Here is a 57,671-nt window from a genome sequence, read left to right on the forward strand (position 1 = left end):
TGATGAACGCCGGCATGTGGAAGGTGTACACGACCGTGTACGCGCCCTCCAGGATGCGGCTGTCGTCCTTCAGCGGCTCCCAGGCGTGACCGATGGCCACCAGCACGATCGCCAGGTATTTGGCGTTGTCGAAGAACGCGTCGCGCTGCTTGCCGGACTGCGGGCTCTGCGGTGAGCGCGGGCTCGGCACTCCCGAAGCCGGCGACTGTGCCGGTGGAAGCGGCGCCCTGCGGCGGGAGGAGGCGGCGTGGAACATCTGAGGCACCCTAGCGTCGTCTGCGGGGTCGCGTAAAACCCTCCACGTCATTCATGCTTCCGCACTCGGTTACCCCGGATTTACGCAGGCAAAATGTCCAGTTGGAGGCAATTCGATTTGTCTGTGCGCATGTTGTGTGGACATGGAAACCAACCTGTCGAATTCCTGTCGCGAACATGCCGTCGAATTACTCTCTGGCGCGCTCCGGCACGGCTGTTGGGGACGGGATGCGGGTCCCCGCGCGGCACTGCCGTGACCGACGTTGCGTCACGGGCCGCATAGGGCGGCCCGGTTGGTGGCACGATGGTTCTGGCGGGGGCGTGCGGGCTGGCATCCCCCGGCCGGTAGAGCGGACCGACCGAGGGTGTGATCTGTTGTGGCCATTTCACTGTCAGTGGTGCTCCTGTTGGCGATCATCCTGGTGGTGATGATGCGCGGAGGCTCGATCAAGGCCGGGCCCGCGATCGTGGCGATCCTCTTCGGCTTCTTCCTCGCCTCGACCGGCATGGCCCCGTCCATCCAGCGTTTCCTCGACTCGATAGCGGAAATGATCAACTCAATCAGCTTCTGATCACCGGGTCCGCAAACGCGTCAGGGCCGGCCGGAGAAATGATCTCCGGCCGGCCCTGAGCCGTAGAGAGCGGGCGACGGGAATCGAACCCGCGTAGCCAGTTTGGAAGACTGGGGCTCTACCATTGAGCTACGCCCGCACACAGGCGCCGCCGGTCGGGCGACCGCGGCACGACAGGCATCGTAGCGGGTCGGCCCCCCTCGCCGCACACTCCTTCCCGTCCCGCCCTTCGCGTCCCGCGCAATGCGGCGGACGGGCTGTCCGCGGGCATGTACCCTACGTGTCGCACCAGACGGGGTGTGGCGCAGCTTGGTAGCGCGTCCGCTTTGGGAGCGGAAGGCCGTGGGTTCAAATCCCGCCACCCCGACCAGCCACCCGATCGCCGTGTGCGACGCGCCGCCGGTGATCGTGTCGAGTGATCCTTCCCGCCACCACGCGTGATCGCCTTTTGGGCCGTGTAGCCGCTGCCGTTACTATGCAAGCTGCACGCCCGTGTGTCCGGCCTTACGGCCTATGAACTCCTCCGGGCGGCGAAATCCGCCGGACCAGTCTGGCTCCGGCAGAACCCGAGAAGTCAGCCACAAGGAGACCGAACCGTGAAGAGCGCCGTGGAGAACCTGAACCCGACCCGGGTTCGGCTCACTGTCGAGGTGCCCTTCGAGGAGCTCAAGGACAGCCTCGACGCGGCGTACAAGAAGATCAACCAGCAGGTCACGGTGAAGGGCTTCCGCAAGGGCAAGATCCCCGCCCGGGTCATCGACCAGCGGTTCGGCCGTGGCGCCGTGCTGGAGGAGGCCGTCAACGACGCGCTTCCGAAGTTCTACACGGAGGCGGTCAACGAGGCCGAGCTCAACGTCCTCGGCCAGCCCGAGGTCGACATCACGGAGCTGAAGGACGGCGAGACGCTGAACTTCACCGCCGAGGTCGACGTCCGCCCGGCCATCGAGATCCCGGACTACTCCGGCATCGAGGTCGAGGTCGACGCCGTCGAGGTCACCGACGAGGACATCGAGAAGTCGGTCGAGCAGCTGCGTGAGCGCTTCGCCTCCACCAGCCCGGTCGAGCGCGCCGCCGAGGACGGCGACGTGGTCACCGTCGACCTGGAGGCCAAGGTCGAGGGCAAGGTCCTCGAGGACGGCGTCGCCAACGGCGTCTCCTACACCATCGGCTCCGGCGAGCTGCTCGACGGCATCGACGACGCCGTGAAGGGCCTGGAGGCCGGTGGCGAGGCCACCTTCACCTCCGAGCTCAAGGGCGGCTCCGCGGCCGGCAAGGAGGCCGAGGTCACCGTCAAGGTCACCCAGGTCGCCAAGCGCGAACTGCCCGAGCTGGACGACGAGTTCGCGCAGCTCGCCTCCGAGTTCGACACGCTGGACGAGCTCAAGGCCGACAGCCGCAAGCGCCTCGAGAACATGAAGCAGTTCGACCAGGCCACCCAGGCGCAGGAGCGCGTCCTGGAGAAGCTGCTGGAGCTGGTCGAGGTCCCGGTCCCCGAGAAGCTGCTCGAGGACGAGATCAACACCCGCAAGCACAACCTCGAGCACCACCAGCTCGGCCAGATGGGCCTCACCCTCGACAAGTACCTGGAGCTCCAGGGCAAGACCGCCGAGGAGTTCGAGACCGAGACCCGCGAGGCCGCGGTCAAGGGCATCAAGACCCAGTTCGTCCTCGACGAGCTGGTCAAGCAGGAGAAGCTCAACGTCAACCAGGAGGAGCTCACCGAGCACCTCATGCGGCGCGCCGCCTCCTCCGGCATGTCCCCCGACCAGTTCGCCCAGGCCGTCGTCGAGCAGGGCCAGGTCCCGCTGCTCGTCGGCGAGGTCGCCCGCGGCAAGGCCCTGGCCGTCGTGGTCGAGGCCGCCACGGTGAAGGACACCAACGGCGAGATCGTCGACCTGTCGGACGAGGACGAGGACGAGACCGAGGCCGAGGCCGGCACCGAGTCCGCCGAGACCACCGAGGCCGCCGCCGAGGAGAAGTCCGAGGGCTGAGCCGTACGGCACCTCTGATCCTCTGATCACGCAGGACGGGCCCCGGGCGCGCACGCGCCCGGGGCCCGTCCTGCGTCTCCGGGGGCGCCGGACCGGGCGTCGCGCGGCTCCGGAGACCCATATGGCGCTACGCCCCCGGCGAACACCCCCGTTACCGGGATTCCCCGGAAGGGGCACGGCGTTAGGGTCCATGAATACGTAGTACACGTGAGACGGCCCGGCGCCGTCGTAAGACGAGCAGGTGGATACGTGACGAATCTGATGCCCTCCGCCGCCGGCGAGCCTTCCATCGGTGGTGGCCTCGGCGACCAGGTCTACAACCGGCTGCTCGGCGAGCGGATCATCTTCCTCGGCCAGCCGGTGGACGACGACATCGCCAACAAGATCACCGCGCAGCTGTTGCTCCTTGCCGCCGACCCGGACAAGGACATCTTCCTGTACATCAACAGCCCCGGCGGCTCGATCACGGCCGGCATGGCGATCTACGACACCATGCAGTACATCAAGAACGACGTGGTGACGATCGCCATGGGCCTCGCGGCCTCCATGGGCCAGTTCCTGCTCAGCGCGGGCACCCCCGGCAAGCGCTTCGCCCTGCCGAACGCCGAGATCCTGATCCACCAGCCCTCCGCCGGCCTGGCCGGCTCGGCCTCGGACATCAAGATCCACGCCGAGCGGCTGCTGCACACCAAGAAGCGCATGGCCGAGCTCACCTCGCAGCACACCGGCCAGTCGGTCGAGCAGATCACCCGGGACTCGGACCGCGACCGCTGGTTCGACGCCTACGAGGCCAAGGAGTACGGCCTCATCGACGACGTCATCGCCACGGCCGCCGGCATGCCGGGCGGCGGCGGCACCGGGGCGGGCTCCTGAGGGCCCTGGCGGCCCTCAGACGGCCCCGACGGCCCCAGAGGCCCGACGAGCCCCCGACACACCCCAGCCACCGCCCCAGCCCCTTTCAGGAGACACCGTGAACGACTTCCCCGGCAGCGGCCTCTACGACCGTGTGCGCGCCGAGTACACCGGCCCGGCGGCCGAGTCCCGCTACGTCATCCCGCGCTTCGTCGAGCGCACCTCCCAGGGCATCCGGGAGTACGACCCGTACGCGAAGCTCTTCGAGGAGCGCGTGATCTTCCTCGGCGTCCAGATCGACGACGCCTCCGCCAACGACGTCATGGCGCAGCTGCTGTGCCTGGAGTCGATGGACCCCGACCGGGACATCTCGGTCTACATCAACAGCCCCGGCGGGTCCTTCACCGCGCTGACGGCGATCTACGACACGATGCAGTTCGTCAAGCCCGACATCCAGACGGTCTGCATGGGCCAGGCGGCCTCCGCCGCGGCCGTGCTGCTGGCCGCCGGCACGCCGGGCAAGCGCATGGCGCTGCCGAACGCGCGCGTCCTGATCCACCAGCCGTACAGCGAGACCGGCCGCGGCCAGGTCTCCGACCTGGAGATCGCCGCCAACGAGATCCTGCGGATGCGCTCGCAGCTGGAGGAGATGCTGGCCAAGCACTCCACCCGGCCGATCGAGAAGATCCGCGAGGACATCGAGCGCGACAAGATCCTCACGGCCGAGGACGCGCTGGAGTACGGCCTGATCGACCAGATCATCTCGACCCGCAAGATGAACAACGCCGCAGTCCGCTGACCCGGACACCGTAGGATGTGCCGCCCCTTGGCACAGTGCACGTCAAAGTGAACCGCGCCAAGGGGGGCCCGAACGGGGGGCTCGGCAAGGTACCGTCGGACATAAGGCAGCACCAGGAGCCGCTGGACTCATCGCGTCCAGGCGTCTCCCAGGCGAAGGGGAAGCACACCGTGGCACGCATCGGTGACGGCGGCGATCTGCTCAAGTGCTCGTTCTGCGGCAAGAGCCAGAAGCAGGTCAAGAAGCTCATCGCAGGCCCCGGTGTGTACATCTGCGACGAGTGCATCGATCTCTGCAACGAGATCATCGAGGAAGAACTCGCGGAGACCAGCGAGGTCCGCTGGGAGGAACTCCCCAAGCCGCGCGAGATCTACGAGTTCCTGGAGGGCTACGTCGTCGGCCAGGAGGCCGCGAAGAAGGCCCTCTCCGTCGCGGTGTACAACCACTACAAGCGCGTCCAGGCCGGCGAGAACGGCGGCGGCAACGGCCGTGACGACGCGATCGAGTTGGCGAAGTCCAACATCCTCCTGCTCGGGCCCACCGGCTCCGGCAAGACCCTGCTCGCCCAGACCCTCGCCCGCATGCTGAACGTCCCGTTCGCGATCGCGGACGCGACGGCGCTGACCGAGGCGGGCTACGTCGGCGAGGACGTCGAGAACATCCTGCTGAAGCTGATCCAGGCGGCGGACTACGACGTCAAGAAGGCCGAGACCGGGATCATCTACATCGACGAGATCGACAAGGTAGCCCGTAAGAGCGAAAACCCGTCGATCACGCGCGATGTCTCCGGCGAGGGCGTCCAGCAGGCCCTGCTGAAGATCCTCGAGGGCACCACGGCCTCGGTCCCGCCGCAGGGCGGCCGCAAGCACCCGCACCAGGAGTTCATCCAGATCGACACGACGAACGTGCTGTTCATCGTGGGCGGTGCCTTCGCGGGCCTGGAGAAGATCATCGAGTCGCGGGCCGGCGCGAAGGGCATCGGCTTCGGCGCGACGATCCGCTCCAAGCGGGAGCTGGAGGCCAAGGACCAGTTCGAGGACGTCATGCCGGAGGATCTGGTCAAGTTCGGCATGATCCCCGAGTTCATCGGCCGTCTGCCGGTGATCACGAGCGTGCACAACCTGGACCGCGAGGCGCTGCTCAAGATCCTCGTCGAGCCGCGCAACGCCCTCGTGAAGCAGTACCAGCGCCTCTTCGAACTCGACGGCGTGGAACTCGACTTCGAACGCGAGGCCCTGGAGGCCATCGCCGACCAGGCCATCCTCCGCCAGACCGGCGCCCGCGGCCTGCGCGCCATCATGGAGGAAGTCCTGATGTCGGTGATGTACGAGGTGCCTTCACGGAAGGACGTGGCGCGGGTGGTCATCACCGCCGACGTCGTCCGCTCCAACGTCAACCCGACACTGATCCCGCGGGACGCGCGGGGAAGGGGTTCGGGGGAGCAGAAGACGGCGTGACGCTCCGCTCCTGAGCACACGGGAAGGGGCCCCGGTCAACCGACCGGGGCCCCTTCGCCGTTGCTGCCGCCCGGGCGGCGTCAGGCCTTGACGCGGACTTCCTTGCGGAACTTGGCCGTGAGTGCGGCCGCCTCCGTCGGGTCGGTCTCCTTGCCGGCCGCGATGTCGGCGAACTCCATGGGCAGCACGAAGCCGACCGTGCTGTAGTCGCCCCAGATGCAGTACGTCATGTTCATCTCGGTCGGCTCGCCCGAACCCGCCGTGGCGTCGGTGTTCTTCATCGTGGCCTGCTGGCACTTCAGGACGGCGCCGTCGAATCCCTCGGGGGTGTACGGCTTCGGGTCCTCCTTGAAGGTGACGTCTTCCTCCGCGGCGTCCTTCTTCATGGCGGCGAAGAGCCCGTCGACCGCCTTCTCGGGGTCCTCGATCTCGCCGTATACGCCGCCGAACGACAGCAGCTTGCCCGCCAGCGGGTTGCTCTCGTCCCCTGCCTCATACGACGCGTTGACGTCCTTGGGATTCTTCACGCCCCACTTCTCGGCGTCCTTCAGATCCTCGTCCGTCATCGCGCCGTCCGAGTCGGCGCCCTCGCTCTTCTTGTACTCACCGAGCACAGTCGCCGGAGTGGTCAGCTTGTGCGGCCCGTCGTCCGCGACGTCAGCGTTACCGCCCCCACCCCCACCGATCACGAAGTACGCACCCACCGCGATCGCCGCGACCACCGCCACCGCGCCGATGATGAGGCCCGTCTTCTTCTTGCCGCCGGCCGGGGCCGGAGGCTGGGGCGCGCCGTAGGGGGCCTGGCCGTAGGGGGGCTGCTGGCCGTACGGGGGCTGCTGCGGCGGGACGCCCTGGGGGGCCTGCTGCGGGTAGCCGTAGGCGGGCTGCGGCTGGCCGGGCTGCTGCTGGGGGTAGCCGTAGCCGGGCTGGGGTGCCTGCGGCTGCTGGCCGTAGGGGCCCGGCTGACCGTACGGTCCGGGCTGCTGGGGCTGCCCGCCGTACGGGCCCGGCTGGTTGTAGCTCATAGAAGTTCCTGATCCCTCCGTTGTTTATGCGCTCCGAACATCCTGACGGACCGAGCTCCGACATGGGCGGGCGGGGGTGCATCGTTACGAACCTGCCCGCTTTCCGTACGTGCCTGTGACAGGTGCACCTCTGACCCGTGACCAGATGGCTGTGCGGGTCGTTAGAGGAGTCGTCGCATGTACGTATCAACACCGTTCTGGTGTACGGAGGTGGGGCGCGTGGGGCATCGTGCCGTCGGGGGCACTCGGACGCGGGTCCTCACCGCCGTCGTGTCCGTGTGGCTGGGCCGGGCGGATCACGCGCGAGCGCACGCGGCGTGTCATGCTTCCGCACTGTTGTGGAACCGGACCGTCGCCTGGGTCCGAGGTGAGTGGCGTGCGGGCAGATCGCCAGGACGGGAGGACATTCGCCGGTTCGTCACTTCGCTCCCGGCCGATGTCCGTCCGGTGCACGCGCACACGGCGCAGGCTGTCGCCTACGACCTGGCCGATGCCATCGACCTGGCACGGGCCAACAAGGCTCAAGGGATCAAGGGTGTGCGCTTCCCTTGGCGGGAAAAGCGCTACCGTCCTCTTGTCTTTACCTCTCGCTTCGGCTGGAAGGTGAAAGACTCCGAACGCCTGGTCCTCTCGCTGGGCCGTTCCAGAGAACGACTCGTGCTGCCAACACCGCAATTCACCGACAGGCAGGGTCGGCTGGTCACTCCAGACCACTGGGGGGAGATGAAACTCTGCTGGGACGTCGCAGCGCGCTGCTGGGCGCTGCACATCTCCTATCGCTCGACCGACGACAGTCTCCCGGATGCTTCGGCCAACCGCAGCGAAGGCGGATACTCCCTGTCGGAGGCGCGCCTGGTGACGATCGCAGTCGACGAGGGCATCATCAATCCGATGACGCTGGCCACTGTCGCTCCCGACGGCGGCTACGAGGTGCTTGTCATCAACGGGCGACGCGGCAGAGCAGCCAAGCAGGCGCGTAACAAGGCCGTGGCTCAACTGCAGGCAAAAATGTCCCGTTGTCGACCCGGCTCGCGCCGACATCGTCGGCTGGGCGAGGCGAATCGAAAGGTCAGGGCGCGGGCCAAGCGGCGACTGCGCGACTTCAACCATCAGGTCACGGCGAAGGCCAACAGGTTCGTCCGCGAGCAGCTGGCGGCACACGAGGACACGGTCTCGGGCGGTGAGCGCGTGGTGGTGCGAATGGTGGCAGGTGATGTCCGTGGCATCGAGAAGAACACGGAGAAGCGGCGCCGCGCATCGCGATCAACCCGACAACAGCTCTCACAATGGGAGCGCGGAGTCCAGGAACGGCAACTCGCCTACAAGACTGGAGTGCCGGTTGAGCACATCAGCGAGGCGAACTCGTCACAGACGTGTCCGTTCTGCCTGGGCCGCCGCAAGGTTCGGGGACGTGCGTACGTCTGTGTGAACAAGGACTGTGCCCGGGTGCTGCACCGGGACGCGGTGGGCGGGGTGAACATCCACACCCTTGCCGTCAACGACGGGGCCTTTGCCTCGGTGGCACCCGACACTGACGTGCGGGTGAAGTATCTACGGGCCCAACCTGGCTGGTCGCCTGGCCAGCGGGAACGCCATGGTTTCCATCAGCGTGTGCGCGCATGCGCGGGTGAGGGACGAAGGCGCGAAGCACGTAGTAGTGCCCGGAACCGGGCCGCCCGTAGCGATGACACCTCCGCTACGGGTGTTGCTGCCGCTCCTGCGAGGAGCAGAGTGATCGTCGACAGTGGTACCGCTGCCCCATCTGGCACCGGCAGGGCTTCCGCCCGCGCCTCTGGGAAGGTCGTAGAAGGCAGAAACCCCGAATTTTTCGCCGGGGAGGTTCACACCCCTAAACTGAGCCCGTGACCGAGAACACTCAGCAGCAGCCGCCAGCGACCACCACCGAACTGCCGACCCAGTACACGCCGGCCGAGGTAGAGGGGAAGCTGTACGAGCGCTGGGTAGAGCGGGGTTACTTCGAGGCGGACGCGAAGAGCGACAAGCCGCCGTTCACCGTCGTCATCCCGCCCCCGAACGTCACCGGCAGCCTGCACCTCGGGCACGCGTTCGAGCACACGCTCATCGACGCGCTGACCCGCCGCAAGCGGATGCAGGGCTACGAGACGCTGTGGCAGCCCGGCATGGACCACGCCGGTATCGCCACGCAGAACGTCGTCGAGCGGGAGCTGGCCAAGGAGGGCAAGTCCCGGCACGACCTCGGCCGCGAGGCCTTCGTCGAGCGGGTCTGGCAGTGGAAGGCCGAGTCCGGCGGGCAGATCTCCGGGCAGATGCGCCGCCTCGGTGACGGCGTGGCCTGGTCGCGTGAGCGCTTCACCATGGACGAGGGCCTGTCCCAGGCCGTCCAGACCATCTTCAAGCGGCTCTACGACGACGAGCTGATCTACCGCGCCGAGCGCATCATCAACTGGTGCCCCCGCTGTCTCACCGCGATCTCCGACATCGAGGTCGAGTACCAGGACGACGACGGCGAGCTCGTCTCGATGAAGTACGGCGACGGTGACGAGACCATCGTCGTCGCCACCACCCGTGCCGAGACCATGCTCGGTGACACGGCCGTCGCCGTTCACCCCGACGACGAGCGGTACAAGCACCTCGTCGGCAAGCTCATCAAGCTGCCGCTGACCGACCGCTCCATCCCGGTCGTCGCCGACACGCACGTCGACCCGGAGTTCGGCACCGGCGCGGTCAAGGTGACCCCGGCCCACGACCCGAACGACTTCGAGATCGGCCAGCGCCACGACCTGCCGTCCATCACCGTCATGGACGAGCACGCCGTGATCACCGCGCACGGCCCCTTCCAGGGCCTGGACCGCCTGGAGGCCCGCTCCGCCATCGTCGCCGCGCTGCGCGCCGAGGGCCGGATCGTCGCCGAGAAGCGGCCGTACGTCCACTCCGTGGGCCACTGCTCGCGCTGCAAGACGACGATCGAGCCGCGCCTGTCCATGCAGTGGTGGGTCAAGGTCGGCCCGCTGGCCAAGGCCGCCGGCGACGCCGTCCGCGACGGCAAGGTCAAGATCCACCCGCAGGAGATGGAGAAGCGGTACTTCGACTGGGTGGACAACCTGCACGACTGGTGCATCTCGCGCCAGCTGTGGTGGGGCCACCGCATCCCGGTCTGGTACGGCCCGGACGGCGAGGTCGTCTGCGTCGGTCCCGACGAGGAGCCGCCGAGCGGCGAGGGCTGGCACCAGGACTCCGACGTCCTCGACACCTGGTTCTCCTCCGGCCTGTGGCCGTTCTCCACGCTCGGCTGGCCCGAGCGGACCGAGAGCCTCGCGAAGTTCTACCCGAACTCCGTCCTGGTCACCGGCTACGACATCCTCTTCTTCTGGGTCGCCCGGATGATGATGTTCGGTCTCTACGCGATGGACGGCACCCCGCCGTTCCACACCATCGCGCTGCACGGCATGGTCCGTGACCAGAACGGCAAGAAGATGTCGAAGTCCTTCGGGAACGTCGTCAACCCGCTGGACTGGATGGACAAGTACGGCTCCGACGCGCTCCGCTTCACCCTCGCGCGCGGCGCCAACCCGGGTGTCGACGTCCCGATCGGCGAGGACTGGGTCCAGGGCTCCCGCAACTTCGCCAACAAGATCTGGAACGCCACCCGCTTCGCGCTGATGAACGGCGCGACGGTTCAGGGCCCGCTGCCGGACGCGTCGAAGATGTCGTCCACCGACCGCTGGATCCTGTCGCGGCTCAACTCGGTCGTGGCCGAGGTCGACGCGTACTACGAGGACTACCAGTTCGCGAAGCTGTCCGACGCGCTGTTCCACTTCGCCTGGGACGAGGTCTTCGACTGGTACGTCGAGCTGTCCAAGACCACCTTCCAGGCGGGCGGCGAGGCGGCCGAGGTCAGCAAGCGCGTCCTGGGCGAGGTCCTGGACGTCACCCTGCGGCTGCTCCACCCGGTGGTCCCCTTCGTCACGGAGACGCTGTGGACCACGCTCACCGGTGGTGAGTCGGTCGTGATCGCCGAGTGGCCGGTGGACAGCGGCTTCCGCGACGCGGACGCCGAGCGGGAGATCGAGACGCTGCAGTCCGTCATCACCGAGGTCCGCCGCTTCCGCGCCGACCAGGGCCTCCAGCCCGGCCAGCGGGTCCCGGCCCGCCTCGCCCTCGACGGCACCGCGCTCGCCCGGCACGAGGCCGCCATCCGCCAGCTGCTGCGTCTCCAGCCGGAGGGCGACGGCTTCTCGGCGACGGCGACCCTGCCGGTGGCGGGCGTCGAGGTCGCGCTGGACCTGTCCGGTGTGATCGACGTGGCCGCCGAGCGCAAGCGGCTCGCCAAGGACCTCGCCGCCGCCGAGAAGGAGAAGGCGCAGGCCACCGGCAAGCTCGGCAACGAGGCGTTCCTGTCCAAGGCGCCGGACCACGTCGTGGAGAAGATCCGCACCCGCCTGGCCAAGGCGGAGGAGGACATCGCGCGGATCGCCGCGCAGCTGGAGAAGCTGCCGCCGGCGTAAGCGTCCGTACGCGGGTGAAGACCCCCGGTGCCGTCTCGGTGCCGGGGGTTCTCGCTTTCCGAGGGGCGTTGCGCGGCTCGGCGCGACGAGGCGCCGCCGCGCCCACCCTCCCCCGAGCTCTCGACTTCGCTCGAGCAGGGGGCACCCCCACCGCCCCGGCGGCACGACTGCCCGCAGCCACGCAAGCTGTCGCCGCTCCGTAGACTGGCCCCGTGAGCGACATCCCCGGCACCCCCGACCAGCCCGACCCCCACGATCCCCTCGACTCCTTCGACGAGATCATCGAGGCGGAGACGACCCGCGACCCCGACCTCGCGGTGATCGAGGCCGGCAGCCGCACCCTGCGTACCCAGGGCGGACAGCCGCAGGCCGAGGTGCCCGCGCGGCCGGAGGACCCGGAGGTCGACAAGGCGCTGCGCGAGGTCGAGGCGGAGCTGGCGACCCGCTGGGGCGAGACCAAGCTGGAGCCGTCCGTCAGCCGGATCGCCGCGCTGATGGACGTGCTGGGCGAGCCGCAGCGGTCGTACCCCTCGATCCACATCACGGGGACGAACGGCAAGACGTCCACCGCCCGCATGATCGAGGCCCTGCTCGGCGCCTTCGAGCTGCGCACCGGCCGGTACACCTCGCCGCACGTGCAGTCGATCACCGAGCGGATCAGCCTGGACGGCGCGCCGATCTCGGCGGAGCGGTTCATCGAGACGTACCAGGACGTCAAGCCGTACGTCGAGATGGTCGACGGCTCGCAGGAGTACCGGCTGTCCTTCTTCGAGGTGCTGACCGGCATGGCGTACGCCGCGTTCGCGGACGCGCCCGTCGACGTGGCCGTCGTCGAGGTCGGGATGGGCGGCTCCTGGGACGCCACCAACGTGATCGACGGGGATGTCGCCGTGGTCACGCCGATCGACCTGGACCACACCGACCGGCTCGGTGAGACGCACGCGGAGATCGCCGGCGAGAAGGCCGGGATCGTGAAGCAGGACGCCACCGTGATCATGGCGCAGCAGCCGGTGGACGCCGCGCAGGTGCTGCTGAAGAAGGCCGTCGAGGTGAACGCCACGGTGGCCCGCGAGGGCCTGGAGTTCGGTGTGGTGGCCCGGCAGGTGGCCGTCGGCGGGCAGCTGGTGACGCTGCGCGGCCTGGGCGGCGAGTACCCCGAGGTGTATCTGCCGCTGCACGGCGCGCACCAGGCGCACAACGCGGCCGTGGCGCTCGCCGCGGTGGAGGCGTTCTTCGGGGTCGGCTCGCAGCGCCCCGAGCCGCTGGACGTCGACACGGTCCGCAAGGCGTTCGCGGCGGTCTCGTCGCCTGGACGGCTGGAGGTCGTCCGGCGGTCGCCGACCGTGGTGCTGGACGCCGCGCACAACCCGGCCGGGGCGCGGGTGACGGCCGAGGCCGTCGGGGAGGCGTTCCAGTTCAGCCGGCTGATCGGCGTGGTCGGCGCGAGCGGGGACAAGAACGTGCGGGGGCTGCTGGAGGCCTTCGAGCCGGTGTTCGCGGAGATCGTCGTCACCCAGAACTCCAGCCATCGCGCGATGGACGCCGACGAGCTGGCCGCGATCGCGGTCGAGGTGTTCGGCGAGGAGCGGGTGCAGGTGGAACCGCGGCTGCCGGACGCGCTGGAGGCGGCGATCACGCTGGCCGAGGAGGAGGGCGAGTTCGCGGGCGGTGGCGTGCTGGTCACCGGTTCCGTGATCACCGTCGGCGAGGCCCGGCTGCTGCTGGGGAAGGGCTGATTTTCCGTGCGTACGCTGTGTGCTTCGACGCTGATCGGCGAGTTCTTCGTCATCGGCTTCGCCGGGCTGGTGGCGATGAAGGACCCCGACCTGTCGATGTCGGCGGTGTGGACGGTCAGCGGGATCGCGATGTTCCTGTGCCTGGTGCTGTGCGGGATGGTCACCCGGCCCGGCGGGGTCGCTCTCGGGTGGGCGCTTCAGCTCGCGCTGATCGCGTCCGGCTTCGTGGTGCCGACGATGTTCTTCATGGGCGTGCTGTTCGCGGCGCTGTGGTGGGCGTCGGTGCATTACGGGAGAAAGGTGGACGAGGCGAAGGCCCGATTTGCAGCGCAGGCGGATTCTTCTCAAGCTGACGCTGCGTAACAGCGCCTCGGGGTCGCCCTGTAGCCTCGACCCACCCCGCACAACTTGATTCAAAGGAGTCGTCGTGACCCAGCGCACCCTCGTCCTCCTCAAGCCCGACGCCGTCCGTCGTGGCCTGACCGGCGAGATCATCAGCCGTATCGAGCGGAAGGCCGGCTGGCAGATCACCGCGCTGGAACTGCGTACGCTCGACCAGGAGACCCTGGAGCAGCACTACGGCGAGCACAAGGGCAAGCCGTTCTACGAGCCGCTGGTCGAGTTCATGTCCTCCGGTCCGGTCGTGGCGCTGATCGTCGAGGGTGAGCGGGTCATCGAGGGTCTGCGTCAGCTCGCCGGCCCGACCGACCCGATCGCCGCCGCGCCGGGCTCCATCCGCGGTGACTACGGTGTCATCGTCCGCGAGAACCTGATCCACGCCTCCGACTCCGAGGAGTCCGCCGAGCGCGAGGTCAAGATCTTCTTCCCGGGTCGCGCCTGAGGATACGTCAGCTCGACGGTCTCCGCCGGACAGCCACGGCCGTACGTTTTCGGCCGTGGCTTGGCATATGCCGTGGCGATCGGGGGAACGAGTGCCCCCGATGGACCGTCTCCACAAGCGAGGCTGTGCGCCATCTGCTGACAATGGCGGAGACCCTCGCGCAGTGTCCGGGAAGGCGCGTCTACGATGGAAGCCTTCACGTCACAGCACCCACCAACGCCGACCTGACAAGCCCTCAAAAGCTCCGTGGGAAGGCCAGACGAATCCTGATGGGGAACTCAATGTCGTTCATCGGCCGTGACATGGCTGTCGACCTCGGGACCGCCAACACGCTGGTGTACGTCAGGGGTCGAGGGATCGTACTCAACGAGCCGTCCGTCGTCGCGATCAACACCAACACCGGTGGCATCCTCGCGGTCGGTGCCGAAGCGAAGAAGATGATCGGGCGGACGCCGGGCAACATCGTCGCCGTGCGCCCGCTGAAGGACGGCGTGATCGCCGACTTCGAGATCACCGAGCGCATGCTCCGCTACTTCATCCTGAAGATCCACAAGCGGCGGTATCTGGCTCGGCCGCGCGTCGTCGTCTGCGTGCCCTCCGGGATCACCGGCGTCGAGCGCCGCGCCGTCATCGAGGCGTCGTCCCAGGCCGGCGCCCGCCAGGTGCACATCATCGAGGAGCCCATGGCCGCCGCCATCGGCTCCGGCCTGCCGGTCCACGAGGCCACGGGCAACATGGTGGTGGACATCGGCGGCGGCACGACGGAGGTCGCGGTCATCTCCCTCGGCGGCATCGTCACCGCCCAGTCCATCCGCGTCGCGGGCGACGAGCTGGACAACGCGATCATCCAGCACATCAAGAAGGAGTACTCGCTCCTGCTGGGTGAGCGCACGGCCGAACAGATCAAGATCACGATCGGCTCCGCGTACGACCTGGACACCGACGAGCACACCGAGATCCGCGGCCGGGACCTCGTCTCCGGGCTGCCCAAGACCGTCGTCATCTCCGCCGCCGAGGTGCGCAAGGCGATCGAGGAGCCCGTCAACGCGATCGTCGACGCCGTGAAGACCACGCTCGACAAATGCCCGCCGGAGCTGTCGGGCGACATCATGGACCGCGGAATCGTTCTGACCGGCGGCGGCGCGCTGCTGCGCGGTCTGGACGAGCGGCTGCGGCGCGAGACGGGCATGCCGATCCACATCGCCGAGGACCCGCTGGACAGCGTGGCGCTCGGCTCCGGCAAGTGCGTCGAGGAGTTCGAGGCGCTGCAGCAGGTGCTGGACGCCCAGCCGCGCCGATGACCCGCCGTGACGATTCCGCCGTGCGAGGCGATCTCCTCTCGCGCGGCGGATCGTTGGCATAGAAACACAAGCTCACACCCCAGTTCCTGTTCACACGGTTCCTATGAGGAAGGGCACGGCCGCCGCACGTGAGGGACACACGAGAGAGCCGGCTGCTCCTGGTGCTGCTGGTCGCCATCGCGTTCGCGCTGATCACGGTGGACATCCGCGGCGGGGAGGACTCACCGGTCGACGGTGCGCGGCGCGCCGCGGCCACGGTCTTCGGCCCGATCGAGAACGGGGTGGCGTCCGCGGTCGACCCGGTCGGCAACGCCATCGCCGCCGTCCGCGACTCCGGTGACCGGCACGACCGGATCGCCGAGCTGGAGCGGCAGAACGCCGCCCTGAAGGCCAAGCTCGGCAGCGACGACCGCAACCGCAGCCGGCTCCAGCAGCTCGACAAGATGCTGAAGGTCGCCGGCGAGGGCCAGTACGGCATCAAGGGCGCCCAGGTCATCGCCATCGGCGCGGCACAGGGCTTCTCCTGGACCATCACCATCGACGTCGGCGCCGACGACGGAATCAAACGCGACATGACCGTCCTCAACGGCGACGGGCTCGTCGGCCGCGTCACCACCGTCGGCCCGAACTCCGCCACCGTGCTGCTCGCCAGCGACCCCGACTTCACCGTCGGCACGCGCATAGAGGGCAACGACGAGCTGGGCTTCGCCTCCGGCCAGGGCGACCGGCCGCTGCGCGTCGAACTCCTCAACGGCAAGGCGCAGGTCAAGAAGGGCGACCGCCTGGTCACCTTCGGCTCGCAGGCCGACAAGCCGTTCGTGCCCGGCGTGCCCGTCGGCGTGGTCTCCCGCGTCGACCCCTCCGGCGGCGGCCTGACCCGCACCCTGTACGTCACGCCGTTCGTCAGCTTCACCAAGCTCGACGTCGTCGGCGTAGTCGTCCAGGCGCCCGAGAAGGACCCGCGCGACACGGTCCTGCCCGACAAGCCCGAGCCGACCCCGACGCCCCCCGTGACGGTGACGGTCACGCCGTCGGCGCAGGCGCCGGGCGACGGCGAGTTCCAGCAGCAAGACCAGTAGGGGGAGCTGACCTTCATGCGCTTCAACCGGATCCTGCTCTCCGTCACACTCGTCGTCGTCGCCCTGGTCCTCCAGGTCAGCGTCCTCGCCCGGCTGCACCTGCCGGGCGCCGTCCCCGACCTGGTGCTGCTCACCGTCCTCGGCCTCGCCCTGGTCTACGGCCACGTCGGCGGCGCCCTCATCGGCTTCGGCGCGGGCCTGCTCGCCGACCTCGCCCCGCCCGCCGACCACGCCGCCGGCCGCTACGCGCTGGTGCTGTGCGTCGTCGGCTACCTCGCCGGTCTGGTCAAGCCGGAGAACGGCCGGCTGAAGTCGGCCACCGGCACGATGGCCGTGGTCGGCGCCGCCGCGATCGGCACGACCCTGCTGTACGCCGGGGTCGGCGCCCTCGTCGGCGACACCGCCGCCCGCCATGTCGGCCTCGGCGGGCTGCTGTTCACCGCCACCGTCTACGACCTGCTGCTCGCGCCGTTCGTGGTGCCCGGCATCATGGCGCTCGCCCGGCGCGCCGACAACGACCCGCTCGCCGAGACCAACTCCGCCGCCCAGGGCACCGACATCTCCGCCGGCTGGCTCTCCGGGACCGGGCTGCGGATCGGGGGCCAGCGCAACGGCCTCAAGGTGAAGGCCGCCCGGGCCCGCACCGCGCGCGCCGGCCGCATCAAGGGGGTCAAGCGGCTGTGAAAACCCTCGAGTTCACCAGAACGGGTGAATTTGCGAGGAACCGCAGCTCAAGGGCCCTTCGTTCCTCACTCGTACCCGCCAGCACCCAGCCGCCCACGCACTGAGAGGGGGAGCAGCCGCAGTGACCAACATCCCCGAGACCGGACGCACACCACGCGTCCAGATCCGGCTCATCGTCATCCAGGTCCTCGTCCTCTCCCTCCTCGGCACCCTCGGCGGCCGCCTGTGGTACCTGCAGATCCGCGAGGGCGAGGAGTACGCCAAGGAGGCCTCCGGCAACCACGTCCAGCAGGTCGTCCAGCCCGCCGTCCGCGGCTCGATCCTGGACGCCCGCGGCGTGCCCCTCGCCGACAACGAGACCCGGCTGGTGGTCTCCGCCTCCCGCACCGAGCTGCTGAAGATGAAGGACGACGGCGACGCCGTCCTCACCAAGCTCGCCGGCGTGCTCGGGATGACGCCCAAGGAGGTCAAGGAGAAGGTCCGGCTGTGCGACGCCGAGACCCCCCAGCCCTGCTGGAACGGCTCGCCGTACCAGCCGATCCCCATCACCGACGAGGCGACCCCCCGCCAGGCGCTGCAGATCCGCGAGCGCGCCGAGGACTTCCCCGGCATCACCGCCGAGCCGCAGGCCGTGCGCCGCTACCCGAGCCCCGGCAAGGCCAACACCGCCCAGGTGCTGGGCTACCTCTCCCCGGTCACCGACGAGGAGATCCAGCAGGCCCAGGACACCGACTCGCCCTTCCTGCGCTCCGACCAGGTCGGCCGCTCCGGCATCGAGCGGCAGTACGACAAGCAGCTGCGCGGCAAGGCGGGCGTCACCCGCTACGAGGTGGACAACCTCGGCCGGGTCATCGGCCAGGCCGAGTCCGACGCCGCCGAGCCCGGCTCCAACCTCGTCACCAGCATCGACGCCCGCGTCCAGCGCGTCGCGGAGTACGAGCTGAACGAGGCGATGAAGACCGCCCGCAAGGAGTGGGACCGCAACACCCAGCAGCGCTACAAGGCCGACGCCGGCGCCGTCGTCGTGATGGAGGCCAAGACCGGCCGGATCGTCGCCATGGCCTCCAACCCGACGTACGACCCCAACGCCTGGGTCGGCGGCATCTCCGCCAAGGACTACAAGAAGCTCACCGGGAAGTCCTCCAACTACCCGCTGCTCAACCGGGCCATACAGGGTCAGGCGGCGCCCGGCTCCATCTTCAAGGTGGTCTCCACGGCCGCCGCGGTCCAGGCGGGCTACGACTTCGACGGCCGCTACGAGTGCTCCAGCGCGTACTCGGTCGGCGGCCAGGTCTTCAAGAACTTCGAGTCGCAGAACCACGGCGCGATCAGCCTCGGCCGCGCCCTGGAGGTCTCCTGCGACACCGTCTACTACCGGCTCGCGCACAGCGAGTGGAAGAAGGACGGCGGCATCAACCCCAAGGGCAAGCCCAAGGACTGGTTCTACAAGGCCGCCCACCAGTTCGGCCTCGGCGAGGAGACCGGCATCGACCTGCCCAACGAGGTCACCGGCCGCGTCCCCGACCGCGAGTGGAAGCAGCGGTACTGGGAGGCCAACAAGGACGCCTGGTGCAAGACCGGCAAGAAGGACGGCGACTACGTCGAGCGGATCTCCTACGAGAACTGCCTCGAAGGCAACAAGATGCGCGCCGGTGACGAGATCAACTACTCCATCGGCCAGGGCGACACCCTGGTGACCCCCATCCAGATGGCCACCATCTACGCGGCCATCTCCAACGGCGGCACGCTCTACACCCCGACCGTCGGCAAGGCCGTCGTCAGCGCCGACGGCAAGGAGGTCACGGAGATCGAGCCGAAGTCGCACGGCAAGCTGCCGGTGAGCCGGCAGACCCTCGCCCAGATGGACGAGGCCCTGGCCGGCGTCGCCACCCGCGGTACGGCGGCCTGGCGGTTCGGCGGCTGGCCGCAGGACGAGATCGCCATGCACGCCAAGACCGGCACCGCCGAGGTCTACGGCAAGCAGACCACCTCCTGGTTCGCCACCTACACCGACGACTACGCGATCGTGATGACGATCTCCCAGGGCGGTACGGGCTCCGGCGCCTCCGGCCCCGCCGTCCGCAACATCTACGACGCGCTGTACGGCGTCTCCGACGACGGCACCATCAACAAGAAGAACGCCCTGCTGCCCAGCCCGCAGAAGGACCTGCCGAAGATCCAGACGGACGGTTCCATCACCGCGCCCAAGCTCCCCAAGGACGTGGCGAAGGAGCAGCAGGACAGCCAGAAGGCCCCCGAGGACACGGCGGAGCAGCAGCAGGCCGCGGCGACCGTGCCCTCACCGGAGGCGGGCAACCGTGAGACGCGCCGACGCGGCCGCGGGCCTGGCCGCCGTCGCCGGGGAAGCCGGAGGACCCAGCGATGACCGGCGTCAACAGCTTCCAGGTCTCCGGGTACGGCCCCGAGCGCGCCGGCTGGACGCGGCTGTTCGCCCGCGACTCGATGGCCCGCCGCCTCGACTGGCCGATACTGCTGGCAGCCCTCGCGCTGTCGCTGATCGGCTCGGTCCTGGTGTTCTCCGCGACCCGCAACCGCACCGAGATCAACCAGGGCGACCCGTACTACTTCCTCCTGCGGCATCTGCTGAACACCGGCATCGGGCTCGCCCTGATGGTCGGCACCGTCTGGCTCGGCCACCGCACCCTGCGCACCGCCGTGCCGATCCTCTACGGCGCCTCGGTGTTCCTGATCCTGATGGTGCTCACCCCGCTGGGCTCCACCGTCAACGGCGCCCACTCCTGGATCGTGATCGGCGGCGGCTTCTCGCTCCAGCCCTCGGAGTTCGTGAAGGTCACCATCATCCTGGGCATGGCGATGCTGCTGGCGGCCCGGGTGGACGCGGGCGACAAGCAGCACCCGGACCACCGCACGGTCCTGCAGGCGCTGGGCCTGGCCGCCGTGCCGATGCTGATCGTGCTGCTCATGCCCGACCTCGGCTCGGTCATGGTGATGGTGGTGATCGTGCTGGGCGTCCTGCTCGCCTCCGGCGCCTCCAACCGCTGGATCTTCGGGCTGATCGGCGCGGGCACGGCCGGCGCGCTCGCGGTGTGGCAGCTGGGCGTCCTGGACGAGTACCAGATCAACCGCTTCGCCGCGTTCGCCAACCCCGAACTGGACCCGGCCGGCGTCGGCTACAACACCAACCAGGCCCGCATCGCCATCGGCTCCGGCGGGCTCACCGGCTCCGGACTGTTCCAGGGCTCGCAGACCACCGGCCAGTTCGTGCCGGAACAGCAGACCGACTTCGTGTTCACCGTGGCGGGCGAGGAACTCGGCTTCGTCGGCGGCGGGCTCATCATCGTGCTGCTCGGCGTGGTGCTGTGGCGGGCCTGCCGCATCGCCCGCGAGACCACCGACCTGTACGGCACCATCGTGGCCGCCGGGATCGTGGCCTGGTTCGCCTTCCAGGCCTTCGAGAACATCGGGATGACGCTCGGCATCATGCCGGTCACCGGTCTGCCGCTGCCGTTCGTGTCGTACGGCGGTTCGTCGATGTTCGCGGTGTGGGTGGCGGTCGGGCTGCTGCAGTCGATCCGGGTGCAACGACCGCTGTCCGCGTGAACCGGGCGAGGGCCGGGGACGAGGGCCGGGGGTGCCCGGTGATCATCCGCGGCCCCCGCCCCGCCTCTCGCCCGCCGCGTGCTCTGCCGCCGCCGCGTGACTGGCACTAGATTCGGTTCATGGCGGACACGAAGCGTGAGATCGAGCGCAAGTACGCATCCGACGACAGTGGCCTGCCCGACCTGACCGGTGTCGCCGGAGTGGCGGCCGTCCTCGACAAGGGCGTCGCCGAACTCGACGCCGTCTACTACGACACCGCCGACCAGCGCCTCGCCGCGGCCTCCATCACCCTGCGCCGCCGCACCGGCGGGGCCGACGCCGGCTGGCATCTGAAGTTCCCCGTCGCCCCCGGAGTGCGCGACGAGATCCGGGCGCCGCTCTCCGACAGCGTGCCGCGCACCCTCGCCGGACTCGTCCGCTCCAGGGTGCGGGACGCCGAGCTGCTGCCCGTGGTGCGGCTGCGCTCCGCAAGGGACGTCCAGGACCTCGTCGACGCCGACGGACGGCTGCTCGCCGAGGTCAGCGTGGACGCCGTACGCGCCGACCGGCTCACCGACGGCGGCGGCCGCGCCCAGTGGACCGAGATCGAGGTGGAGCTGGCCGACGGACGGGACCCGGCCTTCCTCGACCAGGTCGAGAAGCGGCTGCGCAAGGCGGGGGTACGGCCGTCGGGCTCCGCGTCCAAGCTGGCGCGGGCACTGGCGGAGACCGAGCCGAAGAAGAAGCGACGCGGCAAACGCCGGACGGCCGCCGCACCCGTGACCGCCGGCGACCACCTCCTCGCCTATCTGCGCGAACAGCGGGACGCGATCGTCTCCCTCGACCCCGCCGTGCGCCGGGACCTGCCGGACTCGGTGCACGCGCTGCGCGTCGCCACCCGACGGCTGCGCAGCGCCTTCCGCTCCTACCGCCGCCTCCTCGACCCGGCCGTCACCGGGCCGGTCGGCGAGGAGCTGAGATGGCTCGCCGCCGAGCTGGGCGTCGACCGCGACCAGGAGGTGCTCACCGAGCGCATCACCGCCGCCCTCGCCGACCTGCCGCGCACCCTGGTCACCGGCCCCGTCCGCACCCGGCTGCGCACCTGGTCGCACGCCCGCGGCGGAGGCTCGCGCCGTCGGCTGATCGCCGTACTGGACAGCACCCGCTATCTGCACCTGCTGCAAGCGCTCGACGCCCTCGTCGCCGACCCGCCGCTGCTGCGGGCGGCCGCCGGGAAACCGGAGAAGGCGCTGGCCAAAGCGGTACGCAAGGACTTCGGCAGGCTGACCGAGCAGGTCGAGCGGGCCCTCGCCCTGCCGCCCGGGCACGACCGCGACCTGGCCCTGCACGAGGCCCGCAAGGCCGCCAAGCGCACCCGCTACGCGGCGGAGGCCGCGAGCCCCGCGCTCGGCGAGAACGCGGTCGGCGTGGTGCGCTCCACGAGGTCCCTCCAGGGCCTGCTCGGCGACCACCAGGACAGCGTGATGGCCCGCGAGGCACTGCGGGAGATCGCCGCCCAGGCGCACGCGGCGGGGGAGAGCGCGTTCACCTACGGGCTGCTGTACGGCAGGGAGGAACGGCGGGCGGAACTGGCGGAGGCGGCGCTTCCGCAGGCGTGGTCGGTGATGGTGCGGGAGACGGCCGTCTGAGCGTGCCGGGCAGCTCCCGGGCCGCGTTACGCTTGATGGTCACCCCTGTCAGCTGACGAAGGTAATTCCCGCGATGTCTGTCGAGTCGGTCTTCCCGCAGCTCGAAGCTTTGCTCCCGCATGTGCAGAAGCCGATCCAGTACGTGGGCGGCGAGCTCAACTCCACGGTCAAGGCGTGGGACGAGTGCGATGTGCGCTGGGCTCTCATGTACCCGGACGCGTACGAGGTCGGGCTGCCCAACCAGGGCGTCATGATCCTCTACGAGGTACTGAACGAGCAGGACGGCGTCCTCGCCGAGCGCACCTACAGCGTCTGGCCGGACCTGGAGGCGCTGATGCGGGAGCACGGCGTCCCGCAGTTCACCGTCGACAGCCACCGCCCGGTCAAGGCCTTCGACGTGTTCGGCGTCAGCTTCTCCACCGAGCTGGGCTACACCAACCTGCTCACCGCGCTGGACCTGGCCGGCATCCCGCTGGAGTCCAGGGACCGGGGCCTGGACGACCCGATCGTGCTGGCCGGCGGGCACGCGGCGTTCAACCCGGAGCCGATCGCCGACTTCATCGACGCGGCGGTCATCGGCGACGGCGAGCAGGCCGTGCTGGACATGACGAAGATCATCCGCGAGTGGAAGGCCGAGGGCCGCCCCGGCGGCCGCGAGGAGGTGCTGCTGCGCCTGGCGAAGACCGGCGCGGTGTACGTCCCCGGCTTCTACGACGTGGAGTACCTGCCGGACGGCCGCATCAGCCGTGTCGTACCGAACCGTTCCGGCGTCCCGTGGCGCGTGTCCAAGCACACCGTCATGGACCTCGACGAGTGGCCCTACCCCAAGCAGCCCCTGGTCCCGCTCGCCGAGACCGTCCACGAGCGGATGTCGGTCGAGATCTTCCGCGGCTGCACCCGCGGCTGCCGCTTCTGCCAGGCCGGCATGATCACCCGCCCGGTGCGCGAGCGGTCCATCACCGGCATCGGCGACATGGTGGAGAAGGGCCTGAAGGCGACCGGCTTCGAGGAGGTCGGCCTGCTCTCCCTGTCCTCCGCGGACCACAGCGAGATCGGCGACATCGCCAAGGGCCTCGCCGACCGCTACGAGGAGGACAAGATCGGCCTGTCCCTCCCGTCGACCCGCGTGGACGCCTTCAACGTGGACCTGGCGAACGAGCTGACGCGGAACGGCCGCCGGTCCGGCCTGACCTTCGCCCCCGAGGGCGGCTCCGAGCGCATGCGCAAGGTCATCAACAAGATGGTCTCGGAAGAGGACCTGATCAGGACCGTCGCCACGGCCTACGGCAACGGCTGGCGCCAGGTGAAGCTGTACTTCATGTGCGGCCTGCCGACCGAGACCGACGACGACGTCCTGCAGATCGCCGACATGGCGACGAAGGTCATCGCGAAGGGCCGCGAGGTCTCCCGCTCCAACGACATCCGCTGCACGGTGTCGATCGGCGGCTTCGTGCCCAAGCCGCACACGCCGTTCCAGTGGGCCCCGCAGCTCTCCGCCGAGGAGACGGACGCCCGCCTGGAGAAGCTGCGCGACAAGATCCGCGGCGACAAGAAGTACGGCCGCTCGATCGGCTTCCGCTACCACGACGGCAAGCCCGGCATCGTCGAGGGCCTGCTCTCCCGCGGCGACCGCCGCATCGGCGCGGTCATCCGCGCGGTCTACGAGGACGGCGGCCGCTTCGACGGCTGGCGCGAGCACTTCTCGTACGACCGCTGGATGAGTTGCGCCGACAAGGCCCTCGCGGACTACGGCGTGGACGTCGACTGGTACACCACCCGCGAGCGCACCTACGAGGAGGTCCTGCCCTGGGACCACCTCGACTCCGGCCTCGACAAGGACTGGCTCTGGGAGGACTGGCAGGACGCCCTCGACGAGACCGAGGTCGAGGACTGCCGCTGGACGCCGTGCTTCGACTGCGGTGTGTGCCCCGCGATGGACACCCACATCCAGATCGGCCCGACGGGCAAGAAGCTGCTGCCGCTGACGGTCAAGAACGCCGCGCCGGCGCCGAGCGGGCACGCGCACTGAGGTCCGCACGCGCACTGAGGTCCGCACGCGCACCGAGGCCGTAGCCGTGAGCCCCCTGTTCCCGCCCTTGGCGGGGGAGGGGGCTCACGGCGTCGCGGGCCGCCGAACCGCCCAGGCGGAGGGACAGCGGGCGACTTAGTCTGGTCCGAGGGGCGTCATCCGAGTGACGACCGATCCCGGAAGGGGCGTCCTCATGGATCAGTACCCGCTGATCGAGAACCACGGTCTGATCGGTGATCTCCAGACCGCGGCACTCGTCACCACCGACGGGACGGTCGACTGGTTCTGCTACCCGCGCTTCGACTCGCCCAGCGTATTCGGCGCCCTCCTGGACAAGGACAAAGGAGGGCACTGCACGGTCCGGCCGGCTCATACGACGTACGCGACCAAGCAGCTGTACCTCCCCGACACGGCGATCCTGGTGACCCGCTTCATGACCGAGGCGGGCGCGGGCGAGGTCGTCGACTTCATGCCGGTGACCGGCACGACGGCCACCGCTCGCCACCGGCTGGTCCGTATGGTCCGCTGCGTGCGCGGCAGCATGACCTTCGAGGTCGACATCGCGCCCCGGTTCGACTACGGACGCAAGCCCCACGAGCTGAGCGTCACCGAGCGGGGAGCGGTGTTCGTCTCGGAGGGAACGACCCTGACGGTGCACTCGATCCGTGAGCCGGACGACGAGCGGTTGCTCGGCTTCGACACCAGAGGCGACGACCTGCACCTCTCGCTGAGCCTGCGGGCCGGCCGGCAGTGTGGACTGGTCATGGAGTCCGCCGCCGACGGGCCGCCCCGGGAGATCCCGCTCGCCGAGTACCAGCAGGTCTTCGACGACACCGTCCGGCACTGGCGGTCCTGGCTGGGCAAGTCCCAGTACACGGGGCGCTGGCGCGAGGCCGTGGAACGCTCCGCGGTGACCCTGAAACTCATGACCTACGCCCCCAGCGGAGCCCTGGTGGCCGCCCCCACGACCGGGCTGCCCGAACAACTGGGCGGCGAACGCAACTGGGACTACCGGTTCACCTGGATCAGGGACGCCTCCTTCTCCGTGTACGCCCTGCTCGGCATGGGGTTCACCGAGGAGGCGAAGGCGTTCGTGATGTGGCTCTCCGAACGGGTCAAGGAGCGGGCGGGCAGCGACGGCGACGCCGGACCGCTGAACATCATGTACGCGGTCGACGGCTCCTCCGATCTGACGGAGGAGACCCTGGAGCACTGGGAGGGCTACGAGCGGTCGGCCCCCGTACGCATCGGAAACGGCGCGGCGACACAGCTGCAGCTCGACATCTACGGCGAGGCGCTGGACAGCATCTTCTTCGCGCACGAGCGCGGGATGCACCTGGGACACCGGGGGTGGACCGGGCTGATCACCGTCCTCGACTGGCTGGCGGACCACTGGGACCAGGCCGGTGAAGGCCTCTGGGAGACCCGCGGAGGCCGTCAGAACTTCACCTACGGCCGCGTGATGTCCTGGGTCGCGTTCGACCGCGCGCTGCGCCTGGCGGAAGGCACCGGCCGCCCGGGTCCGATACCACGCTGGAGGAGCACACGGGACGCCGTCTACGAGCAGGTCATGGCCAAGGGCTGGAGCGACGAGCGCGGGGCCTTCGTCCAGCACTACGGCAGCGACGTGCTCGACTCCTCGCTGCTGCGCATGCCGACGGTCGGCTTCATCACCCCGGAGGACCAGATGTGGACCTCCACCCTGGACGCGATGGAGCAGGAGCTGGTCACCGACAGCCTGGTCTACCGGTACGACCCCGAGGCCTCGCCCGACGGGCTGCGCGGCTCCGAGGGCACCTTCTCGCTGTGCACCTTCATGTACGTGGACGCGCTGGCCCGCGCCGGGCGGATCGACCAGGCCAGGCTGGTGCTGGAGAAGATGCTCGGCTACGCCAACCACCTCGGCCTGTACTCCGAGGAGATCGCCCTGACGGGCAGGCAGCTGGGGAACTTCCCGCAGGCCTTCACCCACCTGGCCCTCATCGACGCGGCCATCACCCTGGACGCGGCTCTGAACCGGCGCCGGTAGTCGTTCGCGAGCCACACAAGCACCTCAAGCGGATGTCCGGGACGGTGCGAGCTGACTAGAGTCGTCTCGTCACAGCCGGTTGTGGGGGCAGCCGGAGTCTGGTCGGCGGTGCCGACGTCCTTGGGGAGGGGACCCGCAGCGCATGAGTCGTCGCTCTGGTGGCCTGGTGGGAGTCTGGGCCGAAGCGCAGCGTCAGCAGCAGCGCCGGATGGAAGCGGACGCCAGAAGGCGCAGGGAACAGGAACGGCAGGAACGGGCCCGTCAACGCCGTGCCGCGCAGGACTACCGGGACTACCGGCAGGCGGAGGCACGGCGGCGCACGGACGAACTGGAGGCCCGGGTCGCGGTCCTCCAGGGGCTGCTCGCCGCCGGATGCCGGGCACCGGCCTTCCGGGCGGCCTCCCTGCTGCGTACCGAGGAGGTGCAGCCTTTCTCGCCGGGCCCCCTGGCCCAGCCCGTACCCATGCCGGATCCGGCGCACTACCAGGCGCAGGGCGGATGGACGGCGAGCCGGCGAGCGCAGGCCGAGGCCGAGGCGCGGGCGCGGTTCGAGCGGGACTGGCACGCGGCGCAGGCCGCCGAAGCCCAGCGACTCCGGCAGCTGGCGGCCTTCCAGCGGGAGTACGAGCAGTGGGTCCGGAACCACGTGACGGAGGTGCGCGGGCACAACGCGGGCGTCGCCGAGGTGATCGCCGGGGTCCGCCGAGGGGAGCCCGACGCGGTCGTCGAGTACTTCTCCGCCGCCCTCTACTCCTCCACGGCGTGGCCCGGGGAATTCCCCCGGGCCCTCACCGCCGCCTACGACCCCGCCGGACGGCAACTGGTCCTCGACTGGGAGCTGCCCTCGTACGACGTCGTCCCGGAGGCCAAGGCGGTGCGGTACGTGCCTTCCCAGGACCAGGACAAGGAGACCGCCCGCCCCGCGACCCAGCGCCGCGCCCTGTACCGCGAGGTACTCGCCCAGTGCGTGCTGCTCGCCCTGCACGAGCTGTTCGCCGCGGACGAGTACGGCGCGCTGGAGTCGGTGACGCTGAACGGCTTCGTCGACGACCACGATCCGGCGACCGGGCGGCAGACGCACATCGTCCTCGCGACCGTCATGGCGCCGAGACCGCGCTTCACCGGCCTGCACCTTGAGCAGGTCGACCCGATCAGCTGCCTGGTCGAGGGGCTGCGGGGACAACTGACGTCCCGGCCCGACCAACTCGCCGCCGTACGCCCGAGCAGGCGACCCGAGGACGTCGGGAACCGCGTGGTCACCCACGGCGGTGACGAGGAACCCGACCTGTACACGATGGACCCGATCGCGTTCGAGGAGCTGGTCGCCGACCTCTTCCGGGCCATGGGCATGCAGGCGGTCACGACCCAGCGCTCCAACGACGGCGGCGTGGACGTCGACGCCCTGGATCCGGCCCCGATCCGCGGCGGCAAGATCGTCGTACAGGTGAAGCGCTACCGGAACACCGTCCCGCCCACCGCGGTACGCGACCTGTACGGAACCGTCCAGGACGCCGGGGCCAACAAGGGCGTCCTCGTGACCACCTCGGGTTTCGGGCCGGGCTCGCACGCCTTCGCCGACGGTAAACCGCTGGAGCTCGTGTCGGGCGGTGAACTCGTCGACCTGCTCCACCGGCACGGGCTGCGCGGCCGCCTCGGCGACGGCCGCCCGGCCCCCGCGCAGCCGGCCGCCGTCCCCCCGGCGGCACCGTCCGCCGACCACAGCCTGCTGGGCATGTCCTGGTCCGGCGGCGTCGCGCTGGACGTGTGCGCACTGGTCTGCCGCGGAAACCGGGTCCTCGGCGAGGACCACTTCGTCTTCTTCAACAACAGCCGCACCCCCGACGGTTCCGTGCAGGCCGTCTCCGCGGCACCGCCGGACAAGGCGGCCATCCGGGTCGCGTTCGACGCGCTGCCCGAGGCCGCCGACCGCCTCGTCCTGGTCGCCGCCGTGGACCCGGAGGTCAACCCGGACGCCGACCTCTCGGGATTCACGGACGCCCGCATCCGGTTGCTCGACTCCGGGACGAGCGAGCTGGGGCGACTGGAGGTCTCCGACGGCCGTCGCGGCGAGACCGCCCTGGTGCTGGGGTCCTTCCGGCGCCGGCCGAACGGCGACTGGGATTTCGTGGTCGGCGGCAAGGGCTACCCCGGCGGCCTGGAACAGCTCGTACAGGAGTACGGCATCGAGGTCGAATAGCGGCCGCGTAACACCTTGGTGACGCGAGGGCCCCCACCGCAACGGAGTGAGCCCTCGCCGTGTCCTCAACGGTATGGAACTGGAAAAGCCGCAGGCGGGCGAGGTCGAGGAGCGACGGCCCGAGGGGTGCCTCACCGTCGCCGTCCGGCTGCCCGTGCGGATCGTCGCGCTGGTCGTCGTCCTGCCCGTGCGGATGGTGTGGGACGCGCTGGTCGTCGCCGGGCGGTTCCTGAGGGACACCGTGCTGCGGCCGCTCGGGCGGGCGTTGGGATGGCTGGCGAAGGCGCTGTTCGTCTGGCCGTTCGTGGCGCTGTGGCGGTGGGTGCTGGTGCCGCTGGGACGGGCGCTCGGCTGGCTGGGGAAGTGGCTGGTCGTGGTGCCGGCGGTGTGGCTGTACCGGCATGTGCTGACCCCGATCGGGCACGGCGTCGCCTGGGTGGCGCGCGGCGTCCGGGCCGGCCTGACCTGGGTGTACGTGCGTCTGCTGACCCCGGTCGGACACGGGGTCCTATGGCTCGTGCGGTATCTGTTCGTCGTCCCCGCGGTGTGGCTCTACCAGTGGGTGCTCGCGCCGGTCGGGCGGGCCGTCGCCTGGACCGTGTACTGGACCTTCCGGGTGCTCTTCGTGCTCCCGGCGCTCGCGGTGTGGCGGTGGGTGCTGGTGCCCGTCGGGCGGGTGCTCGCGGTCGTCGGGCGCGAGGTCTGGGCCGCGCTGGGACACGCCTGGCGGATCGCCGGGCACATCTCGCGCGCCGTGGGGCGCTTTCTCGGGACCCTCTTCCGGTGGATCTTCGTGGAGCCGGTGCGCTGGGTGTACCGCGCTGTGCTGACACCGATCGGACACGCGGTCCGCGACACCGTGCTGCGGCCCGCCGCCGAGGCCGCCCGCGCCGTGGGACGGGCCACCCGGCGGGCACTGACGTCCGTCCGGGAGAGCGTGCGGCAGGCCCGGTACGACGTCCGCAGGATGCTGTTCGGTGAGCCTCGCGAGCGGGTGGCGGTGGCCCGGCGGGAACCTGAGGGCGGTGAGACACGTACTCTTGGTAGGAGTACGACCGCTCTCACGAAGGACTGAAGACACTGGGCAAGCGACAGCCCGAAGGCCCGCCGCCCGCACCCGCGGTGCAGCGCATCCGACTGCGCTACACCAAGCGCGGCCGCCTGAGGTTCACCAGCCACCGCGACTTCCAGCGCGCTTTCGAGCGTGCGCTGCGCCGCGCCGAAGTACCCATGGCGTACTCGGCGGGGTTCACCCCGCACCCGAAGGTGTCGTACGCCAATGCCGCACCCACCGGCACGGGCAGTGAGGCGGAGTACCTGGAGATCGCGCTCACCGAGCCGCGTGACCCCCAGCGGCTGCGGGAGCTGCTCGACGAGTCGCTGCCGACCGGCCTCGACATCGTCGACGCGGTCGAGGCCCGCACCTCCGGCCTCGCCGACCGGCTGACGGCCTCCGTGTGGGAGCTGCGGCTGGACGGGGTGGAGCCGGCCGACGCGGCCCGCGCGGTGGCGGCGTTCAACGCGGCCGGGACGGTCGAGGTGCAGCGCCTCACCAAGAACGGGATGCGCACGTTCGACGCCCGCCCGGCCGTCGCGAGCCTGCGGAGCCTCGACAGCGCGGAAACCCACAGTTCGCCTGCCGATAGGCCGACCGACCAGCCCTGTGCGATACTGCGGCTGGTTGTTCGGCACGTGACGCCTGCCGTACGACCCGACGACGTCCTGTCCGGTCTCCGCGCCGTGGCCGACCTGGCGCCGCCGGTCCCCGCAGCGGTGACCAGGCTGGCGCAGGGGCTGTTCGATGAAGAGACCGGCACGGTGACCGACCCGCTCGCGCCCGACCGCGAGGCAGCGGCGGCCCTCTCGACGGCCGCTCCGGCTGCCGCCGCGACGGCGCCGACGCCGGAAGGTCCCGCGTAGGGACGGACGTCGTAGCGCCGCCCTCGTACTCGGGAGCCACCTGGGTCGGGCAGCGCACCGACCAGAAGACTTTCGCCAGGCCGTGCGCATGAGGCGTACGGAACCGGCGAGACAGGACACAGAGAGCTCCCGTGCGGCGCCCGCGCCCCGGACGGCGGCAGTCGCGCACCGCGCGAGCCGCGGACGTCACCGGCATACCGCCGGACCAGGCGCGGCGCCCGGGAGCCTGACGGGAGAAACGCCCGCATGCTCGAGCCGACCGAACCCATCGAGGGTTCCGAAGAGAACAACACTCCCAGCGACACCCTGCCGCCGCGTCGTCGGCGCCGTGCCGCGTCCCGCCCGGCGGGTCCGCCCGCCGCGGCCTCCGACACCCCGGCGGAGACCGTCGCGCCGGCCATACCGGCCGCCGATTCCGCCGATCTCGCGGCCACCGAGGCCGAGAGCGCGGAGGAAACCGAGGAGACGGCCGCGGAGACCGCCGAGGTGCCCGCCGCTGCCGAGGAGGCACCCGCTCCCGCCGCCCGTCCGCGGCGCCGTGCGACGCGCCGCGCGTCGTCCCCGGCCGGCGCTCCGGCGTCCGCCGAGGCCGCCGAGACCGTGGTGCCAGTGGCCGCCCCCGAGGCCGGGACCGAGGCGCCTGCCGCGGAGGAGCCCGCCGCCGTGGCGGAGGAGCCCGCGCCGCGGCGTACCCGCCGCCGGGCCACGCGCCGCGTGGCGTCCCCGGCCGGCGCCCCGGCGTCCGCCGAGCCCGCCGAGACCGTGGTGACGCCCGTCGCCGCCGGTACGCCGGAGACGGCGGAGGCCGCAGAGCCCGCCGAGCCCGCCGCGGTTTCCGAGGCTCCGGTCGCAGAGGAGGCAGCGCCCGCGCCCCGTACGCGTCGCCGTGCCACGCGTCGTGCGTCCGCGCCCGCCGGTTCCCCGGCGCCCATGGAGGCCGCCGAGGCTGTCGCCCCGGCCGTCCCGCAGGCGAGCGCCGAGCCGGAGCCCGCCGTGGAGACCCCCGCCGTTGAGGCTCCCGCCGTCGAGGAGGCCGCGCCGCGTCGTACGCGTCGTCGTGCCACGCGTCAGGCGGCCGCGCCTGCCGCGCCCGCCGAGGCCGCCGTCACCGAGGCGCCCGCTGTCGAGGAGACGGCGGCGCCCGAGGCCGAGGCCCCCGCCGCCGAGGCTCCCGCCGTCGAGGAGGCCGCGCCGCGGCGTACGCGTCGTCGTGCCACGCGTCAGGCGGCCGCGCCCGCCGAGGCCGCCGTCACCGAGGCGCCCGCCGCCGAGCCCGCCCCGGCCGCCGAGCCGCAGGCCGAGGCCCCCGCCGCCGAGCAGCCCGAGGAGGGTGCCGCGCCGCGTCGCCGTCGCCGGGTCGTGCGCAAGGCCGCCACCGGGTTCTCCGAGCCCGCGCGTCCCGCCGCCGCCGACGCCCCGCAGCGTCCGGCGCGTCCCGCCGTGGCCGTGTTCCAGCCGCCGGTGTTCACCGAACCGAGGTTCCAGACGCCGGAGCGGGCCGCCGCCGAGGCCGCCGCCGAAGCCGCGGAGGAGACCGAGAGCACCCAGGCCGCCGAGCCCGTCGAGCCCGTCGAGGCCGCCGGGACCGAGGAGCTCGCCGCCGAGCAGACCGGCTCGCGGCGCCGCCGTCGCCGCCGGGGTGCCGCCGAGGAGGCGGAGCCCGCGCAGGCGGTCGAGGAGCCCGTGGAGGAGGAGGCCGAGGAGGCCGCCGAGGAGTCCGTCGAGGGCGAGGAGGCCGAGGAGACCGGCTCCCGTCGCCGTCGCCGCCGTGGTGGCCGTCGCCGCCGCCGGGGCGAGTCCGCCGAGGGCGAGGGCGGTGAGTACGGCGAGGAGACCGAGGAGGTCGCCGCCGAGCAGGCCGCGCAGGACGCCGAGGACACCGCCGAGCAGGTCGAGGAAGACGTCGAGGAGGCTGCGGAGGCGGAGGCCGAGGACCGCGACGAGGCCGGCGGTTCGACCGCGGGCAGCCGCCGCCGCCGTCGCCGCCGCCGTCGCGCCGGGGACACCGCCGTGGACACCGAGCCCGGCGAGGGCGACCCCGAGCGCACGGTCGTCAAGGTCCGCGAGCCCCGCAAGGCCGCCGAGCGCGAGCCGTCCGACGAGGTGCAGTCCATCAAGGGCTCGACCCGTCTGGAGGCGAAGAAGCAGCGCCGCCGTGAGGGCCGCGAGCAGGGCCGCCGCCGCGTCCCGATCATCACCGAGGCCGAGTTCCTTGCCCGCCGCGAGGCCGTCGAGCGCGTGATGGTGGTCCGCCAGCACGGCGACCGCACGCAGATCGGCGTCCTCGAGGACAACGTGCTCGTCGAGCACTACGTCAACAAGGAGCAGTCGACCTCGTACGTCGGCAACGTCTACCTCGGCAAGGTGCAGAACGTGCTGCCGTCGATGGAGGCCGCCTTCATCGACATCGGCAAGGGCCGCAACGCCGTGCTCTACGCCGGCGAGGTCAACTTCGAGGCGCTGGGCATGGCCAACGGCCCGCGCCGCATCGAGTCCGCGCTGAAGTCGGGCCAGTCGGTCCTGGTGCAGGTCACCAAGGACCCGATCGGCCACAAGGGCGCCCGTCTGACCAGCCAGGTCTCCCTGCCGGGCCGCTACCTCGTGTACGTGCCCGAGGGCTCCATGACCGGCATCAGCCGCAAGCTGCCCGACACCGAGCGGGCCCGGCTGAAGACCATCCTCAAGAAGATCGTCCCCGAGGACGCGGGCGTCATCGTGCGCACCGCCGCCGAGGGCGCGAGCGAGGAGGAGCTGCGCCGGGACGTCGAGCGGCTGCAGGCGCAGTGGGAGGACATCCAGAAGAAGGCGAAGAGCGGCAACGCCCCGACGCTGCTCTACGGCGAGCCGGACATGACCGTCCGGGTCGTGCGCGACATCTTCAACGAGGACTTCTCCAAGGTCATCGTCAGCGGTGACGACGCCTGGCAGACCATCCACGGGTACGTCTCGCACGTCGCCCCGGACCTGGCCGGCCGGCTGTCGAAGTGGACGTCCGAGGTCGACGTCTTCGCCACCTACCGGATCGACGAGCAGCTCGCCAAGGCGCTGGACCGCAAGGTCTGGCTGCCCAGCGGCGGTTCGCTGGTGATCGACCGGACCGAGGCGATGGTCGTCATCGACGTCAACACCGGCAAGTTCACCGGCCAGGGCGGCAACCTGGAGGAGACGGTCACCAGGAACAACCTGGAGGCGGCCGAGGAGATCGTGCGCCAGCTGCGGCTGCGCGACCTCGGCGGCATCATCGTGATCGACTTCATCGACATGGTGCTTGAGTCCAACCGGGACCTGGTGCTGCGCCGCCTGCTGGAGTGCCTGGGCCGGGACCGTACGAAGCACCAGGTCGCCGAGGTGACCTCGCTGGGCCTCGTGCAGATGACCCGCAAGCGGGTCGGCCAGGGCCTGCTGGAGTCGTTCTCCGAGACCTGCGTCCACTGCAACGGCCGCGGTGTCATCGTCCACCTGGACCACGCGGCGGCCGCCGCCGGCGGCGGCAAGCGCAAGAAGCGCGCCCGTGCCGGTGCCGCCGAGCAGCCGCACGAGGGCGAGGCCGTGGCCGTCGTCGAGCCCGTCGAGACGGCGGAGCAGGAGGCGGAGTCCGAGTCCGAGGTCGCGGCGGAGGTCGCCGAGCCGGTCGCGCTGCCCGCCCCGCCCGTGGCGGAGCCGCTGATGAGCGCTATCGCCCCGGACGAGGAGCTGTACAGCAGCGTCGCCGAGGCCGAGGCCGCCGTGTCGCGCGGTCGGGGCAGGCGCCGGGCGAGCCGCCGGGTGTCCGCTCCGGCGGGCGCGCCGAAGGCGGAGGCCGTGGTGCCCACCGCTCAGTCGGTGACCGCCGAGGAGGAGTCCGCGCGTCCGGTGCGGCCGGAGCCGGCCGCCGTGGCGCACGCCGAGCCGGTGGCCGCCGAGGACCCGGTCGTCGAGGCGCCCGTCGCCGAAGCGTCCGCCGAGGCGCCGGCCCCCGTCGAGGAGGCCGCGCCGAAGGGCCGTACGCGCCGTCGGGCCACCCGCAAGGTGTCCGCGCCGGCCGGTTCGCCCGCGGCGGCGGAGGCGGCCGTGGTGACCGTCGCCGAGCCTGCCCCGGAGGCCGTCGAGGCCGTGGAGGCTGCGCCGGCCGCCGAGCCCGCTCAGGCGCCCGCCGAGAGCGCGGCGCCGGCCCGTCCGCGCCGCCGCGCGGTGCGCAAGGCCACCGCGCCGACCGCGCCGGAGGAGGCGGCCGTCGTGGTCGTCCCGTCGGCGGCGGAGAGCGCGGAGGCCGCGGAGGCCACGGAGGCCGCCGAGGCGCCCGTCTCGGTCGCGGAGCAGGCCGCCGAGGAGGCCGAGCAGGCTCTGGTGGAGGCCAGGGAGGCCGCCGTCGAGACCGTGGGCGCCGAGGCGCCCGAGGGCGAGGCGGAGGCCGCTCCGGCCAAGAAGACGGCCCGTAAGGCGGCGAAGAAGGCGACGGCGAAGAAGGCCGCCACCAAGAAGACCGCGGCCAAGAAGACGACAGCGGCCAAGAAGACCGCCGCGAAGAAGACGACGGCCAAGAAGGCGGCGACGAAGACCGCCGCCAAGAAGGCCGTGTCGAAGAAGACGGCGGCGGCCGAGCAGCAGGCGGTTCCGTCCGTCTCGGCCTCCACCGACGAGGGCTGACGCCCGCGGGGTGTGCCGCCGGTCGCGTGGGACGTGACCGGCGGCACACCCCCGGGGCCCGGTTTGACCCCTTCGGCCGCGGCCCCGTAACCTTGACCGTCGGCGTGTCCACTGCACATGCCACATCCCCGTAAACCTCTTCCTTCCGGGCACGGGCTGTGACCGGGAGAGGCCGTCCGCGCGCCGGTGCGCCGGTTGGCTGGCCTGCGGGGGTGCCGTTCTCCGAGCGAAAGAGAGATCCGCGTGTACGCCATCGTGCGCAGCGGTGGTCGCCAGCACAAGGTTGCTGTCGGCGACATCGTTGAGGTTGACAAGATTTCCACCGCCAAGGTTGGCGACACGGTCGAGCTCTCGACCCTGCTCGTTGTCGACGGCGACGCTGTGACCAGCGACCCGTGGGTGCTGGCCGGCATCAAGGTCCAGGCCGAGGTCGTGGACCACCACAAGGGCCAGAAGATCGACATTCTGCGCTACAAGAACAAGACCGGCTACCGCCGTCGTCAGGGCCACCGCCAGCAGTACACGGCGATCAAGGTCACTGAGATCCCCACGGCTGCGAAGTAAGGGACTGAGGAGAGATGGCACACAAGAAGGGCGCATCGTCCACTCGGAACGGTCGCGACTCGAATGCCCAGCGGCTCGGCGTGAAGCGCTTCGGCGGTCAGGTCGTCAACGCGGGTGAGATCCTGGTTCGCCAGCGCGGCACCCACTTCCACCCGGGCGCCGGTGTCGGCCGTGGCGGCGACGACACGCTGTTCGCGCTGCAGGCCGGTGCGGTGCAGTTCGGCACCAGCCGTGGCCGCAAGGTCGTGAACATCGTTCCGGTCGCCTGAATCGCCTGATTCAGCGCCGAACGCTTCGCGAGGCGGACCTCACTTCCCGGGCGGGAAGGCGGGTCCGCCTTTCGCGTGTTACACGAAGGCATACGTGTGACACAGAGACACAACCGCACTTTTCTGGAGGCACTGAACCATGACCACCTTCGTGGACCGCGTCGAGCTGCATGTCGCCGCGGGTAACGGAGGCCACGGCTGTGCCTCCGTCCACCGTGAGAAGTTCAAGCCGCTCGGCGGCCCGGACGGCGGCAACGGCGGGCGGGGCGGCGACGTCATCCTGACCGTCGACCAGTCCGTGACCACGCTGCTGGACTACCACCACTCCCCGCACCGCAAGGCCACCAACGGCAAGCCGGGCGAGGGCGGCAACCGCTCCGGCAAGGACGGCCAGGACCTGGTCCTGCCGGTGCCGGACGGCACGGTCGTCCTGGACAAGGCGGGCAACGTCCTCGCCGACCTGGTCGGCCACGGCACCTCGTACGTCGCCGCCCAGGGCGGCCGCGGCGGCCTCGGCAACGCGGCGCTGGCCTCCGCCCGCCGCAAGGCGCCCGGGTTCGCGCTGCTGGGCGAGCCGGGGGACCTGCACGACATCGTGCTGGAGCTGAAGACCGTCGCCGACGTGGCGCTGGTCGGCTACCCGAGCGCGGGCAAGTCCTCGCTGATCTCGGTGCTCTCCGCCGCCAAGCCGAAGATCGCGGACTACCCGTTCACCACGCTCGTCCCGAACCTCGGTGTCGTCACCGCCGGCTCGACCGTCTACACCATCGCCGACGTGCCGGGTCTCATCCCGGGCGCCAGCCAGGGCCGCGGTCTGGGCCTGGAGTTCCTGCGGCACGTGGAGCGGTGCAGCGTGCTGGTGCACGTGCTGGACACGGCGACCCTGGAGTCCGACCGCGACCCGGTCTCCGACCTCGACATCATCGAGGAGGAGCTGCGGCAGTACGGCGGCCTGGACAACCGGCCGCGGATCGTCGTGCTGAACAAGATCGACGTGCCGGACGGCAAGGACCTCGCCGAGATGGTGCGGCCGGACCTGGAGGCGCGCGGCTACCGCGTGTTCGAGGTGTCGGCGGTGGCGCACATCGGGCTGAAGGAGCTGTCGTTCGCCCTCGCCGACCTGGTCGGACGGGCGCGTGCCGCCAAGCCGAAGGAGGAGGCGACGCGGATCGTCATCCGGCCCCAGGCCGTGGACGACGCGGGCTTCACCGTCGTACGCGAGGACGAGGGGCTGTTCCGGGTGCGCGGCGAGAAGCCGGAGCGCTGGGTGCGGCAGACCGACTTCAACAACGACGAGGCCGTCGGCTATCTCGCCGACCGGCTGAACCGCCTCGGTGTCGAGGAGCAGCTGATGAAGGCGGGCGCCCGCGCGGGCGACGGCGTGGCCATCGGCCCCGAGGAGAACGCGGTCGTCTTCGACTGGGAGCCGTCCGTCATGGCGGGCGCCGAGATGCTGGGCCGGCGCGGTGAGGACCACCGTCTGGAGGAGCAGCGTCCGGCTGCGCAGCGGCGCCGGGACCGGCAGGCCGAACGGGACGACGCGCAGCGGGAGTTCGACGACTTCGAGCCGTTCTAGGCGCACGCTCGCCCTCAGGTGAACTCCGGGGAAATTCACGGCGCACTCAGGGGCAACCAACCTGACGGTCCGTGAGTCGAACAGGGCGTGCGGATGAGGATCTTGGTCCTCTCCGCGGTAAACCGCCCGTTCGATCCCCGGAGTCGACGTGTCCCATCCCGCAGCGCTCCGTCTCAGGCGCACCACCGTAGTGGCGCTCGCCCTGCTCACCGCCGGTACGACCGTCGGACTGTCGCCGGCCCGAGCCGCTGACACGGTGGCCGTGCGGCAGCACCGCGCCGCCGTCGACTTCAACGGAGACGGATACGAGGACGTGGCCGTCGGCGCGCCGAGCGCCACGGTGAGCGACCGCGCGAAGGCCGGGTACGTGGCCGTGCTGTACGGGGCGCCGGAAGGGCTGGGCGCGGGCAAGAAGGTGTTCCACCAGGCCTCCCCGGGCGTGCCCGGCACCCCCGAGACGGACGACGGCTTCGGTGAGTCCCTGACCGCCGACGACCTCGACGGGGACGGGTACACGGACCTCGTGGTCGAGTCCCGGCGCGAGACCTGGGGGGCCGACGGCATCGTCCGCACCGGTAGCAACACCGTGCTGTGGGGCGGCCCGAACGGGTTCGCCTCGGGCACGGTGCTGCGACTCCTCGGGACGTCCGCGTACCAGGGCGGCCGGACGGTCTCCGGCGACTTCGACGGGGACGGGCACCGCGACCTCCTCCAGCAGGATCGTGTCGCCTACGGCCCGTTCGGCCGGGACGGCGTCCCGGCCCGCACCGCCCGTACCGCTCTGGTCGAGGGCGACATGAACCTCGACGACGTGGTGGCCGGTGACACCGACGGCGACGGCATCACCGACCTGGTCACCCTCGCCCGGTCCTTCGACTGGGACGACGACCACAACTACGGCTACCAGCTGAACCATCTGCGCGGCAGCCGAGCGGGCCTGGCGGAGCCGCGGATCCTGCGCGACGCCCAGGGCCGCCCGGTCCCCGTCGGGGACGTCTCGCTGGCGGTCGGCGATGTCACCGGCGACGGCCGCGCGGACATCGTCACAGGCGGGGACACGCTGGGCGTCCTGCCCGGCACCGCCGACGGACCCGCGGTCGCCGTCCCGCGCGTCATCAGCCAGGACAGCCCCGGCGTGCCGGGCGTCCAGGAGGCCGGTGACGGCTTCGGCCGCAGTCTCGCCATCGGTGACGTCGACGGTGACGGCTACGGGGACGTGCTGGCGGGGATCCCGTTCGAGGACTTCGCCGGGCTGGAGAACGCGGGCACCTTCGCCGTCGTACCGGGCGGGCCGCAGGGGCCGACCGGCGCCGGCACGGTGGTCCTCAGCCAGCACACCACCCAAGTGCCCGGCACCGCCGAGTCGGCCGACATGTTCGCGGAGAACGCCGCGCTCGTCGACAGCGACGCCGACGGCCGGGCCGAGCCGGTCGTGGCGGCCGTCGGCGAGGACCAGCGGGCCGGGGCGGTCTGGGTGTTCCGGACCTCCTCCGCCGGCGTCCAGACCGGCGGCTCGTTCTCCTTCGGCGCCCGCACGCTCGGCCAGGTCAAGACCGGTGGCTGGCTGGGCCGTTCCCTCTCGTCCTGACCTCCGGCCTCCCCCTTGCTCCTCCGATCCGCACACGCAGCGACAGGATTCCCATGGCTCTCCACTTCCACCGCCGCGGCCGGCTGGCCCTCGCGATCGGTGTCGCGCTCCTCGCGGGCGCGCTGACGGTCCCGGCGGCCGGCGCCGCCACCCCGGCGGCCACCACCACCCCGAGCCCCAAGCGGCTGCACGACGACTTCAACGGCGACGGCTACCCGGACCTCGCGATCGGTGCCCCGGAGACCAGGGACGCCGCGAACGCCAAGGCGGGCGCGATCAGCGTGGTGTACGGCACGTCGACCGGCCTGTCCACGGCCCGCAAGCAGGTGCTGACCTGGCCGGACCGGCCGACGTCACCGGCCCTGCTCTGGTACGGCACCAACGTCCGGAGCGGCGACCTCGACCGGGACGGCTACGCCGATCTGCTGTCCGTCGTGATGACGTCGAGCAACGGCGGCTTCGACGACCGCTTCCTGGCCGTCAACTGGGGCGGTCCCCAGGGCCTGTCCACCACGCCGACCCTGCTGAAGGACGTGCCGGAGCACGCCAACGGCTCCTACGCCGTCGCCGACGTCGACGGGGACGGGAACCTGGACGTGGTGGCCAACGGGGAGCTGTACGGCGAGGACTGGACGCCCCTGGGCGACGGTTCGGTGCTGCACGGTCCGTTCGGGCGGGACGGCGGCAGCGCGCGGACCAGCTCGTTCACACTCGACGCGGACCACGGGATGTACTTCGGCACCACGCTCGCCGCCGGTGACGTCACCGGTGACGGCTACGCCGACCTGGCCGTCGGCGGCCAGTTCGTGGACGGCGACAGCGGCTCCGGCGATGTCTTCCTGCTGGCGGGCGGCCCCTCCGGCTTCACGTTCAAGGGCGTTCTCAAGGACGCTCAGGGCCGTACCTTCGAGAGCGATGACATCGAGATCGGCGACCTGAACAAGGACGGTTACGCCGACATCGCCGTCGGCCACTCGACCGACGGCACCGACTACGACGTCGAGCTGCCCGTCAAGGGCGGCGCCATCGCCGTCGTCTACGGCGGTCCGAACGGCGTGTCCACCACCCGCAAGCCGGTCTGGATCAACCAGGAGACCGCGGGCGTGCCGGGCGTGGGGGAGTGGCGCGACGGCATGGGCACGGGCCTGTCGATCGCCGACACCGACGGCGACGGCTACCAGGACCTGGTCACCGGCCTGCCCGGCGAGGACTTCGACGGGCTCACCGACGCGGGCACCGTCCTGGTGCTGCGTGGCGGCGCCGGCGGTGTCACCGGCACCGGCGCCAAGTCGTTCAGCCAGAACACCGCCGGGGTACCCGGCGCCGCAGAGAAGGGCGACCGCTTCGGGGCGGAGACCGCACTCGTCACGGGCAAGCGGCAGCTGGTCGTCGGAGACCCCGCGGAGAACGCGAACAACGGCTCCGTCTGGGTCTTCCCCACCAACGCCACCGGCGTCACGGCGAGCGGTTCGTTCACGTTCGGCGCGACCACCATGGGCGCGCCGGTGACCGGTTCCCGGTTCGGGGCCTCGCTGGGCGACTGACGGTCCGACGACCACGTACGCAACGAAGGGACATCACATGAACCAGCGCAGGGCGGCCCTCCGGCGCACCGGACTGGCCGTCGTCCTGGCCGTGACCGGTGCCATCGCCCTCTCGGCCGCGCAGGCCACGGCGGTGGCGAAGTCGCCCACCGCGCAGCCGGAGGACGACTTCAACGGCGACGGCTACGCCGACCTCGCGGTCGCGGCGCCGGAGGCGACCGTCGACGGCAAGGTGAAGGCCGGGTACGTGGCCGTGCTGTACGGCACCGCGAGCGGGCTGAGCACGACGAACAAGGCGGTGTTCACGCAGAACACCGCGGGCGTACCGGACACCGCCGAGGGCGGCGACACCTTCGGCAGCGCGATGACCACGGCCGACCTCGACCGGGACGGATACACCGATCTGGTCGTCGGCGTGGCCGGCGAGGACAACCCCGCCGGCGCCGACTCCGGGATGGTGCAGGTCCTGTGGGGCGGCGCCCGGGGGCTGGCGGGCGGCGCCACGCTCGCGACCGGCGACGAGATGTACGAAGCGGTGGGCATGCGGGGCAACCTGGCCGCCGGGGACTTCGACGGCGACGGGGCGCCCGAGCTGGTGACCGTGGACGGCTTCTGGAAGATGGTGCTGACCGAGGGCCCCTTCGGCCGCGACGGCGCGGCGAGCGGCGGGACCCGTGCGATCACCGACGACTCCGACCCCCGCTTCATGGACATGGACACCGGTGACGTGAACGGTGACGGTCTCCTCGACCTGGTCGCCACCGCCCACCAGGGCGACGAGTACGACGCCCGCTACATCAAGGTCTGGAAGGGCACGCCCGACGGTCTCGCGGTCCCCGAGGAGGTGCTCGGCGGCAACGGCTACGCCCTGGAGGGCGGCGAGTCCCTGGCCCTCGGCGACTTCGACCGCGACGGCATCGACGACGTCGTGGTCGGCCGTCCCGTCGACGGCTACGACAGCGACCTGGACGAGCCGATGGTCAGGGGCGGCCGGATCGCCTATGTGCCGGGCACCTCCGACGGGCCGGACGGCACGAAGGTGCGGTACCTGTACCAGGACAGCGCCGGCGTGCCGGGTGCCGCCGAGCGCGGGGACGGCTTCGGCACCGACGTCTCGGTCGCCGACGTCGACGGGGACGGCTACGCGGACGTCTCGGCGGGCGTGCCGGGCGAGGACTACGACGGCCTCGAGGACGCCGGTTCCGTGGTCGTGCTGCGGGGCGGCGAGAACGGTCCGACCGGCACCGGCGCCGTGTCGTACGGCCAGGACACGGCAGGGGTGCCGGGCGTCGCCGAGAGCGACGACCGGTTCGGCCGGGCCACCCGTCTGCTCGACGCCGACGGCGACGGCCGTTCCGAACTGGCCGTGGGCGCGCCGGGCGAGAACACGGACGCCGGGTCGGTGTGGGTGTTCCGGTCCACGTCCGCCGGGGTCACCGCGACCGGTGCGATCACCTTCGGTCACGGCACCCTCGGCACGGTGGCCACGGGAGCCAGGCTGGGGTCCGGTTTCACCTACTGATCCTCTGTCAGACCCGCTGCGGCAAGAACGTCTTCCCTTGCCGTGGCGGGTCTTCTTTTGTCTCCCCATTTGTCATGCACGCGCATTCTCGCGTTCAGCCGTCGGACCGACCGGACAGAGAGCTTCCGGAGTGTCCAAGAGGCTGCTGTGGCAAGGGAGTTCCCGCGATGACCGGAGTGACCGCACCCGAACCCGGACATGTATCGCCCGACCGACGCCGCTTTCTGACCGCGGGAGCCGCCGTGCTCGGCGCCGCGGCCTCCGCCCAGCTGTGGCTGCCCGCCGCCGCCCGGGCCGCCGAGACCCCGCTGCCCGACGGGGTGTTCAGCCTCGGCGTCGCCTCCGGTGACCCGCTGCCCGACGGCGTGGTGCTGTGGACCCGGCTCGCCCCGGACCCCCTGAACGGCGGCGGCATGCCCGACCGGGCGGTGGCCGTGGAGTGGGAGATCGCCGAGGACGAGCGTTTCGGACGGCGGGTGCGCCGGGGCGTCGCCCAGGCCCGCCCCGAGTTCGGGCACAGCGTGCACGTCGACGTCCGGGGCCTGCGTCCCGGCCGCTCCTACTGGTACCGCTTCCGGGCGGGCGGTCAGCTGTCCCCGGCCGGCCGCACCCGCACCGCCCCGCACCGCGGCAGCTCCGGCGGCAGCGTGCGGCTCGCCCTCGCGTCCTGCCAGAACTGGCAGCACGGCTGGTTCACCCCGTACGCCGACATGCTGGCCCAGGACCCCGACGTGGTCCTCTTCGTCGGCGACTACATCTACGAGTCCGTACCGTCGGCGACGGCCCCGCGCCGCCACGAGGGCACCGGCGAGCCGTACAGCCTCACCCAGTACCGCAACCGGTACGCCCAGTACCGCACCGACCCGGACCTCGCGGCGATGCACGCGAACGCCCCGTTCGTGGTGACCTTCGACGACCACGAGGTCGACAACGACTTCGCCGGCGAGATACCGCAGGACCCCGACAAGCAGACCCACGACGCCTTCGTGGCCCGACTCACCGCGGCCTACCAGGCGTACTACGAGCACATGCCGGTCCGCGCGAGCGCCGTCCCGAACGGCCCGCACATCCGTATGTACCGCCGCCTGGAGTTCGGCCGCCTCGCCCGGCTGAACGTCCTCGACACCCGGCAGTACCGCAGCGACCAGGCCACCAGCCAGGCCGGCGCCATGGACCCGTCGCTCACCATGCTCGGCGCCGCCCAGAAGCGCTGGCTGCTGGACTCCCTGCACCGCTCGCCGGCCCGCTGGAACCTGATCGCCTCGCAGATCATGATGGCCGAGACCGACCTGCTCGTCGGCGAGGGCAAGCAGTGGTTCTACGACGCCTGGGACGGCTACCAGGCCGAGCGCAACCAGTTCCTGAAGGAGTTCCGCGGCGTGCGCAACCCGGTCGTGCTCACCGGCGACCGGCACCTGACGATGGTCAGCGACCTCAAGGAGGACTTCGCGGACCCCGGCTCCGCGGTCGTCGGCGCCGAGTTCGTCGGCACCTCCATCTCCAGCAACGGCGACCAGGACCAGGCCGCCTTCCACCGCGAGTGGGACCCGCGGCTGCCGGACAACCCGCACTGGAAGCTGCTCGACGCCCACCGCGGCTACCACCTCTTCGACATCCGCCGCGACGGCATCGACGCCCGGGTGCGCGTCGTCGACACCGTGCGGCAGCCGACGGCGACCCCGAGCACGCTGGCCCGGCTGCGGGTGGAGGCCGGACGCCCCGGCGTCGAAGTCGTCTGAGCCACGCGCGCCCTGGGACTAAGCGCGGTCCCAGGGCGTTCTCAGCTCCGCCTCATGGAGGTCTCCTACCGTCCGTTCACCGTGGAGACGGATTGTCAGAGACTCACCCCGCCCGGTGCCACCCCGCCCGCCGCCCGGCACCCGGCTGCTGCACATCGGCCCGCACAAGACCGGCACCACCGCCGTCCAGGGCGCCCTGTTCGCCGCCAAGGACCGGCTGCCCGCGTACGGCGTCGACTTCCTTGATCAGCGGACTGGCTGGAGCACATGCTGCGCAAGCCGCCGTACGAGAAGCCCAACCCCACCGGGCCCGGGCGGGTCACCGTGGTGGTGGTCGACGACCGCGACCGGGGCGGTCCGCTGCGGGTCTTCGAGTCGCTTCTCGGGCTGCGCGGGAATCTCCTGGAAGCCGTTCGGGACGCAGTGAATCGTTCCCTCACCCTGGCCGAGACCGAAATGCTGCGAAATCTCAACGTCGAATTCCGCGGTAATGAGCTGCCGGACGAGCTGTATTCACGACTCGTCCGGCACGGCGCGGTGACGCATATGAACAACGTGTGCAGCCCCTCGCCCGAGGACGTGAGGATCCGCACGCCGCGGTGGGCCGCCGAGGCCGCCGCCGCGATCGGCGCCGAGGCGGCGGAGCGGATCGGCGCGCCGGGCGTGCGGGTGGTCGGCGATCCCGCGCTGCCGTCGGCCGTACCGGAGCCCGTGGAACGTCCGCCGGCCGAGCCGCGGCTCGCGCCCGAGGTGGCGGCCCGCGCACTGTACGGGGCGCTCGCGGCGGCGGCCGCGGCACCCGTGCGGCACACCACACCCGCCAAGGCGCGTACCGTTCACCAGACGTCGTCGAAGGAACTGGTGAAGGTACTGGGGCACCGCTGCCTGAAGAGGCTGCGGCGCCGCTGACGCACACTGCGGACTTCTGCGGACTTCTGTGGACTTACTCACAGCAATTTCCGCGGCGGTGGAGCCCTTCGGCGGAAGCCTCTCGCCAATCACCAGGAGTGCAAGGTGAATGACAGGTTGCGCGCACATATGCGACAGCGGTCGCTCACCTTGCACTGCGGTAACCACAAGTGGGAGCATTTCCAGGTTCCCAGTCGCCACAAGGTAGGTCACCTGTGTCCCAGCACATAGCCAAGCCCCGTACCACCGCAGTGATCCTGGCCGGTGGCACCGGTCAGCGTGTGGGTCTGTCGATCCCCAAGCAGCTGCTGAAGATCGCCGGCAAGGCAGTCATCGAGCACACCCTGACCACCTTCGAGAACGCCGACTCCATCGACGACGTCATCGTGCTGATGGCGCCCGGCTACGTGCCGGACGTCGAGAAGATCGTCGCCAAGGCCGGCTTCACCAAGGTATCGAAGATCATCGAGGGCGGTTCGACGCGGAACGAGACCACCGAGCGCGCCATCGCCGCCCTGGGCGAGGGCCTGGCCGAGGGCGAGGACGCCAACGTCCTCTTCCACGACGCCGTGCGCCCGCTGCTCTCCCAGCGCGTGATCGACGACTGCGTGGCCGCGCTGGACCGCTACCAGGCCGTCGACGTCGCCATCCCGTCCGCGGACACCATCATCGTGACCCGCACCCACGGCGAGGACGGCGAGTTCATCACCGAGATCCCGGACCGCTCCCGGCTGCGCCGCGGCCAGACGCCGCAGGCCTTCAAGCTGTCCACGATCAGGCGGGCCTACGAGGTCGCCGCCGGCGACCCCAACTTCCAGGCCACGGACGACTGCTCCGTCGTGCTCAAGTACCTGCCGGACGTGCCGATCCACGTCGTCGCGGGTGACGAGTACAACATGAAGGTCACCCAGCCCGTCGACGTCTTCATCGCCGACAAGCTCTTCCAGCTCGCCTCCACCGCCGCGCCCGAGCAGAACGGCGAGGAGGCCTACCGCGAGCTGCTGACCGGCAAGACGGTCGTGATCTTCGGCGGCTCCTACGGCATCGGCAAGGACATCGCCGAACTCGCCGAGTCCTACGGCGCCACGGTGTACGCCCTGGGCCGCTCCACCACCGGCACGCACGTGGAGAACCCGGAGGAGGTCGACGACGCGCTGTCCAAGGCGTACGCCGAGACCGGGCGCATCGACTACGTCGTCAACACCGCCGGCGTGCTGCGCATCGGCAAGCTGGCCGAGACCGACAACGCCACCATCGAGGAGGCGCTGAAGGTCAACTACCTGGCGCCGGTGCAGATCGCCCGCTCCTCGTACAAGTACCTGGCGGAGACCAAGGGCCAGTTGCTGCTGTACACCTCCAGCAGCTACACCCGCGGCCGCGCCGAGTACAGCCTGTACTCCTCCACCAAGGCCGCCATGGTGAACCTCACCCAGGCGCTGTCCGACGAGTGGGCCGGCGACGGCATCCGCGTCAACTGCATCAACCCGGAGCGCACCGCCACCCCGATGCGCACCAAGGCCTTCGGCCAGGAGCCCGCGGGCAGCCTGCTCTCCTCCGAGGCCGTGGCCCGTACCTCGCTGGACGTGCTGCTGTCCGAGCTGACCGGCCATGTCATCGACGTCCGCCAGCAGGACCCGACGGCGGGCGCCAGCAAGGCCTCCGGCTTCGAGCAGGCGCTGGCGTCGGTCCTGGACCGCCAGTCCGGCATGTAATATTCGTCAGCAAATACTTTGTGGAATTCAGGCCTCTGTGCGCTTCCCTTACCGGAGCGTTCACAGAGGCCTGAATCCGTAGTCGACAAAACCGGCATCCCCTCCCAGAGCAGGTTTTTTCCGTGATTTCCACCGCTATACGCGTCGCCCGGGTGGGCAGCGCGGCCGAACTGGCCGCGGCGGTCTTCGTGGTGCTGGGTTTCCCGGCGCTCATGCTGGCCGCGCTCGTCCCGAGCGTTCCCGCCTTCGCGGCCGTGGCCGCCGTGACGTACCTGGCGGACCACTATCTGCACCGCAAGGGCAGCTACCTGATCAACCGCCTCAGCAAGGTGCGCGCGGGTCTGTCGATCCGCTTCCTGATCCGGCAGCTGCTGCTCATCCTGCTGCTGGCCCGCCTGTCCCTCTCGGACGACCTGATCTTCTACGGCACCGTCGCCTGCTTCATCGCCTTCTACGGCCTCCAGGCCCCGCACGGCGCCCTGGTCACCCTCATCCGCAACCGCCGCCGGATGCCGGTCGCCACCCGCAACGTCGACCTGAAGTCCCGTATCCGCATCCCGGACGCCCCGCCGCGCAAGCTGCTGCACCGCTCCGCGGAGAAGATGCTGCACCTCGACCTCGCCGCCGTCGTCGGCGTCCTGGTCGCCGCGGCCCTCGACCTGCCCGCCGTGGGATTCGCCGGCATCGGCGTCACCATGGCCCTGGGCGTCGGCTACGTCCTGGTGCTCGCGCCGTACGTGCGCGGCCGGAAGATCCCGCCGCGCGCCGAGGCCGTGCTGGCCGCCGTCGACGACTGGCTGGGCGAGTACCGGCCGGAGACGGTGCTGTACTTCTCCGGCTCCAAGGACTCGGCGTACCAGGTCAACATGTGGCTGGAGACCATGGAGAACCTGGACTCCAAGCCGCTGATCATCCTGCGCGAGCGCGCCATCCTCGACCGGATGGCGCCCACCACGGTCCCCGTCATCTGCGTGCCCGGAGGGGTGCACCTGATGAACATGGACCTGTCCTCGGTGCGGGTCGCGCTGTACGCCGCGAACGTCGGCAAGAACATCCACATGCTGCGCGTGCCCACCATGAAGCACGTCTTCATCGGCCACGGCGACAGCGACAAGCTCGCCAGCGTCAACCCGTTCAGCAAGGTCTACGACGAGGTGTGGACCGCCGGCCGCGCGGGCCGCGACCGCTACGCCATCGCCGACGTCGGCGTCCGCGACGACGACATCGTCGAGGTCGGCCGTCCGCAGCTGGCGCCGATCCAGCCCTGGCGGGGGACCCGCGGCGAGGCCGCCGACGCAGGCTGCCCGACGGTGCTGTACGCGCCGACCTGGGAGGGCTGGGACGGCAACCCCGGCAACACCTCGATCGTGCTGGCCGGCGAGAACATCGTGAACCGGCTGATCACGGCCGACCCGCCGGTCCGCGTCCTCTACAAGCCGCACCCGTTCACCGGCACCGTCAGCAAGGACGCCAAGGCCGCCCACCAGCGCATCGCCGCCCTGGTCGAGAAGGCCGCCGCCGAGCGCGCCGCCGACCCCCGGTTCGCCGCGGACAGCGCCGCGCAGGCCGCCGCGAAGGCCGAGCTGGCCCGGATCGAGGCCCGGCTCGCCGAGCTGACCGGCAAGGGCGGCGAGAAGCGCGACGAGGCCGAGGCCACCCGCGACGGGCTCGTGGACGCGGCCCGGCACGAGGAGATCGCCCGGCTGCGCGCCGAGTGGAACGACGCCTACTGGCGGTCCTTCCCGGACTGGGAGCACCGGGTCATCACCGGCGCCGAGCCGCGGCTGTACGACTGCTTCAACGTCTCCGACGCGATGGTCTCCGACATCTCGTCCGTGGTCTCCGACTTCATCGCGAGCGGCAAGCCGTACGCGGTCACGGACTCCGGGGAGCTGGGCGTGGAGGAGTTCAAGCGGCAGAACACCGCGGTGCGCGCCGCGGTGATCCTCTCCAACAGCGCGGCCGAGCTGGGCGAGCTGCTGGACGCCGTGCGCGACCCGGCCGCCGACCCGCTGGCGCAGGACCGCGCGGAGCTGAAGGAGTACCTGCTCGGCCCGGCCGAGCCGGCGTCGATCGTCCAGTTCAACGACGCGGTGGCGAACCTCGCCCTGAAGGCCGAGACGCGCAACCTCGGCCAGGAGTCGCGGACGCTGAAGGAGTCGCTGCCCGGACAGCGCGTGGCGACCAGTGGCGAGACCGACGGTGTGACGGCCGGCTGAGGCCGCCAGGTCCACGACGATTCGGCCCCCGAGGGATCACCCCTCGGGGGCCGAACGCATTTCACGCCTCGGACGTACTGTGATGTGTGCCACTCACCCCGGCATGTGAGACAACCGCTTCCTTTGATCAGTCGTCTTCCTGGTAGCCAATAAGGAGATACGGGAGAAATTTCCCGTTGACGAGGGGGAAATGTGCCGTGACGCAGCCTGATGTCAGCGTGATCATCGGGGCGTACGAAGCCATGCCGTACCTGGTCGAATGCCTCGCGTCGGTCGAAGCCCAGACCATCGGCCCCGGCCGTTTAGAGGTCATCGCCGTGGACGACGGCTCCACCGACGGCACGGGGGAGTGTCTGGAGGAGTTCGCCGCCCGCGCGCCCATGGCGGTCACGGTGATCCGCCAGGAGAACTCCGGCGGCCCCAGCGGCCCCCGCAACGTGGGTCTCGGGAAGGCGGCCGGGCGCTACGTGTTCTTCCTCGACGCCGACGACCGGCTCGGCCCCGAGGCGCTGGAGCGCATGGTCGCCATGGCCGACCGCAACGGGACGGACGTGGTGCTGGGCCGCGTCGAGGGCGTCAACCGCACCGCGCCGAAGTCGATGTGGGGCAGGACGCTGGACCGTACCGACGTCTTCTCGTCCAACATCAAGTTCACGCTCAGCGCGCAGAAGCTGTTCCGCCGGGAGTTCCTGGAGCGGCACGGCATGCGGTTCGACGAGTCGCTGTGGACCGGCGAGGACGCGCTGTTCACCATGGAGGCGTATCTGCGGGCCGACGGCGTCTCCGTGATCGCCGACTACACCTGCTACTACCTGGTGGGCCGCGAGGACGGCAAGCACGTCACGAAGACCGGCGGCTACGTCCGGCGCTTCGACTCCGCCCGCGCCCTGATGAAGCTGATCGCGGACTTCCTGCCGCCGGGCGAGCGGCGCGACCAGCTGATGGTGCGGCCGTTCCTGGTCACGCTGCTGCCGCAGTTCGGGCCGAAGTTCCTCAAGGACGGCGAAGAGGTACGGCGGCACAAGCTCGAGCTGGCCAAGCCGCTGACGGACGGCTACTGGACGGAGGGCGTCGCCCGCCGCCTCAAGGTCGAGGAGCGGCTGCGGCTGCACCTGGTGGCCGAGGGCCGCGCCGACCTGCTGGTGGACGTCCTGAAGTTCCTGAAGGCCAAGAAGCAGGCCCCTGCCCTCCTGGAGAACAAGGGCCGCCGCCTGTATCTGGTCTACCCGCACTTCCGTGACGCCGCCGCCGGGCTCCCCGACTCCCTCTACCTCGCCGAGCCCCGCGAGGCCCGCGCCTTCGAGGGCTACCGGGAACCCGCGCCCACCTTCTTCCGCCGCGCCGTCCGCAAGGCCCGCCGGATCGTCCGCGGGATGAGGCCCCCGGGCGGGAAGCGGCCCGCGGCGGCCTGAACGGCACCGAGGGCCGGCCCCCGCGGGGACCGGCCCTCTCACGTGCGGCGGTGACCGGTCAGCCCCGGCCCGAACCCAGCGCGCGGCGCAGCGGGCGGCCCACCGCCCGCCGGGCGCGGCGGTAGACGGACGAGGGGGCGGCGGAGGAGCCGGTCGCCGTCGCCTTGGCGCCGGAGCGGGCCAGGTCCTTCTTCAACCGGGCGTTCTCCGCGGACAGTTCCGCCATCCGGCCCTGCAGCCAGCCGAACCGGGAGCCCAGCGAGGCCGGGTCGGAGTCGATCCACGGGCGGACGCCCGGCGGGAAGGACAGCTCGGCGAGACGCTTGTCGTAGGCCGCGCCGCCGTCGCCGTGGGTGAAGGTGTTCCGCAGGCCGTTGCGGGTGAGGAACGCCGTGAATCGCTCGAAGCGTTCCTGGTGACCGGCCATCAGGGGGCCGAAGTCGGCCTCCTCGTACAGCGTCGCCGGGTCCAGGTCCTCGGGCAGCTTGTCGATCCGCCGGTGCGGGATGTCGAAGTACCGGCACAGCTCCAGCGTCCGCGAGTCGGCGCACAGCACCGTCGCCGGCGTGCCCGCCAGCAGCGCGGCGATGTTGCCGTGGATGCGGGAGCCGAAGGAGAAGTCGAACTCGCGCAGATCGTCGATCCAGGTGACGGGGTCGATGTAGACCCGGACCTTGTCCTCCCGGTACATCGGGTGGTCGGGATGCGTGGGCATCGCCGTCACCAGCGCGTTGGGGTCGGACAGGTCCCGCCAGTGCAGCTGCCGGGCGTCGCTGAGGTTCTGCCCGATGAAGCGCAGGTGGGGGTAGCGGGCGTGGGTGCGGGTGATCACCCGGTCCAGGCCCTGCGACTTCACCGCGCTGTGCGAGCCGTTGATCGCGACGCGGGAGTCGGGCGTCAGCTCCGGCACCCGCTTGTGGACGGTCAGCTCGCTGCCGTTCATGAACAGCGAGGGGCAGCCGATGACCTCGACGTCCCGGTACCCCAGCTCCTTCAGGTACTGCTCGGTGAACTCGCCGCGCACCCCGATGGACGCGCTGCGGTCGAGCACCGCCGACACGAACTCCCGGACGACGGGCTCGATGCCCTTCAGGCGTGCCGTGTTGTAGTTCAGTCCCGACTGCGCGCCGACGCCCAGCACCACCACCGGGATCCTCAGCTTGCCGATCAGCCGGGTGAGCCGCTGGAGCTGCTTCTCGAAGGACGGCCGGAAGGCGTTGGCGAGGGGGACGACGAAGACGTCGTACTCCTCGTTGATGCGCCCCGCCTGCGCGGCGATGGAGCGGATGCCGTTCGAGACCACCTCGGTGTCCGGGGTTTCGAGGATCTTGTGGGCGGCGTCGCTGAAGATGAGGTTGCCCGAGTTGGTCGCGATGACGTCCCGGTCGAGGGCTTCCTCGATGGAGACGACGTCGTACGGGCTCTTCCCCGAACGGAGAAGGATGCGCGTGGGGCGCTGCGGATGGTGGTGATCTACTACTGGCACGTTGGTCAACTTATGTTTACGGAGTCGTTGAATTCTATAAGCAACCAGTACAACCTTTTTGTCGTACGCGAGTCGTGACCGTTCGCTTGCGTGATGTCCCCGCCCTCCGGGCCCTGTCGCGTGCCCCGTCGCGCGGTCCGTCTGCTGGACCGATGCGCGGGGCGCGATCCGCTTCGCGTAGATTGCCGGGCGGGGCAGCCGGACCTACGCGAGGGGACTGACAGCAAGGTGGCAGGGGCAAGGCAGGCCGTGCGCGAGGCCCGCAGGATCGTCGTCAAGGTGGGTTCCTCGTCGCTGACCACCGCCTCGGGCGGACTGGACGCCGACCGCGTCGACGCGCTCGTCGACGTCCTGGCCAAGGTGCGCAGCGGCGGCGAGCGGGAGATCGTGCTGGTCTCCTCCGGCGCCATCGCCGCGGGACTCGCCCCGCTGGGCCTGCGCCGCCGCCCCAAGGACCTGGCCCGCCAGCAGGCCGCCGCCAGCGTCGGCCAGGGCCTCCTGGTCGCCCGCTACACCGCCTCCTTCGCCCGCTACGGCGTCCGCGTCGGCCAGGTGCTGCTGACCTCGGACGACATGAGCCGCCGGGCCCACCACCGCAACGCCTCCCGCACGCTGGACAAGCTGCTCGCGATGGGCGCGTTCCCGATTGTGAACGAGAACGACACGGTCGCCACCGACGAGATCCGCTTCGGCGACAACGACCGGCTCGCCGCCCTGGTCGCCCACCTCGTCCACGCCGACCTGCTCGTCCTGCTCTCCGACGTGGACGGCGTCTACGACGGCGACCCCGGCAAGCCCGGCACCTCGCGGATCGCGGAGGTGCGGGGCCCCGGGGACCTGTCCGGCGTCGAGATCGGCAGCAGCGGCAAGGCCGGGGTCGGCACCGGGGGCATGGTCACCAAGGTCGAGGCCGCCAGGATCGCCGCCGCGGCCGGCATCCCGGTGGTGCTGACCAGCGCGGTCCACGCGGCGGACGCCCTCACCGGCCAGGACACCGGCACCTGGTTCCACCCCACCGGCAAGCGCTCCGCCGACCGGCTGCTGTGGCTCCAGCACGCCTCCACCCCGCAGGGCGCGCTCACCCTGGACGACGGGGCGGTGCGGGCCGTCGTGGAGCGCCGCAAGTCGCTGCTGCCGGCCGGGATCGCCGCGGTCGAGGGCGAGTTCAGCGCGGGCGACCCGGTCGAGCTGCGGGACGGCGCCGGACACGCGGTGGCCCGGGGGCTCGTCAACTTCGACGCCAAGGAGATCCCCCGGCTGATCGGACGCTCCACCCGGGAGCTGGCCCAGGAGCTCGGTCCGGCGTACGAACGCGAGGTCGTACACAGGGACGACCTGGTGCTGCTCCACCCGTAAGGGCGTCCGTAAAGACCGTAAAGACCTCCCTGCGGCCATCCGGATTGCGGCAAATCGTCCGCTCTCGGCGGTGGACGTTCCGTAAAAGTCCCACGCGAGCTCTCGCGGCCTGCTCAACTTTGTCTCGAAGGCGCATCTCGAAGACACCGTTCCGCACGCGTGAAGGAGGCCGTCGTGAGACGAGTACGCCCTGGGGCGACGGCGTCCCGCGGTGGTGCCGGCTCCCGCGCGGCCGGTGCGGACCGGGCTCCGCTGGCCAGCGTGGCGGCCGGCGACCGCTTCGAGGGCGAGGAGCCCCCGGACCTGCCCCGGCTGTGGCACGTCACCCTCAGCGTCTCCGGCAAGGCCGCCCCGCTGCCGGAGCTGCGGCGCGCCCTGGAACAGCTCGCCCACGACCACCCCTTCCTGCTGACCAGCAGATACGCCTGCGACCACGCCGAGATCCGCTACTGGGAGGAGGCCCGCGACCTGCACGACGCGGCCGCCGTGGCGCTGCGCCTGTGGGGCGAGCACCGGCAGACCGCCGGCCTGCCGCCCTGGGAGATCGTCGGCCTGGAGGTCATCGACCGGGCCACCTACCACCAGCGGATCGCCGAGGGGTACGGACCGCCACCCGCCAGCCCTGTCGGAGTTCACCCCTTTTGATCCTGTCTCGGGGTGTGGAACGGGCGGTGGCCGGGCCCCTGGGGCGCACTACCCTTCCCTCATGACCACGCTCTCGCCGTACGACTCGATGTCCCCGGTCACCCAGGCCGCCTACCGTGCCAAGGCCGCCGCCGCCGACCTCGCGCCGCTGCCGCGGTCCGTGAAGGACGACGCGCTGCTCGCCATCGCGGACGCGCTCGAGGTGCGCGCCGGCGAGATCGTCGAGGCCAACGCCCAGGACGTGGCCAAGGCCCGCGAGACCGGCATGAGCGAGGGCATGATCGACCGCCTCACCCTCACCCCGGAGCGGGTCCGCGCGATCGCCTCCGACGTGCGGGACGTCGCCGCGCTGCCCGACCCGGTCGGCGAGGTCGTCCGCGGCTCCACCCTGCCCAACGGCATCGACCTGCGCCAGATCCGGGTGCCGCTCGGCGTCGTCGGGATCATCTACGAGGGCCGGCCCAACGTCACGGTCGACGCCGCCGCCCTGTGCCTGAAGTCCGGCAACGCGGTCCTGCTGCGCGGCTCGTCCTCCGCGTACCGGTCGAACACCGCGCTCGTCCGGGTGCTGCGCGACGCCGTCGGCGGCGCCGGGCTGCCCGCCGACGCCGTCCAGCTGGTGCCCGGCGAGAGCCGGGACAGCGTGCGCGAGCTGATGCGGGCCCGCGGCCTGGTCGACGTGCTGATCCCGCGCGGCGGCGCCTCGCTGATCAACGCGGTCGTCCAGGAGTCCGTCGTCCCGGTCATCGAGACCGGCACCGGCAACTGCCACGTCTACGTCGACGCGGCGGCCGACCTCGACATGGCCGTCGAGATCCTGATCAACTCCAAGACCCAGCGGGTCGGCGTCTGCAACGCCGCCGAGACCCTGCTGGTCCACCAGGACATCGCCGCCGAGTTCCTGCCCCGCGCCCTGGACGCCCTCGCGGCGGCCGGGGTCACCGTGCACGCCGACGAGCGGGTGATGGCGTACGCCAAGGACTCCGAGGCGACGGTCGTCGAGGCCACGCCGGAGGACTGGGAGACCGAGTACCTGTCGTACGACATCGCCGCCGCCGTCGTCGACTCGCTCGACAAGGCCGTGGAGCACATCCGGCTGTGGACCTCCGGCCACACCGAGGCCATCGTGACCACCTCGCAGCAGGCGGCCCGCCGCTTCACCCAGCTGGTCGACTCCACGACGGTCGCCGTGAACGCCTCCACCCGGTTCACCGACGGCGGCCAGTTCGGTTTCGGCGCCGAGATCGGCATCTCCACGCAGAAGCTGCACGCCCGCGGCCCGATGGGCCTGCCCGAGCTGACCAGCACCAAGTACGTCGTGACCGGCGACGGGCACATCCGGCGCTGAGGCGCACCACCCCCGCGCGCTCATCCGAGCACGCGGAGGAATTTCCATACCGTCTGCCCAAAATGACCCCCCAGGTCTACTCTGGATCCGTGCCGGAGGACGTGGGGGGTACGCCGTTCCCTGACGGCTGGGAGCCCGACGACGACCACGACCGCGGGGTGTCGGACGAAGAGTTCGCCTCCGTGGTCTTCGACGAGGCCTTCGTACGAGCGGCCGCGGTGCACGAGCCGACCGCCGTGGAGCGCCTCCTGGCGGCCGCCCAGGCCAGAGCCGAGGCCTCCGAGGCGGAGGCCGCCCGCCGGGCGCACGGCCGGGGCGAGCGGTACGACGACGGATACGGCACCGGCGATCCGGTGCCTTTCGGCCATGATCCCGGCCTGGACACCCTGGACGACCGCGACGTCCTCGACGGCCCCGAACCCGGCGCGTTCGGCAGACGCGCCCGCTGGCGCCGCCCCGTCGCCTGGCTGCTGGCCCTGGTGATGGGCGTCGGCATGGTCGCGCTGGCCTTCGCCGCCGTCTACCGGGGCGCCTCCGGGAACCGCCAGGAGCAGGTCCCGCCGCCGCCCGCCTCCACCGGCCTGGAGCAGGGCGGCGCGGCCCGCCCGTCGGCCTCCGCCGACTACTCCCGGCCGGCGGTGTCGGCGGTGCCCCGGACCCCCTGACGGAACGCCTCCACCGGCCCGGTACGGACGGCTTCCGGCCTGGTGAGCAGCCGTCAGAAGTTGTCCAGCGGTGGGGCGTTTACCGGAGCGCCGGGAGACCTACCCTGAAGATATGGGCGGGCGTGGAGACCCACCTGAGGGGACACCCGACGGCGCCCCCAACGGTGCGGAGGACGAGTACCGATCCGTCGTGTTCGACGAATCGTTCGTCCGCGCTGCCCGTCTCCAGGAGTACTCCGCGCAGGAGCGGATCACCGACCACGCGCCGGCCGTGCGCCGCCGCCCCCCGGTGCGCCGCGGGCTGTCCCGGCAGTTCCTGATCCTCGCCCTGCTGGTCGCCGTCGCCTTCGGCACCGCGATCTACATGGGCGTCCGCAACCCCTACCCGTCCACGCGGACCGCCCGCCCGCCGGCCGTGGAACCCGTGCGGATGACCGTCATCCCGCTCGCCCCGCCGGGCTCCGTCCCCGGCACCTCCGACGTCGAACGGCTGTACGGTGCCAGTCCCGCCGCACAGTTCCGCATCGGCGCCGAGGGCATCCCGCTGCCCGCCGCCCGGCGCACCGCGCACTTCTCCGACGACCAGGTGCACAGCGCCCTCGGCACGGCCAAGGACTACGTCGTGCGCTCCTCGCTCTACCCCGAAGTGCTGTCCGGCAGGCAGGTCCGACCCGTGCGGATGCTGCTCGACCCCGACCAGTTCGACCAGTTCGACCGCAGCTTCGACCACCCGACCGCCGACGGCGGGCACGCCCCCACCGGCTGGCTGGTCCGCTTCGACCCCACCCTCGCCGAACTCGCCGACCCCGGGATCCGCGTCCAGGGCAGCCTGCACGCAGAGGAGACCGACGCGTCCACCCTGGAGGTCACCGCCGACCACACCTTCGTGTACGCGCTGCGGCCCGCCGGGGCCGACGCCGACGCCGACGCCGAGGCCTCGCTGTTCACCGTCCGCCGCGAGCTGCACTTCCGCTTCGACCGGGACGACCTGCGCCTGCACCAGACCCAGGTGGTCGCCTCCCACGCCCAGGCCGGGCCGCTGTCCTGCGCCGAGGACTCCACCAGCTGGCTGCGCCCCCTGCTCTCCGGGCAGACCGCCAAGGAGGGCGGCCCGGCCGGCACCGACCCGTACGCCTCCGACGGCGCCACCGCCCTGTGCGGGACGCTGGCGGACAGCGCGCAGCCGAAGGTCTAGCGCCCGGCGCGGTGCGCCCCGCCGAAAGTCGGGAGTCCAGGGCCAGGGCCAGGGCCAGGGCTAGGGTCAGGGTCAGGTTTCCAGGGTCTAGGGCCGCTCGTCCGTGTCCGAAGGCCGGTCGGGCCGGTCGGGCCCGTCAGGCCGGTCCTTGCGCTGCTGCGCGCCCGTGAAGCCGCCGAAGCCGCGCCGCACCCGGTCACCCAGCTCCCCGGCGCCCCCGGCGAGGTCCGTGACCAGCTTCATCAGCGGATCCTTGGACTCGCGCACCTCGGAGGCGTAGTGGGCCGCCGACTCGCGCAGGGACTCCGAGACCTTCGTGTCCTTGTCCTCGCCGCGCTTCGGATAGTGGCCGTCCATGATCCGCTGGTGGTCGCGGGAGGCCGCCCACTTCTTCAGCTCGGCCGCGCGGACCGTGGCGAACGGGTGGGAGCGGGGCAGCATGTTGAGGATCTTCAGCACCGAGTCGCGCAGATCGCCGCCCGCCTCGTACTCCTCCGCCTGCTCCAGGAACGCGTCCACGTTCATCTCGTGCAGATGGTTGCCGCCCGCCAGCTTCATCAGGCCGCGCATCGACGCCTGGAGATCCTGGCCGACCAGCAGGCCCGCGCGGTCGGCGGACAGCTCCGACTTGCGGAACCACTCGCGCAGCGCGGTCACGATCGCCATGACCGTGACGTTGCCGAGCGGGATCCAGGCCACCCGCAGGGCGAGGTCGGTCAGGAACAGCAGGATCGTGCGGTACACGGCGTGGCCGGACAGGGCGTGGCCGACCTCGTGGCCGATCACCGCCCGCATCTCCTCCTCGTCGAGCAGCTCGACCAGGCCGGTGGAG

General features: G+C 71.0%; 42 protein-coding genes and 2 tRNA genes (2 of these 44 only partly in view). 39 read left to right on the forward strand and 5 right to left on the reverse strand.

Annotated elements, in window-relative coordinates; genetic code table 11:
• Positions 1 to 256, reverse strand: the start of a protein-coding gene (locus AMK31_RS02005; RefSeq protein ID WP_079186635.1) for an acyltransferase family protein. It extends 941 nt beyond the left edge of the window; only the first 256 of its 1,197 coding nucleotides appear in the window; its start codon is at positions 254 to 256; its stop codon lies beyond the left edge, outside the window.
• A 376-nt stretch (positions 257 to 632) separates the two neighbouring features.
• Here AMK31_RS02005 and AMK31_RS02010 point away from each other — a divergent pair, with 376 nt between their 5' ends.
• Complete coding sequence (locus AMK31_RS02010; protein WP_073938507.1) at positions 633 to 827, forward strand: hypothetical protein; 195 nt, start codon at positions 633 to 635, stop codon at positions 825 to 827.
• 68 nt (positions 828 to 895) lie between these two features.
• Here the strand turns inward: AMK31_RS02010 and AMK31_RS02015 are convergent.
• A tRNA-Gly gene (locus tag AMK31_RS02015) sits at positions 896 to 966 on the reverse strand.
• 154 nt (positions 967 to 1,120) lie between these two features.
• Here AMK31_RS02015 and AMK31_RS02020 point away from each other — a divergent pair.
• The 5 genes from AMK31_RS02020 to clpX all read left to right on the forward strand — a co-directional run bounded on the left by AMK31_RS02020 (position 1,121) and on the right by clpX (position 5,926).
• Positions 1,121 to 1,197, forward strand: a tRNA-Pro gene (locus AMK31_RS02020).
• A 226-nt stretch (positions 1,198 to 1,423) separates the two neighbouring features.
• On the forward strand, positions 1,424 to 2,818 hold the full coding sequence (gene tig / locus AMK31_RS02025) for a trigger factor (protein WP_073938508.1): 1,395 nt from the start codon (positions 1,424 to 1,426) through the stop codon (positions 2,816 to 2,818).
• Positions 2,819 to 3,079: 261 nt separating this feature from the next.
• Positions 3,080 to 3,691 (forward strand): ATP-dependent Clp protease proteolytic subunit, encoded by a 612-nt coding sequence (locus tag AMK31_RS02030; protein WP_073938509.1) that lies wholly within the window; start codon positions 3,080 to 3,082, stop codon positions 3,689 to 3,691.
• 97 nt (positions 3,692 to 3,788) lie between these two features.
• Positions 3,789 to 4,469 (forward strand): ATP-dependent Clp protease proteolytic subunit, encoded by a 681-nt coding sequence (locus AMK31_RS02035; RefSeq protein WP_073938510.1) that lies wholly within the window; start codon positions 3,789 to 3,791, stop codon positions 4,467 to 4,469.
• A gap of 170 nt (positions 4,470 to 4,639) precedes the next feature.
• Positions 4,640 to 5,926: an ATP-dependent Clp protease ATP-binding subunit ClpX gene (gene clpX / locus AMK31_RS02040; RefSeq protein WP_073938511.1), complete on the forward strand. Its 1,287-nt coding sequence runs from the start codon at positions 4,640 to 4,642 to the stop codon at positions 5,924 to 5,926.
• A gap of 80 nt (positions 5,927 to 6,006) precedes the next feature.
• Here clpX and AMK31_RS02045 read toward each other — a convergent pair whose 3' ends face one another.
• Complete coding sequence (locus AMK31_RS02045; RefSeq protein ID WP_073938512.1) at positions 6,007 to 6,951, reverse strand: hypothetical protein; 945 nt, start codon at positions 6,949 to 6,951, stop codon at positions 6,007 to 6,009.
• Positions 6,952 to 7,398: 447 nt separating this feature from the next.
• On the opposite strand from AMK31_RS02045, the gene AMK31_RS02050 reads away from it, so the two are divergent.
• The 28 genes from AMK31_RS02050 to AMK31_RS02185 all read left to right on the forward strand — a co-directional run bounded on the left by AMK31_RS02050 (position 7,399) and on the right by AMK31_RS02185 (position 50,144).
• A complete protein-coding gene (locus AMK31_RS02050) occupies positions 7,399 to 8,817 on the forward strand; it encodes a zinc ribbon domain-containing protein (protein WP_073938513.1) in 1,419 nt (472 codons plus the stop codon).
• Positions 8,814 to 11,438 (forward strand): valine--tRNA ligase, encoded by a 2,625-nt coding sequence (locus tag AMK31_RS02055; RefSeq protein WP_073938514.1) that lies wholly within the window; start codon positions 8,814 to 8,816, stop codon positions 11,436 to 11,438. Before AMK31_RS02050 ends, AMK31_RS02055 begins: the two co-directional genes overlap by 4 nt.
• Before the next feature lie 212 nt (positions 11,439 to 11,650).
• On the forward strand, positions 11,651 to 13,174 hold the full coding sequence (gene folC, locus AMK31_RS02060) for a bifunctional tetrahydrofolate synthase/dihydrofolate synthase (protein WP_073938515.1): 1,524 nt from the start codon (positions 11,651 to 11,653) through the stop codon (positions 13,172 to 13,174).
• 6 nt (positions 13,175 to 13,180) lie between these two features.
• Positions 13,181 to 13,537 (forward strand): DUF4233 domain-containing protein, encoded by a 357-nt coding sequence (locus AMK31_RS02065; protein WP_073938516.1) that lies wholly within the window; start codon positions 13,181 to 13,183, stop codon positions 13,535 to 13,537.
• Positions 13,538 to 13,601: 64 nt separating this feature from the next.
• On the forward strand, positions 13,602 to 14,015 hold the full coding sequence (ndk, locus tag AMK31_RS02070; protein ID WP_073938517.1) for a nucleoside-diphosphate kinase: 414 nt from the start codon (positions 13,602 to 13,604) through the stop codon (positions 14,013 to 14,015).
• A 281-nt stretch (positions 14,016 to 14,296) separates the two neighbouring features.
• The gene (locus AMK31_RS02075) at positions 14,297 to 15,316 is read left to right on the forward strand and encodes a rod shape-determining protein (protein WP_006133575.1); all 1,020 of its coding nucleotides are present in this window, start codon (positions 14,297 to 14,299) and stop codon (positions 15,314 to 15,316) included.
• 128 nt (positions 15,317 to 15,444) lie between these two features.
• Positions 15,445 to 16,395 (forward strand): rod shape-determining protein MreC, encoded by a 951-nt coding sequence (gene mreC, locus AMK31_RS02080; RefSeq protein WP_073938518.1) that lies wholly within the window; start codon positions 15,445 to 15,447, stop codon positions 16,393 to 16,395.
• Positions 16,396 to 16,410: 15 nt separating this feature from the next.
• Positions 16,411 to 17,079, forward strand: coding sequence for a rod shape-determining protein MreD (gene mreD, locus AMK31_RS02085; protein ID WP_073938519.1), 669 nt, complete (start codon positions 16,411 to 16,413; stop codon positions 17,077 to 17,079).
• Positions 17,080 to 17,200: 121 nt separating this feature from the next.
• Complete coding sequence (gene mrdA / locus AMK31_RS02090; protein WP_073938520.1) at positions 17,201 to 19,465, forward strand: penicillin-binding protein 2; 2,265 nt, start codon at positions 17,201 to 17,203, stop codon at positions 19,463 to 19,465.
• Positions 19,462 to 20,661 carry a rod shape-determining protein RodA gene (rodA, locus tag AMK31_RS02095; protein WP_073938521.1) on the forward strand — a complete coding sequence of 400 codons (1,200 nt, stop codon included), beginning with the start codon at positions 19,462 to 19,464 and terminating at the stop codon, positions 20,659 to 20,661. Before mrdA ends, rodA begins: the two co-directional genes overlap by 4 nt.
• A 119-nt stretch (positions 20,662 to 20,780) precedes the next feature.
• Positions 20,781 to 22,289, forward strand: coding sequence for a CYTH and CHAD domain-containing protein (locus tag AMK31_RS02100; RefSeq protein ID WP_073938522.1), 1,509 nt, complete (start codon positions 20,781 to 20,783; stop codon positions 22,287 to 22,289).
• 73 nt (positions 22,290 to 22,362) lie between these two features.
• The gene (locus tag AMK31_RS02105) at positions 22,363 to 24,318 is read left to right on the forward strand and encodes a TIGR03960 family B12-binding radical SAM protein (protein WP_073938523.1); all 1,956 of its coding nucleotides are present in this window, start codon (positions 22,363 to 22,365) and stop codon (positions 24,316 to 24,318) included.
• A 193-nt stretch (positions 24,319 to 24,511) separates the two neighbouring features.
• A complete protein-coding gene (locus tag AMK31_RS02110; protein ID WP_073938524.1) occupies positions 24,512 to 26,347 on the forward strand; it encodes a glycoside hydrolase family 15 protein in 1,836 nt (611 codons plus the stop codon).
• 142 nt (positions 26,348 to 26,489) lie between these two features.
• Positions 26,490 to 28,544, forward strand: coding sequence for a restriction endonuclease (locus tag AMK31_RS02115; RefSeq protein ID WP_073938525.1), 2,055 nt, complete (start codon positions 26,490 to 26,492; stop codon positions 28,542 to 28,544).
• Positions 28,545 to 28,617: 73 nt separating this feature from the next.
• The gene (locus AMK31_RS02120) at positions 28,618 to 29,619 is read left to right on the forward strand and encodes a hypothetical protein (protein WP_073938526.1); all 1,002 of its coding nucleotides are present in this window, start codon (positions 28,618 to 28,620) and stop codon (positions 29,617 to 29,619) included.
• 47 nt (positions 29,620 to 29,666) lie between these two features.
• Positions 29,667 to 30,464 carry a TIGR03936 family radical SAM-associated protein gene (locus AMK31_RS02125; RefSeq protein WP_073938527.1) on the forward strand — a complete coding sequence of 266 codons (798 nt, stop codon included), beginning with the start codon at positions 29,667 to 29,669 and terminating at the stop codon, positions 30,462 to 30,464.
• Positions 30,465 to 30,710: 246 nt separating this feature from the next.
• Entirely contained in the window at positions 30,711 to 35,090 is a 4,380-nt protein-coding gene (locus AMK31_RS02130) for an Rne/Rng family ribonuclease (RefSeq protein WP_079186637.1), read from the forward strand.
• 243 nt (positions 35,091 to 35,333) lie between these two features.
• The gene (gene rplU / locus AMK31_RS02135) at positions 35,334 to 35,654 is read left to right on the forward strand and encodes a 50S ribosomal protein L21 (RefSeq protein ID WP_003990208.1); all 321 of its coding nucleotides are present in this window, start codon (positions 35,334 to 35,336) and stop codon (positions 35,652 to 35,654) included.
• Between the two features lie 14 nt (positions 35,655 to 35,668).
• On the forward strand, positions 35,669 to 35,923 hold the full coding sequence (rpmA, locus tag AMK31_RS02140) for a 50S ribosomal protein L27 (protein ID WP_073938528.1): 255 nt from the start codon (positions 35,669 to 35,671) through the stop codon (positions 35,921 to 35,923).
• 139 nt (positions 35,924 to 36,062) lie between these two features.
• Positions 36,063 to 37,499 (forward strand): GTPase ObgE, encoded by a 1,437-nt coding sequence (obgE, locus tag AMK31_RS02145; protein WP_073938529.1) that lies wholly within the window; start codon positions 36,063 to 36,065, stop codon positions 37,497 to 37,499.
• A gap of 148 nt (positions 37,500 to 37,647) precedes the next feature.
• Entirely contained in the window at positions 37,648 to 39,087 is a 1,440-nt protein-coding gene (locus tag AMK31_RS02150; RefSeq protein WP_073938530.1) for an FG-GAP-like repeat-containing protein, read from the forward strand.
• Positions 39,088 to 39,140: 53 nt separating this feature from the next.
• Positions 39,141 to 40,631, forward strand: a complete 1,491-nt coding sequence (locus AMK31_RS02155; RefSeq protein ID WP_073938531.1) for an FG-GAP-like repeat-containing protein — start codon at positions 39,141 to 39,143, stop codon at positions 40,629 to 40,631.
• 37 nt (positions 40,632 to 40,668) lie between these two features.
• Positions 40,669 to 42,153 carry an FG-GAP-like repeat-containing protein gene (locus AMK31_RS02160; protein ID WP_073938532.1) on the forward strand — a complete coding sequence of 495 codons (1,485 nt, stop codon included), beginning with the start codon at positions 40,669 to 40,671 and terminating at the stop codon, positions 42,151 to 42,153.
• A 167-nt stretch (positions 42,154 to 42,320) separates the two neighbouring features.
• Positions 42,321 to 43,892: an alkaline phosphatase D family protein gene (locus AMK31_RS02165; RefSeq protein ID WP_073938533.1), complete on the forward strand. Its 1,572-nt coding sequence runs from the start codon at positions 42,321 to 42,323 to the stop codon at positions 43,890 to 43,892.
• 267 nt (positions 43,893 to 44,159) lie between these two features.
• A complete protein-coding gene (locus tag AMK31_RS02170) occupies positions 44,160 to 44,801 on the forward strand; it encodes a hypothetical protein (protein ID WP_241842506.1) in 642 nt (213 codons plus the stop codon).
• 215 nt (positions 44,802 to 45,016) lie between these two features.
• On the forward strand, positions 45,017 to 46,513 hold the full coding sequence (locus AMK31_RS02175; RefSeq protein ID WP_073938534.1) for a bifunctional cytidylyltransferase/SDR family oxidoreductase: 1,497 nt from the start codon (positions 45,017 to 45,019) through the stop codon (positions 46,511 to 46,513).
• 152 nt (positions 46,514 to 46,665) lie between these two features.
• Entirely contained in the window at positions 46,666 to 48,732 is a 2,067-nt protein-coding gene (locus AMK31_RS02180; protein ID WP_073938537.1) for a hypothetical protein, read from the forward strand.
• 197 nt (positions 48,733 to 48,929) lie between these two features.
• Positions 48,930 to 50,144 (forward strand): glycosyltransferase family 2 protein, encoded by a 1,215-nt coding sequence (locus tag AMK31_RS02185; protein WP_385311231.1) that lies wholly within the window; start codon positions 48,930 to 48,932, stop codon positions 50,142 to 50,144.
• Positions 50,145 to 50,202: 58 nt separating this feature from the next.
• On the opposite strand, the gene AMK31_RS02190 is transcribed toward AMK31_RS02185, so the two are convergent.
• Positions 50,203 to 51,630 carry a polysaccharide pyruvyl transferase family protein gene (locus AMK31_RS02190; RefSeq protein WP_073938950.1) on the reverse strand — a complete coding sequence of 476 codons (1,428 nt, stop codon included), beginning with the start codon at positions 51,628 to 51,630 and terminating at the stop codon, positions 50,203 to 50,205.
• Between the two features lie 249 nt (positions 51,631 to 51,879).
• Here AMK31_RS02190 and proB point away from each other — a divergent pair, with 249 nt between their 5' ends.
• From proB to AMK31_RS02215, 5 genes are all read left to right on the forward strand, one after another.
• Positions 51,880 to 52,986: a glutamate 5-kinase gene (proB, locus tag AMK31_RS02195; RefSeq protein WP_073938538.1), complete on the forward strand. Its 1,107-nt coding sequence runs from the start codon at positions 51,880 to 51,882 to the stop codon at positions 52,984 to 52,986.
• Between the two features lie 174 nt (positions 52,987 to 53,160).
• Complete coding sequence (locus AMK31_RS02200; protein ID WP_073938951.1) at positions 53,161 to 53,631, forward strand: hypothetical protein; 471 nt, start codon at positions 53,161 to 53,163, stop codon at positions 53,629 to 53,631.
• Positions 53,632 to 53,692: 61 nt separating this feature from the next.
• A complete protein-coding gene (locus AMK31_RS02205; protein ID WP_073938540.1) occupies positions 53,693 to 54,979 on the forward strand; it encodes a glutamate-5-semialdehyde dehydrogenase in 1,287 nt (428 codons plus the stop codon).
• Between the two features lie 89 nt (positions 54,980 to 55,068).
• Positions 55,069 to 55,644: an SCO2584 family spore wall biosynthesis protein gene (locus AMK31_RS02210; protein ID WP_443333938.1), complete on the forward strand. Its 576-nt coding sequence runs from the start codon at positions 55,069 to 55,071 to the stop codon at positions 55,642 to 55,644.
• Positions 55,645 to 55,756: 112 nt separating this feature from the next.
• Positions 55,757 to 56,839, forward strand: coding sequence for an SCO2583 family membrane protein (locus AMK31_RS02215; RefSeq protein WP_073938545.1), 1,083 nt, complete (start codon positions 55,757 to 55,759; stop codon positions 56,837 to 56,839).
• Between the two features lie 87 nt (positions 56,840 to 56,926).
• Here the strand turns inward: AMK31_RS02215 and AMK31_RS02220 are convergent, their stop codons facing one another.
• Positions 56,927 to 57,671: the 3' portion of a M48 family metallopeptidase gene (locus tag AMK31_RS02220; protein ID WP_073938952.1), read on the reverse strand. It continues 368 nt past the right edge of the window; the window shows 745 of its 1,113 coding nt (coding positions 369-1,113); its start codon lies off the right edge, out of view; the stop codon is at positions 56,927 to 56,929.

Origin of the sequence: Streptomyces sp. TSRI0107 (assembly GCF_001905845.1) — a bacterium.
GTDB lineage: Bacteria > Actinomycetota > Actinomycetes > Streptomycetales > Streptomycetaceae > Streptomyces.

Excerpts from the sequence above, each read along its gene's own strand:
- AMK31_RS02100 (WP_073938522.1), top strand. The coding sequence starts at position 20,781 with ATGGCGGACACGAAGCGTGAGATCGAGCGCAAGTACGCATCCGACGAC.
- AMK31_RS02215 (WP_073938545.1), top strand. The coding sequence starts at position 55,757 with ATGGGCGGGCGTGGAGACCCACCTGAGGGGACACCCGACGGCGCCCCC.
- mreD (WP_073938519.1), top strand. The coding sequence starts at position 16,411 with ATGCGCTTCAACCGGATCCTGCTCTCCGTCACACTCGTCGTCGTCGCC.
- AMK31_RS02030 (WP_073938509.1), top strand. The coding sequence starts at position 3,080 with ATGCCCTCCGCCGCCGGCGAGCCTTCCATCGGTGGTGGCCTCGGCGAC.
- AMK31_RS02205 (WP_073938540.1), top strand. The coding sequence starts at position 53,693 with ATGACCACGCTCTCGCCGTACGACTCGATGTCCCCGGTCACCCAGGCC.
- AMK31_RS02160 (WP_073938532.1), top strand. The coding sequence starts at position 40,669 with ATGAACCAGCGCAGGGCGGCCCTCCGGCGCACCGGACTGGCCGTCGTC.
- AMK31_RS02045 (WP_073938512.1), bottom strand. The coding sequence starts at position 6,951 with ATGAGCTACAACCAGCCGGGCCCGTACGGCGGGCAGCCCCAGCAGCCC.
- AMK31_RS02165 (WP_073938533.1), top strand. The coding sequence starts at position 42,321 with ATGACCGGAGTGACCGCACCCGAACCCGGACATGTATCGCCCGACCGA.
- AMK31_RS02105 (WP_073938523.1), top strand. The coding sequence starts at position 22,363 with ATGTCTGTCGAGTCGGTCTTCCCGCAGCTCGAAGCTTTGCTCCCGCAT.
- rodA (WP_073938521.1), top strand. The coding sequence starts at position 19,462 with ATGACCGGCGTCAACAGCTTCCAGGTCTCCGGGTACGGCCCCGAGCGC.
- AMK31_RS02115 (WP_073938525.1), top strand. The coding sequence starts at position 26,490 with ATGAGTCGTCGCTCTGGTGGCCTGGTGGGAGTCTGGGCCGAAGCGCAG.
- obgE (WP_073938529.1), top strand. The coding sequence starts at position 36,063 with ATGACCACCTTCGTGGACCGCGTCGAGCTGCATGTCGCCGCGGGTAAC.
- AMK31_RS02075 (WP_006133575.1), top strand. The coding sequence starts at position 14,297 with ATGTCGTTCATCGGCCGTGACATGGCTGTCGACCTCGGGACCGCCAAC.
- AMK31_RS02130 (WP_079186637.1), top strand. The coding sequence starts at position 30,711 with ATGCTCGAGCCGACCGAACCCATCGAGGGTTCCGAAGAGAACAACACT.
- AMK31_RS02110 (WP_073938524.1), top strand. The coding sequence starts at position 24,512 with ATGGATCAGTACCCGCTGATCGAGAACCACGGTCTGATCGGTGATCTC.
- AMK31_RS02155 (WP_073938531.1), top strand. The coding sequence starts at position 39,141 with ATGGCTCTCCACTTCCACCGCCGCGGCCGGCTGGCCCTCGCGATCGGT.
- rpmA (WP_073938528.1), top strand. The coding sequence starts at position 35,669 with ATGGCACACAAGAAGGGCGCATCGTCCACTCGGAACGGTCGCGACTCG.
- AMK31_RS02120 (WP_073938526.1), top strand. The coding sequence starts at position 28,618 with ATGGAACTGGAAAAGCCGCAGGCGGGCGAGGTCGAGGAGCGACGGCCC.
- AMK31_RS02170 (WP_241842506.1), top strand. The coding sequence starts at position 44,160 with ATGCTGCGCAAGCCGCCGTACGAGAAGCCCAACCCCACCGGGCCCGGG.